The following is a 57,671-nucleotide window of genomic DNA, read 5'->3' as shown; positions in this document are numbered from 1 at the left end:
CAAACGCCTTTGTTCACCATATGGTCCGTAATATTGTAGGCAGCCTGATTGTGGTTGGTCAGGGCGACCAGAACCCAGAGTGGATTAAGTGGCTGCTGGAAGCCAAAGACAGGAATCTTGCCGGTGCGACAGCAAAAGCGGGCGGGTTGTACCTGGTCGATGTGGATTACCCGCAGGAATTTGAATTACCGGTAGAGCCGATTGGCCCGGTATTTTTGCCAGATAATTTGAACTAATACTCTGAAAAGCTTTCAAATTGTTAGGGTGCTATTAGGCGATGAAAGATAAACACGCCCTATGTTTGAACATTTCCGATGATAGTTTGCTAGTCTAAGCATAGGTACAACCAGTTTTTTGTCCACACATCGGATAATCTGTGGTTTAATCCCTCAGCTTAAATTGAATAGTACATATTCCTCACCACGGGGCGGGGAAAATCAGATAAAAAGGTCTTCCATGAGCTGGCTTGAAAAAATTTTAACAAAGAGCAGTATTGTAAGTTCTCGTAAAGCTTCTATCCCAGAAGGCGTTTGGACAAAATGTACCTCTTGTGAACAGGTTCTGTATCACGCAGAGTTGGAGCGTAACCTGGAGGTTTGTCCTAAATGTGGTCACCACATGCGAATGAAGGCGCGTCGCCGTCTGGAAACCTTCCTGGATGAAAATAACCGTGTAGAACTGGCTAATGATCTGGAACCGGAAGATAAACTGAAGTTTAAAGACTCCAAGCGTTACAAAGATCGTCTGGTTGCTGCGCAGAAGAACAGCGGTGAGAAAGATGCGCTTGTGGTTATGCAGGGCGAGCTGCTTGGTATTCCTCTGGTAGCGTGTGCCTTTGAGTTCTCATTTATGGGCGGCTCTATGGGTTCTGTTGTGGGTGCCCGTTTTGTAAAAGCGGTAGAAGCGGCGATGGAAAACAACTGTGGTCTTGTCTGCTTCTCGGCAAGTGGTGGTGCGCGAATGCAGGAAGCGCTGATGTCGCTGATGCAGATGGCTAAAACCAGTGCAGCACTGGAGCGACTGACTCAGAAAGGTTTGCCGTTTATCTCTGTGATGACAGATCCGACAATGGGTGGCGTTTCTGCCAGCCTTGCAATGCTGGGTGATATCAACATTGGTGAACCTAATGCACTGATTGGTTTTGCCGGTCGCCGCGTTATTGAGCAGACGGTACGTGAAGATCTGCCGGAAGGCTTCCAGCGTAGTGAGTTCCTTCTTGAGCATGGTGCAATCGATATGATCGTCGATCGTCGCGAAATGCGCGATAAAGTGGGTGGTTTGATTGCTAAAATGACCAATATTGACTCACCAGCTGTCGAGTCTGTGAGCGATAGTACTGAAGAACCTGAATACAAAGTACCAGTTGCCGAAGAAAAAGAGTAAAGTATTCATTAGTAACCAATTTGGAACGGTTTTACCTAATGAGTAACAATCTTATACCTCAAGCCACATCGTCTCTGCCGATGTGGCTTGAATATTTAGAAAATATTCACACCAGCGCAATTGATCTCGGTCTGGACCGGGTGGAGGTTGTGGCTGACAAAGCTAATCTAAGAAAGCCTGCCCCAACAGTTATCACTGTGGCAGGAACCAATGGCAAAGGTTCAACCTGTGCCATTATGGAAGCCATACTGCTGGATGCTGGCTATAAAGTCGGTGTTTACAGCTCTCCTCATCTCATTCGCTACAATGAACGTGTCAGAGTTAACGGTCAGATACTGGCCGATGACAGACATTCCAGTGCTTTCTCTTTTATTGAAGAGCAAAGAGGCGATACCAGCCTGAGCTTTTTTGAGTTCGGTACACTGGCTGCGCTGAAACTGTTTCAGGAAGAGAAGGTGGATGTTGTTCTGCTGGAAGTCGGCCTTGGCGGACGTCTTGATGCCACCAATATTGTTGATCACGATGTTTCTGTCATTACCAGCCTGGCTATCGACCATGTTGACTGGCTGGGTGACGATATCGAAGTTATCGGTTACGAAAAAGCCGGTATTTTCCGAGCTGACAGACCTGCAATCTGCGGGCAGCCTGATGCTCCGGCAAGTGTTGCCGCCCACGCGGATGATATCGGCGCTAAGCTGTATCAGGTTGGCTATGGTTACACTTACACCGATAAAGGTGATAGCTGGGACTGGCAAAGCGGTGCGTTTGATATGACTGATTTACCGAAACCGTCACTGCCACTGCCGAATGCGGCAACAGCATTGATGGCTTTAGGTGTATCGGGGCTTGAAATCACGGATATCAACGTGGTGAACGGCCTGAATAATGCGAAGCTGTCCGGCCGGATGCAGAAAGTTTCTGATGCACCTGTGATTATCCTGGATGTGGCCCATAATCCACAGTCTGCGGCCTATCTTGTTTCTCAGCTAAAGCAGCGCTATGCGGATAAACGTATTCATTGTGTGCTGGGTATGTTGGAAGACAAGGATATCGGTGCCACGATTTCTGAGCTGAGTGAGATTGTTGATTTCTGGTATCTGGGCTCTCTTGACGGTCCGAGAGCGGCCTCTGCTGAGGCTTTAAAGCCTCACGTTAGTGGCAGTGAGGTGAAATGCTTTACCTCCCCGACACTCGCCTATAAAGAAGCTCTGGTAAAATGTCCGCAAGATGAGGTTATTATTGTTGCCGGTTCGTTTTATACCGTTGCTGAAATACTGGTTTACCTGAAGTTACAGAGGAGTGCCTGTGGCAAGTAAATTCCAAAGCCGTCTGGTTGGTACCATCATTCTTGCGGCGGTGGGCATTATCGTTCTTCCCGATGTGCTGGATGGTGAGAAGCTTCACTATAAAGAAGATTTTGCAACTATTCCGGTTAAGCCAGAGATTGCGACTTCTGCAGAGACCTTCGAAGTCCTTGAACCTGTGGAAGAGGTAATTGAACTGCCAGAGTCTCCGGTTGTGGTGACTGAAACCATCGACGATAAGGGTGAAGAAAAAATTCTTGTTGCTGAGAAGCCGGTTCAGGAAAAAAATGAATATCAGTCGCAAGCCTGGATTATTCAGTTGATGGCATTGAAGAATGCTGCCAATGCGGAAACACTGGTAAAAGATCTGCAAAAACGCGGCTATCGTGCACATACCAAGAAGGAAAATGGCTTTACCCGGGTTATTGTCGGGCCGGATGTATCTAAGGCGAAACTAGAAAAGCAGATTATTGAACTTGAAAAAATTACAGGTTCAAAAGGTCAACTACACAAATTTAACGCGTTAAATCTTTAAGAAAACGTTTGCGTCGCGCGATTTTCTGTTAAAATGCGCGCCAACTTTAAGTTGTACAGAGTATGAATTGGATTGATTTTGTCATAATTGGAGTGGTGGGGCTTTCAGCTCTTATCAGTTTAGTACGTGGTTTTGTTAAGGAAGCTTTGTCCCTGATTATCTGGGCAGCTGCTATTTTTATCTCGAACCAGTATTACGAAAGATTAGCCGTCTATTTTACCAAGATAGATAACGACTTGTTCCGGCACGGAGCGGCAGCCATAGCGCTACTGGTAGCAACTTTGATAGTTGGCTCACTGGTAAACTACATTATTGCCCAGCTGGTACAAAAGACCGGCCTGACAGGTACAGACAGGATACTCGGAGTGGTATTCGGTGCTTTGAGAGGCGTGCTGATTGTTGCTGCAACACTCTTTTTTGTTGACGCCTTTACGACAATTCCAAATACAGACTGGTGGCAGGATTCGACGCTTATACCGGAATTTAGCCGGATCATTGCGCCTTTTTATGAACACTTAAAGGAAACATCTAGCTTTATATCTGGCATCACTTGATGCCAGAGCTCTTATTATCGAGGATTAGGACATGTGTGGTATTGTTGGAATCGTGGGTACAAGGCCTGTAAACCAGTCAATTTATGATGCTTTGACTGTGCTGCAGCATCGTGGCCAGGATGCCGCGGGTATTGTTACCATAGAAAGCAATCGTTTTCGTCTGAGAAAGGCGAACGGTCTGGTAAAGGATGTATTTGAAGCAAAGCACATGCAACGCCTGCAGGGAAACGTAGGTATCGGGCACGTAAGATACCCGACAGCGGGCAGCTCAAGCGCTTCTGAGGCTCAGCCATTCTACGTAAACTCTCCATTCGGAATTACTCTGGCTCACAACGGAAACCTGACTAACGCGCATGAGATCAGAGAGAAGTTGTTTGAAAAAGACCGCCGTCATATCAATACAACTTCAGATTCAGAAGTACTGCTTAATGTACTGGCTCATGAAATTGATACTGTAAAAGGCAACGTGACCTCTGAAGATGTATTCCGTGCAGTAACCAATGTTCACCGCAATGTTAAGGGCGCATACGCCGTAGCGGCAATGATCATCGGCCACGGTATGATTGCATTCCGCGATCCTAACGGTATTCGTCCTCTTTGCCTGGGTAAGCGCGAAGTTAACGGCCGTTTTGAATATATGGTTGCTTCAGAATCTGTTGCACTGGATGCTGTTGGCTTTGATTTTGTTCGCGATGTGGCACCGGGTGAAGCTATCTATGCCACATTTGACGGTGAGCTGTTTACTCAGCAGTGTGCCGATAATCCTCAGCTAAATCCGTGTATTTTCGAGTATGTTTACTTCGCTCGTCCGGATTCATTTATCGACAAGATTTCAGTTTACGCCGCTCGTGTTGAGATGGGTGTGAAACTGGGACACAGAATTATGAATGATTACTCCGATCTGGATATCGACGTAGTTATTCCAATCCCTGAAACCTCAAACGATATTGCTCTGCGCATTGCTCAGGTGATTGATAAGCCATACAGACAGGGTTTCGTTAAAAACCGCTATGTAGGCCGCACCTTTATCATGCCGGGCCAGCAACAGCGTAAGAAGTCGGTTCGACGCAAGCTGAATGCTATCCGCTCTGAGTTTAAAGGTAAGAATGTTCTCCTGGTTGATGACTCTATTGTTCGTGGTACCACTTCTGAGCAGATCATTGATATGGCAAGGGAAGCGGGTGCAAATAAAGTGTATATGGTTTCTGCTGCGCCTGAGATTCGTTTCCCGAACGTATACGGTATCGATATGCCTTCGGCAAATGAGCTAATTGCTCACGGCCGTGAACCGGAAGAAATTGCAAAAATCATTGGTGCTGATGCCCTGATTTACCAGACTCTTGAAGATCTGGTTTCTGCAGTCGGTGAAGGAAACAAGGATATCTCTGTTTTCGAAACTTCCGTATTTAACGGTGAGTATGTCACAGGGGATATTAATCAGGCGTACCTGGACTTCCTTGAGCAACTGCGCAGCGATGACGCAAAGCTGAAAAGAGATATTCAGCAGGACCTTGCTAACCTGGAAATGTATAACGAAGGGGCTTAATTGCTGTTAAGCGCCGAAATCTCACCTCACCTTGTTCCCGCGCTCTGCGTGGGAACGAGAGGTGGGGGGGGTTACTTGTTGTCGTGATAATGGGTCACAAAGTCGATCAGAAGGCGCACTTTTTCTGGCTGATGATCTTTGTGGTTATAAAGCATATAGATATCACGCGGGTTTGCACTCCAGTCTTCCAGAATTCTGACCAAAGTTCCCCGTTCAAAATACTCCTGCAGCATGATGTCTGGCATCAGGGTAATCCCCAGACCGTGTGCCGCAGACCTTCTCACCACGTTTAACGCGTTTGCTTCAAACCGGCCTTTATCCGTGTTTACCACCACTTCACCACGGGTGTTGGTCAGATTCCACTTAAGAAGCGGATGGCCTTTAAGCAGCGCATGCTTTGACAGATCATCGGCGTGGGTCAGAGGAGTCGGATTGCTGGCCAGATATTCAGGGCTGGCGACAAGCACATCTTTTACTTCGTCGATTTTGCGCGCAATCAGGCTTGAGTCTCTTTGAGGGCCGGCTCTGAAAATGATATCCCACTCAGTAGGATCCATATCTTCGGCCTGATTACTCATTGTCAGTTCAATACTGATCTCCGGATACTGATCCATAAATTCGTTCAGCATCGGAAGGATAAGGCGTTTGGTCAGGTTCGACGGAGCTGAAATTTTCAGCTTACCCGCGGCCCCTTTACAGTCGTCTGCGATTTCTTCAGTTGTTGCTGCAAGGCGTTTTAACAGGGGAGAGCACTCCTGATAAAAGCGCTCACCGGCTTCCGTTAAAGTCAGCTTACGGGCATGACGGTTAAGAAGTCGAAGGTGAAGAGCTTCTTCCAATGCCTGAATACGACGGGTGATTGTCGCAACTGGGATCAGGGTTTTCCTTGAAGTTGCAGTATAACTGCCGTTTTCTACAACTAGCCTGAAAAGGTTTAGATCGTCAAGTTTCATTAAAACAGATACTTTTTTATTCAGATTCCATCAATCTATACCTAGTTATTAAGGGGTATGTTGCTCAATATCAAAAATTGATGTTGTTTTTAAATTTTTTTTGAATGCTCTGCTATTGTCTTCCTGGAGTGGTGAAAAAGTCAGCATAATAATAAAACTGTGAATAAGAATTGTTTCGTGGAGATCTATATGTTGTATAATTTCCATTTCAGAGCTACTTTTTATAGGTAAGTCGGGAAAGTAAAAGTTCTGTTTTACTGATTTTGATACACGAGGTTTTTATGACGAGTAGCAATTCAGAGGCATTGGTTATTGAGCAGAAGGCCAGTGTCGCTAAACAGAGTATTTTGCTGGTAGACGACGATCCTATTTTCCGTAATTTTATCACTGCGCTGCTGAAACAAAGTGGCTATTCCGTTTCTGAAGCCGAGCATGGCCTGGATGCTTTACGTAAGCTAAAGGGTAACGTGCCGGACCTTATCCTCTGTGATCTGTCTATGCCTATTCTGGATGGTATCGAGTTTGCGGAAGAAGTCTGCTGGGAATATCCTGATATTCCTATGATAGTGGTTTCTGCTACCGAAGATATGTCCGATGTAGCCAGAGCGCTCAAGTTCGGCATCAAAGATTTCCTCTCTAAGCCGATTTCTGTCCCACAAAACCTGATTTCAGCCATCTCCAATGTACTTGAGGAGGAGGCGAAAGGTGCCTGCGCAAATAAGGACTTTAGCAGTCAGTGGTTCCGTGTGGGGGAAAAAGGGGATATTCCTGATGATAAAGAGCTTCACTGGCACCTTGACCATCTGCAGGATAATCCGAGTGCAGCAAGAGAGCTATTGCTGGCTCTGCTACCCGACAGAGATACAAAGCAGGGCAACTGGACATGCAGTTACAATTTGCTCCAGTCATCTGAATCCATGCCTCTGGTTTTTGATTATGCCTGGCTGGTTCAGGGGCAATTTGCTTTCTATATTATCGACTCTTCATCTAATGATGAGTGTGGTGTCGCCGCTTCGCTTCTGGTCAGGGCACTGTTCAATGACAGCCTGAGAAATCAGACGATGCGGGTAGATAAGTTAAAAGAGTTTGTTGTTAACGTAGAGAAAGGGATTGAATGCCTGGGTGCCAACGGCTCTGTTTCGGGCATGGTCGGCATTATTGATATGACCGACGGCACGGCAAAGATACTGCCTGCGGGTCTGGATGCTATCTGGACCGAAGGTAAAAACAGTGTGCGGATTCATGCCGGTAACAGACTGGGTGAAGGTGTTGCGGACAAAGTTGAGGTTACAGATTTCAGGGTCTACCAGGGCGGAAAACTGAACCTTGCCAATATCGGGGTTAGCCACTTCTCACTGGATATTCGCCCTTTACTAAACTGAGAAAGAAGGATTCTTAACCACTCAGTTCTCATTTTCGTGCCTCAGAGCCCATTTGAACGTTTGCGTTCTCCAACGAGGTTGCTCATTATTCAGAAAGTCACTAACATGTGCGGGAAGTGCGCCCATTCTTCTTAGGATGGGCTTTATTTTCTGCGCTTGGTATGTGGGCTATCACATAGGCTTTGGCGCGGTTTAGCAATGCTTGTTGACCTGGATAATTACCGGAATTGGTATAACTAAATATAAAGTGGTATCAGGTAGAGAAATGCAAGCTTAATACGTTACTTTTTAAGATTATGACTACAGACAAAATTTCATTAATTAAATCAAGCATTAAATCAATCCAGGATTATCCAAAACCAGGCATCCTGTTCCGCGATGTGACCAGCCTGATGGAAGACTCAGAGGCTTACCAGGCAACGATTAAATTGCTTGTTGAAAGATACAAAGACCACGGCTTTACAAAAGTTGTCGGTACTGAAGCACGAGGCTTTCTATTCGGTGCTCCGCTGGCTCTTGAGTTGGGACTGGGCTTTGTTCCTGTTCGTAAGCCGGGCAAACTGCCGCGTGAAACAGTGGCAGAATCATATGAGCTGGAATACGGCATGGATACGCTTGAAATCCATGTCGATGCAATCGAAGAAGGCGACAAAGTGATCATGGTTGATGACCTTCTGGCAACCGGCGGTACTATCGAAGCGACAACCAAACTGATTCGTCAGTTGGGCGGTGAAGTGGAACACGCTGCGTTTGTTATTAATCTGCCTGAAATTGGTGGTGACAAGCGTCTGGAAAGTCTTGGCCTTAACGTTTACAGTATCTGTGAATTTGAAGGTCACTAAGAGACATTAATGAGTTATCTAGCACTGGCGCGAAAGTGGCGTCCATCTCAGTTTAATCAGGTAGTGGGACAAGCCCACGTATTAACAGCTTTAGAAAATGCCCTGGCTCAGAACAGACTTCATCATGCGTATCTGTTCAGCGGCACCAGAGGTGTGGGCAAAACCTCCATCGGCAGGCTATTTGCCAAGGGGCTAAACTGTGAAACCGGAATTACTGCGACACCATGTGGTCAGTGCGATACCTGCCGCGAAATTGATGAAGGCCGTTTTGTTGATCTGCTTGAAATCGATGCCGCATCAAGAACCAAGGTAGAAGATACTCGCGAACTGCTGGACAACGTCCAGTACAAACCTGCCAGAGGCAGGTTTAAGGTGTATCTCATTGATGAGGTACATATGTTGTCCCGCCACAGCTTTAATGCGCTTCTGAAAACACTGGAAGAGCCGCCGGAGTACGTTAAGTTCCTGCTGGCAACAACCGATCCTCAGAAGCTGCCTGTGACAATTCTGTCCCGCTGTCTTCAGTTTCACCTGAAACCGATCAACTCAGACACAATTCACCAGCAGCTTGATTTTATTCTTGAAAAAGAAAACGTTTCCGCAGAGCCAAGAGCGGTGGGAATGATCTCCCATGCTGCTGACGGAAGTATGCGTGATGCACTGAGTCTGACAGACCAGGCTATTGCTCTGGGCAACAACAGTATCACGGTTGAAACGGTATCAACTATGCTGGGGTCGCTGGATACCGATCAGGCGATTCACCTGATTCAGGCAATCAGCAGCAAGCAGGCACAGACAGCTATGGCTGCGGTTGAAGCTCTTGCTCAGAACGGTGTTGACTGGGACGGACTACTGAAAGAGGTAGCAACTCAGCTGCACTGCATCGCCATGTACCAGGCATTGCCGGCCTCTCTGGACAGAGAAAGAGCGGACGCCGATAAAATTGAACTGCTGAGTAAGCAACTGACGCCTCAGGACGTTCAGCTTTGTTATCAGATTGCGCTGAAAGGCCGTGAAGACCTGCCACTGGCACCGACGGAACGAATCGGGCTTGAGATGGTTGTATTGCGCATGATTGCGTTCCGCCCTCAGGTGCAGAACGCCGCCTCTGAAATTGTATTACCCTCTGCTGAAGCGCAGCAGAGTGCGCCGGTAAATCCTCCGGCTGTACCTGCTCAGGCGAAACCTGAGCCTCAGCCAATTCAGCCTCAGGTACCTCAGGCTCAGATCCCTTCTCAACCACAGACAAGTCAGCCGGTCCAGCCTGCGCCAGCTCAGCAGCTAGTTGATGGCCCAAGCTATGATGATCTGCCTGCCTATGACGGAGAAGAGCCGGATTATCCGCAGTATGAGCAAGAGCAGAGCACGCCTAAGCCTGCACAGGAAGTGAAGCCTGAGCCGACTCAGCCACAGTCTCCTCCACGTTTGGCCGGATTACGTCATCAATTGCGCTCACAGCGAAATGCAGCCCCTCAGGGAGCTACTCGCCAGCCTTCGGGAGCGCGGCCTGCAAAAAAGTCTAATGCGGCGCCTGCCACATCTGTGTTTGACCGGATCCCTAATCAGTCGGGAAACAGAGCCAGTGTGCCGCAACAGTCATCTTCTGCTGAGAAACCTTCTGTTCCTGACGAGCCCTATCAATGGAAGCCAACAATTCAGGAAGAGGTGAGTGATAAGAAAGAGTTCACTCCAGCGCAGATAAAGCAGGCCCTTGAGCACACCAAAACGCCGGAAATGACAGAGAAGCTGGTTAAAGAGTCCATCGAGTCGGATAAGTGGTCAGCGCTGATTCAGCGGCTGAATGTCGCCAAGCTGGTTGAGCAGTTAGCGTTAAACTCAGCGTTCAGGAAGCAGGGCTCAACAATAGAGCTTTCCCTTCGTGAAGCACACGCTCACCTGAATACAGACAAGGCGCAGCAGGAGCTGTTGCAGTCCATTAACCAGATATTGGGTGAAGAGTGTCACCTGTCGGTTGAAATCGGTACTCAGGGAAAAACGCCTCTGGAAATCAGAGAAGAGATTTATCAGGGAAAACTGCAGTCAGCACACAAGAGCCTGGCAGAAGATCCCAACGTAGAATTTATTGTTAAAAGGTTTGCCGCACAGCTGGATGAAGATAGCGTCAGACCGATATAAAGAACTCATCGGGGTTGAAGAAGTGTTCTTTAGCCTCTATATAAAAGAGAAGTGTAATTTGGTGCAGAATATTCAAGTAAACAAACAGAGAGAAAAACATGTTTGGTGGTAAAGGCGGAATGGGCAACCTGATGAAGCAGGCCCAGCAGATGCAAGATCGTATGCAAAAGCTTCAGGAAGAAATTGCAAATATGGAAGTAACGGGTGAGTCAGGCGCAGGTCTGGTTAAAGTTACTATCACTGGCAGCCATAGTGTTCGTCGCGTAGATATCGACGAAAGCCTTATGGAAGATGACAAAGAGATGCTTGAAGATCTTATCGCAGCAGCATTTAACGATGCAGCACGCCGCGTTGAAGAGACTCAGAAAGAGAAGATGGCATCAGTGACTGGCGGTATGCAACTACCACCAGGCATGAAAATGCCATTCTAACTCGCACAAGAAGTACGAGTAATAATGCGAACCAGTAATATGCTGGAGCAATTGATGGAGGCCTTGCGCTGCCTGCCTGGGGTTGGCCCCAAGTCGGCACAACGTATGGCCTTTCATTTATTGCAGCGAGACAGAAAAGGCGGCCTGCAACTGGCAGATGCGCTGTCAAAAGCCATGACTGAAATTGGTCACTGCGAAGAGTGCAGAACCTTTACTGAAGAAGATATCTGCCATATCTGCAGCAACCCAAAGCGGCAGGAAAACGGCTTGCTCTGTGTGGTTGAAAGCCCGGCGGATATTGCCGCGGTTGAAGCCACAGGTCAGTATTCAGGAAGATATTTTGTTCTGATGGGGCATCTGTCTCCACTGGATGGCATTGGCCCGAGCGATATTGGTCTTGATATGCTGGATTTCAGACTTCAGCGCGGTGATATCAAGGAAGTCATTCTCGCCACAAACCCAACGGTTGAGGGCGAGGCAACGGCGCACTATATCGCCGAACTCTGTCACGCCCATGAAGTCTCAGCCAGCCGGATTGCTCATGGTGTTCCGGTAGGCGGCGAGCTTGAGCTGGTCGATGGTACGACGCTGTCCCACTCGTTATTGGGAAGGCAAAAGCTCTGAAGTGCTTATTGAAAAGAAAAGCCTTAGCGGTTCATTAAATCGCTAAGGCTTTTTTGGTTACTGATTAAGGAAACTTACCGCTTTATCCGGGAAATCGGTAAATAAACCATCCACTTTTACCTGATTGTAGAAGATATCCAGCATACCTTCGAAGCTGTCGGTATAAGCCGGAATTCTGCCCGGATCGGCACGGAAAGTGTACGGGTGGACCTGCAACCCTGCTTCTCTGGCCTCCTGCATCATTGGATTGATGATGATATTGCCTTTCTTGGATTTATTATCAACCAGCATAGGTTTCCACGGACCAATCCCTTCGGCATATTCTGCAATCTTTTTCATTGCACCCGGCTTAAACATCCAGTCGTAGTTGTATGGTGTCGCTTTACCGTCGCTGTACTCCATGGTTTCGTTCCAGTCGGTGTGCGCTATTAACTGGACAAGCTTAAGATCCATATCCAGAGCTGGCATCAGTTCGTTATTGATACGCATGGTTTCGTTAGGGTCAAAACACTGAACGTAAGCTTTGTCATCCATGCTGTCATAGCCGTATTTTTTCAGCTCTTTCAGCACTTCTAAGGAAATATCTTTTCCTTCATGCCTGTGGAACCATGGTGCTTTTATTTCCGGGTAGATGCCGATGTTATAGCCCAGTGTTTTGTTCAGGCCCTGAATCAGCTCAATTTCTTCGGCAAGAGTAGGAACGGTAAAATCGGACTTCCACATAGGGAAGCGGGTAGGGTAGCCCGGTGCGATATTACCTTTATCATCTACCTTAAAGCCTTCAGTTACCCTGAGAGATTTGATTTCGGCCAGAGTAAAGTCGATGGCGTAGTAGCGTCCGTCTTCCCGGGCACGGTCTGGATATTTGGAAGCTACATCGGTAACGCGGTCAAGATAGTGGTCGTGAAGTACCACAATCTGATTGTCTTTCGTCATTACAACATCCTGCTCTATGTAATCTGGTTTCATTGCATAGGCAAGAGTCTTAGCCTCCAGTGTGTGTTCAGGCAAATAGCCTGATGCGCCGCGGTGGGCGATAACCAGGGGTTTTGCTACAGCAACAGATGAGAAGCAGATAGCCAGGGCGGTAACGTACAGAGGGGTTTTGTTCATGTTTTAGTCCTTGGTTTGCGGGAAGCCGGGTATAACCGGCTTCGCCTTGTGATTATTTTGCAGCCTGTTCTTCTTGAAGTCTCTTCTGTTCGTGATGATTGCGCTCACCCATCAGGGCGTAGGTCAGACATACGATAGATGTGATACATGAGCCGACCAGAATGATAAACCCGCCATCCCAGCCAAAGTGGTCCACCGTATAACCAAGTACGGCGTTTGCAGCCACAGCGCCACCCAGATAGCCAAATAGCCCGGTCAGACCTGCCGCTGTGCCGGCTGCTTTCTTCGGAGCCAGCTCCAGAGCGTAAAGACCAATCAGCATAACCGGACCGTAAATCAGGAAGCCGATAGCAACCAGGGCAATCATATCGACAGTAGGGTTACCGGCAGGGTTAAACCAGTAAACAAGTACAGCTATAGTCACCAGGGCCATAAACAGAATGCCTGCTGGGGCACGGCGCCCTTTAAACAGTTTATCTGATAGCCAGCCACACAGCAGGGTGCCCGGAATACCGGCCCACTCATAAAGGAAGTAAGCCCAGGAAGATTTATCTACGGTAAACTCTTTTGCTTCTTTCAGGTAAACCGGTGCCCAGTCCAGAACACCGTAACGAATTAAGTAAACAAAGGCGTTAGCAATGGCGATGGACCACAGCAGCTTGTTAGAGAAGACATACTTAAAGAAGATTTCCTTAGCGGTCATCTCTTTCTCATGGGACTCATCGTATTCATCCGGATAGTCGTTTTTATACTCTTCGATCGACGGTAGACCGCAGGACTGAGGCGTGTCGCGAACTGTTGCCCAGATAAAGATGGCAACAAGAGTTGCGAAAAATGCAGGGACATAAAATGCGGTACGCCAGTCATCATGGAACATCCACAGACCGAGCAGGAACATAGGGCCGATTAAGCCGCCACCAATGTTATGAGCCACGTTCCAGACAGATACGATTTCCCCCCGTTCTTTACGCGACCACCAGTGAACCATGGTCCGCCCACATGCTGGCCAGCCCATACCCTGGAACCAGCCGTTTAAGAACAGCAGAATAAACATGGCTGTGATACTGCCGGTCGCCCATGGCATAAAGCCAAAGCAGAACATAATCAAAGCGGATAAAAGCAGACCGCCACTGAGAAAGTACCTTGGATTGGAACGGTCGGAGACACTGCCCATCAGAAACTTAGATAAACCATAGGCAATGGAGACCGCAGCCAGTGCAACCCCCAAATCCCCCCGGCTGTAACCCTCATCAATCAGGTAGGGCATAGCCAGACTAAAGTTTTTACGAACCAGATAATAACCGGCGTATCCGACAAAAATACCGATAAAGAGCTGCCAGCGTAGACGGGTATAAGTGCTGTCGATCTGGCCGGTATCTAAGCGATCGATATGCGCCTTAGGTTTGAATATTCCAAACATAGAGACCTCATTTCTGTTGTGTGCGATGGTATAAGAGAACGAGCGAACGAATAAATTAGTTTTCGTTCGAAAGAGTTTGGAATTATATGAACAACAGAAAGGCGTTTTGCGAGAGGCTTCTTGTAAGAGTAAATAGCCTCGCAAATACAAAGGGTTAAGTTTGGTATTTACGAGGCTTGTATCATTTTAGCTGAACTTTTCCAGTGTATAGATAGGTTATACTATTGATCAGAAAGGATTTTGCCAGTGCATTAGTAGGTTAATATATCTAGCAAAGCTGTGTCAATAATCACGCATATCCCCAAATAACCATCTATATTCATCTATATAACGTTTTTTCATTAGCGTTCAGAAGGTAAAAACTATATGATGCATGTTCGAATTAGGTATATCTATTAGACATGTCCAAGTATCATTTGGTTATGCTCTGTACTAACATATATCTAGTTATATTACCCTTCTAATGTATCAGTGAATTGTATAGGAAGTCTCCTTTGACGGCTTTAGCACCAGAACCTAAAACAAATGAACTGTTAGATAGCTTGATGGAAGCTATCAGTTCGAATACTGTTTTAAGTGAATTTGAAGTTGCTTATTACAAACGGGAAGCTGAAAAGTTATCGAGCCCTGATCATACTCACTTGATTCTGACTTTGTTATACACCTCCTTGCGACAACAGAAGCAGACGTTAATTCATGCACAAGAAGCTTTGAGATTGAGTCAAGGTGATCGAGCAGTGCACTGCAATGTAATCTGGGCACTTAGCTTTGTTGGAGCTGCGAAGTCGGTGTACAACCTAATAATCGATTTGCCTATTGAGCATAGCTCAGTGGCCATAGTTGAGAATATTGCTAGTGCAAGTGACTTTTACAATAATTTTGATTTCACGGAAAGGGTTATTAGCCATATAGATGATCCTGCGTCTGATACGTTTCAGATAGTTTCACGACACCTTAAGTTAAAAAAGAAATTGTTAACTTTTGCTGTTAAAAATTTCGGTGTGACGGAAGAAAATTTACGAGCAATTTCTCTATTGGCTGCAGAAGTTCTAGAAGAACAAGATATTGCTAGCCCGGTAAATTCTTTATTGCATGTGCTACCAGAATCAGAGCAACTTGATGTCATTTTCGAAGTTGCCGGTAAACCGGAAGCTATTTTTGATCTCAACTGGGCTCTGAGTGAGAAACTTGTTGAGCATGATTTAGTATCTAATGGTATTGTAGCTAGGTTCGATGTTAGTCAAAACAAACGTCAACTAATTGTAGGAGGAACAGCTTAATATGCCGATTACTCCTCAAGAATTACTAGAGCATGCAGAAGTTCTGCACAACAACAGCACTTCAGAAGCGGATTATCGAACTACAATAAGTAAAAGTTATTATGCTATGTACCATTCGGTTCTAGCTATATTAGATAATGAACCACCGGCGGTATCTGGCCAGGGCGTCCATGCCTCTCTTATCAGTTATCTGGATTCACAAGACGCGAAAGATTGCGAACAACATGATCCTAAAGTTCTCAAATCGCTGTCTTATATCCTTGCTCAATATAAGTCTAAAAGAGTATTAGCAGACTATAAGCTTCGGGAACTTGTAAGCGAAGCTCATGCGATTGAAACACTGAATGCAGCTAAAAACCTTAAAGCTAAATGTGATGCTCTGATAGCATGAGCCTTTAATTAAGGAAGCTGAAATACATCCATTTCACAATGACATGGCAAAAGTGCTAAAAGTTTGCCTGGCTACCGGAGGACGATTCCGGGCCACTTTTCAGCATTGGCTATTCAACCGTATACCGCTTTATCAAAAAGCATGTACCACGCCTGAGCAAACAGGCCGCTCACGTTCTGCGGCATACATTCGCCAGCTACTACATGATGAATGGCGGCAAATTTTTTTGATATAGATGGTTGCTGATGATTATTGAGAATAAGGCAATTTTGTAACCCATTGAATAATATCGCTAACCCTCGTCACGACTGATTTCCAGATGCTCACGATCAGGATGATTCAAAATGTGGTCCTCCCAATTTTTAACATCAACCTCATAAACAATCTTATTACGGACACTCTCACCAGCAGCATGCATGGCAGATTTTGAGCCGGTTAGTAGAGGGTGCCAGGAAGGCAGATCTTTGCCTTCGGCCAGGAGGCGGTAGGCGCAGGTATCTGGTAGCCAGTGGAATTCCGGGATTTTGTCTCTGGTGAGCTTCAGGCACTCTTCACCGGACTTAAAGCGGTTTGGATAGTCTTTGCAACTGCAGGTTTTACTGTTTAACCAGCTGCAGGCTACATTGGTGTAGTAGACTTCGTCGGTATCTTCATCCATCAGTTTATGCAGGCAGCATTTGCCACAGCCGTCGCAGAGGGATTCCCACTCGGCTTCGTTCATCTCTTCCAGTTTTTTTTCCTGCCAGAATGCTTGTGTCATTGCTCTGCCTTTAAACATGATTTGGGCGGCAATTTATACCTCTCTGAAAGGCAAAGTTCAAGCAGATTGCTGATCTATTCGCAGACATTTGCTACTATCGCCGCCTATTTTATTGAGAGGTTTGTATGGAATGTCGTTTAGGTTGTGGGGCTTGCTGCATTGCTCCGAGTATTTCAACCAGTTATCCATTGCATCCGCAGGGGAAAAAGGCAGGTGAACGCTGTAAGCAACTGGATGAAAAGAATCTGTGCAAGCTTTTTGGTAAGCCTGAACGACCGGATGTTTGCCACAAATTTCAGGCGGCAGAGTGGGTGTGCGGGGAGGACTCAGCACAGGCCATCGCCATTCTTACTGAGCTTGAGCACTCAACTCAAAGTTAGTGGTAAAGAAACACAACAGCCCGGGCCGGATTTTTCAATCCTTCCCGGGTACGTGCTGTATCAGGCAGTGTTGGTTAAACTACTGCTAACAGAAGTGCCCCGACAGTTGCTGCCCCTTTAAGAAACTGACCTGCGGTATAGCTGTCTTCAGATTCTTTCACGCCTTCTCCCCCTTCCGGCTTATCCATTCCGAATACGCCATGAGCGAAAGATTTTGCATCCGAGGGTTTTTCTACCTGATTACTTTCTTTATCAATCTCGGAAAGCGCAGCCATTAATGCTTTACCTTCTTCGGTAAGCATTACGCCACTCTTTTCAGTTTTGACCGCTTCGGGCTTTTCTTCTGCCAGCTTAGGAGCGTTTTGGGCGCTACTTGGCTGCTGCAAAGAATAAGCCTTAGCTGCATTGTTATTCATTCCTACTGGTGTCATAAATCGGCCCCAATATTTGATTGCTAAATGCATCAGTACGCTCAATAGCCAACGGTACTGATATCAACTTATCGGATGAAAGCGGCAAAACTTTAATCTTTTTTGCCGCTTTACCGTATCGGTTATTTAAGAAGCAAAAAGCAGACCAAATTAATCAGGTTTTTCACATTTCAGATTTTTATTTCTTCCGGCCATTTTATGTATGGACTTCATTTGGTTCTCTTTTTGAATGAAACGGGCAGGTGGGGCGAGTACTAAGAGCTGATAATCTGGCGAGTTATCAGACAATTCACTAACAGGGGTGATCACAGCAACCTTCAGGCCGGCATCCCTCGTTTGTACAGAATTTGCTATGCCCAGGCCTTTCTCAGTATGAAACTTACCGGCAATGTGCATCACTTTATGTGAAGGATTTGCCTTCAGGTAGCGGACAATACTTTCCGCCATGGTTTCATCCCAGGTGACCTGAGCGGCAAAATGGTTGGCGTTGTCTTCAGGTTTGCCGTGATGCATGGATTGCATAAACCTTGTTTTATAGGGTGAGTCGGAAGTGTTGATTGTTTTAGCAATATACAGGCGCTCTTTTTCATCAAGGATATCCAGATAGCCCAGTCCTTCTTGTCCTATACATCTGACGACCTGCTTAGGCGCATTTGCTGCGATAACAGGAATCGCGTTTGCTTTTGAGTATTCCACCAGAGGCCGGTAGTCGCTTTCGTAGTTCGGCCATGCTTTGGCTTCTGAAGTGAGGGTGACTTCGCCAATATCACCATTCAGATACTGATCTAAAATATCCTGTTTATCGCGGGAAAACTGCTCCATTGAAAGGGCAAGCTTATCGAGTTTTCTGTGCAGAGACTGTAGCAGCCGTGCCTGAAAAAGGTGAGTTGCCGGGTGGGTATGCCATTCTCCCACTAAGATTACGTCATAGGAGCCAAGTTCATTAGCCAACTGCTCAAGAGTCAGGGCCTGACCTTTGCCGGAGAATAACTGGTAATCGTAATAGCTTTCCATCGCATAAGCGGAATTAGGCTTGTTTCCGCCTGCGCACCCTGCAATTAATGTGGTCAGGATTAGAGCTAATGAACGCATACCGTTTCCTTACGTACTGATAAACCTGACTTAAAGGGTAGACGAGTATGAAATACAAATCAGCAGGCAGGCTCAGATTTTTTGGTATACGCGGATCATAAAATCGGCTTCACAGGGAAACTCTTTGGCCGATGTCAGCTCTGCTTTGAATTTCGGCGTTGCTTTCCAGGCAAAGGGAGTCATCTGAAGCAGATCAGCCGCTTCCGGGCCGGTCAGGTTCATTAGGTAATTAAGCTTTTCTTCATTGACCAGTGTAAAGCCTTCAATGGATTCTGCAGATTCATCATGCAGTCTGACGCCATCGTAGATACGATCTCTTAGCTCATAAAGATGACGGGCTGCCGGGGTTACCGTGACAACAAAACCACCCTCTTTGATGCAGCGGCTAAGTTCTTCTGCTTTACAGGGGGCATAGATTCTCAGAATGGTATCCAGTGAGCTGTCTTCAAACGGCAGTCTGTGGCTGGAGGCAACAGAGAAGTGGCAGTCAGGGTAACGTTTAGAGGCATACCTTACCGCGACTTTGGCGATATCTAAGCCATAGACCTGGGCATCAGACACTTTCCCGGAAAGCTGCTGACACACTTTTTGAGTGTAATAACCTTCACCGCAGCCAATGTCCAGTAAAGAACCGTTGCTGTATTTACTACAGATCTCAGCAACGCGATTTGCAAGTTTGTCGTAATGGCCGCTATTTAGAAATGCTCTTCGCGCCTGCATCATCTCAGTGCTGTCACCAGGATTTTTGGAGCGCTTCTGATTTGCAGGCATCAGGTTGACATACCCTTCCTTAGCCACATCGAACTGGTGATTGTTTTCACAGCGGAAACTATTTTTTTGAAGATTTAAAGATTGGTGGCAGAGAGGGCATTGGTAGTGCATGGTTTTTCCTTTGAGCTGTCAGCTTTGAGCTGTCAGCTTTCAGTGGTAAGTGCGGTTTAATTATACTTTTCTATTAACTTTAGCAGGATTAAAGAAGGCGAGGTGGGTCAGTAACCCACCTCTGATAGCTGAAAGCCGACAGCTGACAGCTCTAACCAACCGAGATTTCGGTTACCAACTGATAGCTTTCTTCAGGAGCAAGAATTTTACCTTCTTCAATGCTCTTAGCGTGAAGGGTAGACTCAACACACAGCATAGTTTCCCAGCCGTTATCCTGCATATCACCCATACCGGCAGCACCTTCTGCCCAAGGGTTCCAGATAACTGCCGAGTTATCACCGGAGTTACGGATTTCGATGGTACGGCTGTTCTTAGGATCGCTGATCTTAATCAGTTCTTCCGGCTGAGTGTAAACACGGTCAACAGTGTCAGTCAGTTGCAGCTCAGCGCCACCCTGGCAGATTTTACCTTCCTGCAGGCTGTCAATGTACTCAGCACCCATACCTGTAGTCACAGACTCACGGATGTCAGCAATGTTGAAATAAGTGTGCAGCGCACCAGAGAATTTCCACTCTTTGTCGTCAGTGTTGGTCACATCCAGAGTAACTTTCAGTTTTTCAGAAACTTCAACATACAGACGAGCCTGGAATGCGTGAGGCCATACTGCCAGCGTCTCTTCGTTCTCTTCCAGACCAAGGCAGACAATCACGCCTTCTTCTGTTTCCCTGTGCTCAATCAGAGCCCATTCGCTGGTACGTGCGAAACCGTGAGCAGGCGCTGCGACGCGGCCAAACCATGGCCAGCATACCGGGATACCGCCACGGATGGCTTTTTCAGGGCTGAAATCTGCTTTTTCGCTCAGCCAGATAACGTCTTCCTGACCCTGTGGCTTAAATGAGATAACGTGCGCGCCGTGAAGGGCAATCTCTGCCTGTGCTTTTTCATGTTGAACGCTTACGATTTTTGCGCCTTCTCTTTCTACGATAGTGACACAGTCAGCCAGTGCATTAACAACAGATGAATGTTTTTCCATGAGAGCATATTTCCTATAGTTGCCGGGGTTCCCTGGGGGCCGGAAACCTCATTTTACAGAGTGATAAGACTAAAAAAGGCGACCAATGGCCGCCTTTTTCTAAGTCTTTCAAAGAAAGTCTTAACTAATGCTTACTTAGAGATGTGAGCGATTAGGTCAAGAACTTTGTTTGAGTAACCGATTTCGTTGTCGTACCAAGATACAACTTTAACGAACTTGTCAGTTAGTGCGATACCAGCAGCTGCATCGAATACAGAAGTGCAAGTTTCGCCGATGAAGTCTTGAGATACAACTGCGTCTTCAGTGTAACCAAGAACGCCAGCCATTTCGCCTTCAGAAGCTTCTTTCATAGCAGCACAGATTGCTTCGTAAGAAGCAGCTTCTTTTAGGTTAACTGTCAGGTCAACTACAGAAACGTTAGCAGTTGGAACGCGGAAAGCCATACCAGTTAGAAGACCTTTAACTTCTGGAAGTACAACGCCTACAGCTTTAGCAGCACCAGTTGAAGATGGGATGATGTTCTGAGAAGCACCACGACCACCACGCCAGTCTTTAGCAGAAGGACCGTCAACAGTCTTCTGAGTAGCAGTAGTTGCGTGAACAGTAGTCATAAGACCAGATTCGATGCCGAACTTGTCATTAAGAACTTTAGCGATAGGTGCTAGACAGTTAGTAGTACAAGAAGCGTTAGAAACGATGTCTTGGCCAGCGTAAGTGTCGAAGTTTACACCGTTAACGAACATTGGAGTTGCGTCTTTAGAAGGACCAGTCAGAACAACTTTCTTAGCACCAGCAGTGATGTGCTGACGTGCAGTTTCGTCAGTTAGGAAGATACCAGTTGCTTCAGCTACAACGTCAACACCGATTTCGTCCCACTTAAGGTCAGTTGGGTTACGCTCAGCAGTAACACGTACAGTCTTACCGTTTACGATTAGGTTACCACCTTCAACTTCAACAGTGCCGTTGAAACGACCGTGAGTTGAGTCGTACTTCAGCATGTATGCCATGTAATCTACGTCGATAAGGTCGTTAATACCTACAACTTCGATGTCAGCGCGCTCTACAGATGCACGAAATACGAAACGGCCGATACGGCCAAAACCGTTAATACCTACTTTGATAGTCATTATAGTTGCTCCACAACTTAATATTTCTGATGAAAGATAAACTGGTAGTAAAATTACAAAACCCAGCAACTGACTGCAACAAATAATTGGTCTTAACTTGCTCAAAGTCAAAAAAAAGTATGGCTTTTTTTCGAAGCTCGTAAGAAATGACGTTTTTTTGCTCTTTATTGTTGGTGTCTGTTATCAAATTACCAGCTTCAGGCTTTTAAACAGCTATAAAAACCTGAGAATCCTGTCCTAGGGCCCAAAGTATGTGCTACATGGGGTGTGAAGTGCAAGCGTTTAAAATAAAATTAATGAATTCATAAATGAGAATCAGGCGAAATTGTAGTGAGGAAAGCGATGCAAAAAATAGTTAAGACAGAGCAGGAGTGGCGCAACATCCTGACTGATGAAGAATTTTCCGTGTGCCGGGAAGGCGGCACGGAATCCCCTTTCAGTGGTAAGTTACTGCACAACAGAGAGTCAGGGGAATACCTGTGTACCTGCTGTCAGGCGCCACTTTTCCATCACAGCAATAAATATGATTCCGGTTGTGGCTGGCCCAGTTTCGATGCGCCGGTGAGTGAGGGGGCGATTAAGTACCTTGATGATTTCAGCCATGGAATGAAACGAACAGAAATCCGCTGTGCAGCGTGCGACAGCCATCTGGGGCACGTGTTTCCGGATGGCCCAAAGAGCACCGGGGAGAGATATTGTGTCAATTCAGTGTCGTTAATTTTCAACAAAAGTAAAAAAGAAGGCCAGTGAGTGACCTTCTTTGTATTTTGTTTTCAGAGTTGACCGTTGATTACTTGGGTAACCGTGGCAAATATGAGGTACTGAATTTTTTATCCTCAATGGCGCTTAGTATATCGTCTGCCATCTCTTCCAGTTGCTTTTGTCTGCTCTCTTCAAACTGATACAGCACATGAAGGTTTCTGTCTGATGCGACAGGGAGTCCCAGCTCACGGCCAACCAGCACCCAGATATAGGCATGCTCACTTCTTTTTAGTGACTGGTTTACGGTAGCAAGAGATTCCACAATATTGGCAATCAGCTCGCTGTCTTCCGGGCCCATTTTCAGGGCTTTATGCAGAATGGAGACGGTTTTTTCTTTATCCCTTAAGATATAGAAAGTCGCCAGTGCATATTGCAGCTCCGGTGTGTTGAGTTTTTTGCTTCCCTCGTAGCTGAGGAAGCGTCTGAGAGCACGTGAATCTCCCTGAGTCCACATAAAGTAGAGTGCTTCAGGGCTATGGTCTTTTCCAAGCTCTTTAAGAAGCCTCTTCTGATCTTCATAGGTATGCATCAGCGCCTGGAAACGGATCTCTTTCTTATTGTCGATTTTTGTCGGTTCAATTTGCGCAGCCAGATCCAGACACTTCTGATAGTCGCTTAACAGTTTGAACTCTTGGATTTTATTTTGTGCGGTGGGATCATCCAGAACCGTTTTGCGGTGCCAGATTAAGTCAGTTCTTACGACCCGGCACTGACCGTCATTCATATTTAGCTTTTTACAATTTAGCTTAGGGTATTTGGCACACAACTCAGTGGTGTTCAATCTTGGTTCAAAGCATCCAAACAGAAGCGTTGCAGACGCACTAACTATCAGACTTTTATATAAGTTCATTTCCAATCACTTGTGACAGAAGGCTATATTTATGTTTTATATTCTTGAACTAAGTGTAAATGCTATATAACGTCAGGGAAAGCGGCTGGCGCTTTTTTAGGAGAAGACTGGATGAGAGATCAACAAACGACAGAGGAAATAATCAGCGCAATCACGCCTGAAGCCTATAAGAGGCTGCAGTACGCCGTTGAAACAGGCCGCTGGCCAGAAGGTGAGCAGCTCACTCGGGATCAGAGAGATTACTGCATGCAGGCAGTAATGCTGTACCAGTCCAGACATAACACCGAACCGGAGCATATGAGCATAGCCGCCGGCGGTGAAATGAAGGTCAAAACAAAAGCAGAATTTAAGCGAGAGCTTTCAGGCAATCAGCAAGAAATTTTAAGAAATAAGGTTAAATAAGTTACAGACTCATCTCCCCCCGAAGAATCCTCTGCATCTCGGTCTTAATCTCAGTATAAGAAAGCTCCTTGCTAAGCAGGAAATGAAGTTTAGCAAGTGCCGCTTCCGGCGTCATATCGTACCCGCTAATTACCCCGGCTTCTGCCAGAGCACATCCGGTGGCGTAGCCACCCATATTCACTTTACCTGCCAGGCACTGAGTCAGGTTTACCACAATTACGCCACGTTCTGAAGCTTCTTTGAGGTGAGCAAGAAGCTCCGGATTTTGCGGCGCGTTACCAACACCAAAAGTCAGCAGTATCATGGCATTAACCGGTTGCCTTAGCGTGTTTCGGATGACCTCATGAGAAATACCCGGATACATGGTAATCACACCGATAGGCTGTGGAGTGATTTCATGCACCTTAAATTCGCCTTCAGGCTTTTTATCCACCTCAACACTGCTGCTTACCTGAATATTGATACCGGCTTCAAGCAGTGGAGCCAGGTTAGGGGAAGTAAAGGCGTTAAAACCGTCAGCGTGAGATTTTGTACTGCGGTTGCCACGCATCAGCTGGTTATTGAAAAACAGCGTGACTTCGTTAATCGGATAGTTAGCAGCAATATGAAGCGCGTTCAGCAGGTTTGCCTGACCATCGCTTCTCAGCTCAGCCAAAGGAATTTGTGAACCTGTCACAATGACAGGTTTGCCCAGATTTTCAAACATAAAAGAGAGCGCAGAAGCCGTGTACGCCATGGTGTCGGTACCATGAAGAATCACAAAACCGTCGTACTTGTCGTAGTTGGCTTTAATATCGTCTGCGATCTGCTGCCAGTCCTTTGGAGACATATCTGAAGAATCGATCAGCGGATCGTATTCGTGAATCGTGTAGTCAGGCATTTCAGGGCGGTGGAACTCCGGCATATTTGCCAGCTGGCTTTCCATAAAACCGGCAATGGGAATGTAGCCGTTTTCGGACTTTTGCATGCCGATAGTGCCACCGGTATAGGCGATATAGATGTGTTTTCTTGTATTGGTCATCTGATTGATTTGCTCAGGCTGGGGGAAATTCTGGACGGGATTATAAATGATTAATCAGAAATTTGTCATCCCCGCCCATTGGACGGGGAAGTTGGGAGGATTTTATTCCACTGCGCAGTTCAGGCAGAGTGCATAATTGCCCTTTGGATCATTAAAGGTATTAAGCAGCTGCGCATCTTGTAGCAGCTTACTGGAAACCGGCTGCAATGCTTTTGGCAGCATTGAGCTGATATCCAGCCCTGACGATACCTGAACACGCTCTATCAGTTGCTGGAATAACTGCTCCGTCGGTGACAGAGGCTCTTCCACCCAGTAGATGTTATAGTCTTCAAGACCGGCCAGCTCTGCGGCCAGATCCAGAGCATCATCAAAATCACCCAGTTTATCCACCAGTCCGGCCTTCATCGCATCCTGACCAGTCCAGACTCTGCCCTGAGCGACATTGTCTACTTGTTCCAGAGACATATTTCGGCTTTGACTTACCAGGCCGATAAACCGGTTATAGCCACTTTCAATACCCATCTGGATAGCCTGACCTGCTTTTTCAGGAATGCCCCGTGTGATACCTACGCCAGAGAATGGCGTTGTTCCCACACCATCGCTGTAGACGCCATACTTATTCAGACCTTTCTCGAAGGTGGTAATTACGCTGAATATGCCGATGGAGCCGGTTAGCGTGGTTGGCTGAGCAATGATTTTGTCAGCACTTGCTGAAATCCAGTAACCGCCGGAGGCCGCCAGGCTGGACATGGAAACCACAACAGGCTTGCCTGCCTCGCGCAGTGCTTCTACTTCATTGCGGATCACCTCTGATGCAAATGCACTGCCTCCCGGACTATCAACCCGCAGTACCACAGCTTTAACATCTTTATCTTTGCGTGCCTGTCTTAGCAGTTGTGATGTGGTGTCGCCGCCAATGGTGCCCTTCGGATGGCTTCCGTCAAGGATGCTGCCGCTGGCAACAACCACAGCAATATCATCGGCTGCAAAGCTGGTGTCACCCGGTATGCTGGAAAGGTACTTGTAGTAGCCAATGGCTTTGTAGCTGTCTTTGTCTTTAACACCGAACTCTTCGCCCATGGCTTTTCGGACCTGCTGACGGGTTGCCAGTTCATCCACCAGACCCAGCTTGAGAGACAGTTTTGCCACATCGCCATCGGACTCTTTCAGCATAGCCAGAAAGTCATCCATGGTTGGATTGATTTTTTCAGATTCAATCTTGCGATTGTTTGCCACATCAGCAACGTATGCGCCCCACATTTGTTTCAGCCAGACACTGGCTGATTCTTTCGCTTCGTCGGACATATTGTCTCTGATAAACGGCTCTATCGCAGACTTGTAAGTACCTACGCGAAATACATGCGTATTCACATCCAGCTTTTCCAACAGTGTCTTGTAATAGAGTGGGTAAACGCTGTAGCCGCGCAGCAGTATGCCGCCATCCGGTGCCATATAGATCTTATTGGCGTAGCTTGCCAGATAGTACTGGCTCTGGTTGTAAAACTCACTTACTGCGTAAACCGGCTTACCGGATTCTTTAAATTCATTGATAGCCTTAGCGATATATCTGAGTTTAGTCAGGTTGGTTTCCGGCATTTCTCTTAGTGCCAGCACCAGACCTGAGATATTTTCATCTTCAGCGGCGTAGCGGATGGCGTCTACAATCTCAAACAGCACATTTTCTTTCGGCAGTTCCTGACCAAACATTGAGCCGGTAAACGAATCCATAGGGTTTACATAGGTTCTCTGCTCAACAATCGGGCCGGAAAGGTTCAGCACCAGAGCTGATGCCTCTTTAACCGGCTCAGGAGCCGGTTTTTCTGTGTGGGTGTAGCCGATATATATCATCACAAGGATGAACAGGAAGAATAGGTTGAATATGGCAAGGCGAATAAAATTGATGATTTTCCATATCAATTTGAAAAACTTGCCAATATAGCGGAATACTGTCTTCATTTTTATCCTCACAAATGCCTTTAAGCACTTGTTTGAAAAGATTTGATCTGATTCTTCAATCCTACGACATATTAGCCATACCACCAAACCCGATTTGGTCTGAATTACGTAAAATATCACCAGGACGATCGATGTTGCATAAATGTAAACGCATGTTTGATTTTTGATCTAAAGCAAAATAGGCTCATTAGAAGAATCTGACAATAAGAGCGAAGGCCGTTATGTATCCAAATATGTTCAAGCCGCTGGATCTTGGATTTACTCAGTTGAAAAACAGAGTGCTGATGGGCTCCATGCATACTGGTCTGGAGGAACATAAGGAAGGGCTTGGCCGTCTTGCTGCTTTTTATGAGGAGCGGGCAAAGGGCGGAGTAGGTCTTATTGTCACGGGTGGCTTTTCCCCAAACCTGAGGGGACGGCTTCATCCGTTTGGTGCCGAATTCAGTAAGCCGAAACATGCAGCGGCACACCAAGTGGTGACAGAGGCGGTGCACCGCCATAACGGCAAGATTTGCCTGCAGATCCTTCACGCGGGCAGATATGCCATGCATCCTTTTTGTCAGAGCGCCTCTGCCATTAAAGCACCCATCGCCAGATTTACCCCTTCAGAAATGAGTGAAAGGCAGATAAACAAAACCATCAGAGCGTTTGCAAACAGTGCGAAACTGGCGAAAAGCGCCGGATACGACGGTGTGGAAATAATGGGCTCGGAAGGCTATCTGCTTAATCAGTTTATCTGCAAGCGAACCAATATGCGTTATGACGACTGGGGCGGAAGTTATGAAAACCGTATCCGCTTTCCACTTGAAGTGGTCAGGGCGATCCGTCAGGAAGCCGGGGAGTCGTTTATCCTTATCTTCCGATTATCAATGCTGGATCTGGTGGAAGAGGGCAGTACCTTTGAAGAGGTGGTGCAACTGGCAAAAGCGTTGGAAAAAGCCGGAGTGACTCTGATCAATACCGGTATCGGCTGGCATGAAGCCCGGATCCCTACCATAGCCACTCAAGTTCCCCGCGCTGCATTTAGCTGGGTAACCGAAAAGGTAAAGCCACACCTGAATATCCCCGTGATTGCCTGTAACCGGATAAATATGCCGGAAGAAGCTGAGGCCATTCTTGAATCGGGCCAGGCCGATATGATTTCTATGGCAAGGCCGTTTTTGGCTGATCCTGAGTTTGTGGACAAAGCAGCGAAAGGGTATCCAAATCTGATTAATACCTGTATTGGCTGCAATCAGGCTTGTCTGGATAATGTGTTCAGAGGTAAGCGGGCCAGTTGCATGGTTAACCCACGGGCTTGTTATGAAACAGAACTTAAAATGATTCCAACGGATAGCCCTAAAAAAATTGCTGTGGTGGGGGCCGGTCCTGCGGGGCTTTCAGTGGCAACCACTGCGGCCAGAAGGGGGCACAAGGTGGATCTGTACGAAAAACATGACCGCATTGGCGGCCAGTTCAGGCTTGCCATGCAGATCCCGGGCAAAGAAGAATTCAGAGAGACTATCCGTTACTTTGCTAACCAGATTGAGGTGTGCGGAGTAGATTTGAAGTTAAACACTGAGTTCGAAGAAGCAATGCTGAAAAACTACGATAAAGTGGTCATCGCTTCGGGTGTCAAACCAAGAAAAGCAGAAATAAAGGGAATAGAAGCCTCAGATAAAGTCATTGATTATCAGACGCTGATAAAAGAGAAAACTTATCCGGGAAACAAAGTCGCGATTATCGGGGCCGGAGGAATCGGTGTCGATATCGCTTCTATGCTCTCTGAACCACAGGAACACAGCCTGGCAGACTGGTTGCAGGACTGGGGCATAGATAAAGAGTTTACCTATCCCGGAGGCTTGTATCCCTATCCGGAAACCATCAGTCACAAAACCTTCTGGCTGCTTCAGCGGCGCAAGGGCCGCGCCGGAAGAGGGCCGGGCAAAACCACAGGCTGGATACACAAAAAGACCCTTGAACACAGAGGTGTGCACCTGATGAGTGGCGTGAAATACGAGAGCATTGATGAAAAGGGGCTGCACATAAAACAGAGGGGCAAAAGGCTGCTGTTAGATGCCGATAAAATCGTTCTGTGTGCCGGGCAGGAGTCGGTCAGACCCTTTGAAGCCAGTTGGAAAAGTCTGGGCGATAAGCTGCATGTTATCGGTGGGGCGGATAAAGCCGGCGAACTGGATGCGGTAACGGCCATCAGGCAGGGATTTGAATTAGGTTTAGAGATATAAAACAGAAATAACTGTATAAATGTCCAGTTTTACTTGATCTCGGGGGGCTGCTTTCGCTATGGTAGCCCTCTGTTTTTTCCTGCTGTATACCTGAAAATGTCACGACTTTTTATTGCCGAAAAACCAAGCCTTGGAAGAGCCATTGCTTCTGCGCTGCCCAATCCGCAGAAAAAGGAGCAGGGCTATATCCGTTGTGGCAATGGAGATGTGGTGACCTGGTGTATCGGACACCTTCTTGAGCAGGTGGAGCCAGATGCCTATGACGAGCGCTATAAAAAGTGGAATATGGCTGATCTGCCTATTGTCCCCGGGCAGTGGCAGTTAAGGCCGAGAAAAAGTGCCAGCAAACAGCTAACGGTGATCCGTAAACTGATCAAAGATGCCAGTCATATTGTGCATGCCGGAGACCCGGACAGAGAAGGACAGCTGCTGGTGGATGAGGTGATTGATTACCTCAAAGTGAGCAAAGCCAAGAAAGCTCAGATAGAACGCCTGCTAATCAGTGACCTTAACCTACCAGCGGTAAAACGGGCGCTGGAGAAGATGCGCAGTAACCGCGAGTTTGTCTCTCTTTCCGTTTCTGCGCTTGCCCGTTCAAGGGCTGACTGGCTGTACGGTATGAATATGTCCCGTGCTTATACCCTGCTTGGTCAGAAAGCCGGATATAAGGGTGTATTATCGGTTGGCCGGGTCCAGACTCCCGTACTTGGCCTGGTGGTGCGTCGTGATGAAGAAATCGAAAGCTTCGTTCCCAAGGATTACTACACACTGCATGCGCTAATCCCTTACCAAAACAAGGGTGAAGCCTTTGATATCAGAGCGAAGTGGAAACCCAGTGAAGCTTGCAAGCCATGGCAGGATGAAGAAGGAAGGGTACTAAACCGTAATCTGGTTGAAAATGTCGCCAGCCGGATTAAAGGCCAGCCGGCCATCGTAACCGAATCAGAGCAAAAAGAATCGAAACAGTTTGCACCTCTTCCTTACTCTTTGTCTGCACTTCAGATTGATGCGGCGAAGCGTTATGGCCTGAGTGCTCAGGATGTACTTACCATCTGTCAGTCGCTTTATGAGAAACATAAATTAATTACCTACCCGCGTTCAGACAGCCGTTATCTGCCAAAGGAGCACTATGGGCAGGCCGCTTCGGTTTTAGATGCTGTTGCCAATAATGCTAAAGAGATGCAAAGCGCCGTCAGCAACGCTGATCTCTCATTAAAATCCAAAGCCTGGAATGACAGTAAAGTGGATGCGCACCACGCTATTATTCCAACGCCTAAAAAAGCGTCCGTTAATGCGTTATCCGGTAACGAAATGAAGGTGTATCAGCTGATTGCCAGACAATACCTGATTCAGTTTTATCCGCCAGCAGTCTTTGCCGAAGCTAAGCTGGTATTTGATATTGCCGGAGGCACTTTTATTGCCCGTGGCAGACAGCTGGTTAAAGCGGGCTGGAAAGTGCTGATGGGGAATCAGAAGGAGCAGGATGAAGGAATTGATACCGTCCCTCCTTTGGCAAAAGGGGCTGAGCTGGTTTGCCGGGAAGGAGAGATCAAAGAGCGGAAAACAGAGCCGCCAAAGCACTTTACTGAAGCGACTCTGCTTCAGGCCATGACAGGAATCGCCCGGTTTGTGGAAGATAAAGAGCTGAAAAAAATACTCAGAGAGACCGATGGCCTCGGAACAGAGGCTACCCGTGCCGGAATTCTGGACACCTTATTTAAGCGTCAGTTGCTTAAACGCAGCGGAAAAATGGTGCTAAGTACCGAGGTTGGCCGTGGCCTTATTCATGCGCTGCCGGATGAGTCTACCTACCCGGATATGACGGCGAACTGGGAGCACCAGTTGCAACTTATGGTGGAGAAGAAAACCAGCTATCAGCCATTTATCGAATCTATGATTAGCCGCATTAATCTATTGGTTCACAATGTGCAGACAACTTCTGTTCCAGAATCCTTCAGGGAGCTGTCAAAATATCAGACACAGCGTCCGGTAAGGAAAAATAGAGCACCAAGAAAGAAAAAGCGCAACTAGTGGCGTATGCTCTTGTGTGATCTTTATTCCATACTTACTAATCCGCATTTGGTCATGTAAAAAACACCTTAATTTGTATGATTACTCAGATATATTAGTTTGAATTAATAATTTAACTAATTGATTGGTTTTGACCAAAGATAATTGCTGGGATAGGTATAACTCTCAGGTCAGAGGAATAAACAACGCCACGATGTATATCGCCAAAACACTAGCCCGCTTTCTTATCTCCTTCGCTTGTCTGTTTGCGTTTTCTTACAATGCAGTTTCCCGTGATCTTATTATTCCTGCTGAAAAGCTGCCTCTGCCCTTATCCGGTGAGCAGATTGAATGGCTGAACGAGCACCCTGAGATACAACTTGGTGCAATGGATGACTGGCCTCCAATCAACTTTATAAATCAGAAGGGGCAGGCCGACGGCTTTGGTGTTGCCTTTATCGATTTACTTAATCAGCGACTGGGAAACCGGCTTAAGCAGGTGAGTGGTGACTGGCCGGATATTTATCAGGGTGTCATTGACAAAAAACTTGATGCTGTTTTGGATATAACACCAAAAGCGTCGCGAGAGCCCTTTTTCAATTTTACCAAGCCTTATCTTACGATTCCTCATGTAATTATTGGCAGGGATGAGCCACCTTATTATCAGAATGAGAAAGCGTTAACCGGAAAAACCATTGCACTGGAAAAAGGATTTGGAAACGTCACCTTTTACAGAGAAAACTATCCGGAGATCAATATCACGGAATATGCGGGGACTTCTGAAGCTCTGGGTGCAGTGGCAATGGGAGAGGCGGATGCCTACATCGGAAACAGAGCCGTTGCCAATAACATTATCTACAATGAGCTGATCTCTACATTAAAAGTACATAGCAGGGCGGGCAAGAGCGGCTCGGTATTATCTATTGGTGTACGTAAGGATTGGCCTGAATTAACCCGGATACTTCAGGTTGCGCTGGACAGCGTATCAAGCCAGGAATTTCACGCGATTCTTGGCGATGTTATCGAAAAAAGAATGGTAACGGATACGGTCCGGTTAACTCCGGCTGAAAAAAAGTGGCTTGATGAACACCCGACCATACGCTTTTCCAGTACACCGGACTGGCCCCCATTGGAATATTTCAACGATGATGGTCAGCATGAGGGGATTGCGGCGGATTTTCTGGACCTTGTTGCAAAGAAACTGAATATTGAGCTTGTGCTGGTCAACACCTCATCATGGAACCGGGTTCTTGATGGTATCAGGGAGCGCAAGATCGACCTTATTCCTATGGCGATGCCGACGCCATACAGAAAACAGTTTGCCGAGTTTACGGTTCCCTATGTCACCAACTCCATGGGTATTGTGACCAATAATTCTGTGAATTTTGTACCGGGAACAGAGGGCCTTGCGGGGAAAAAAGTGGCGGTTATCGATGGCTATGCATCGCATGAGATGCTCAGTAGTGAGCAGCCGGCAATGGAATTGCTGCCATATAAAAATGCCGTGAGCGCCTTAAAAGCAGTCAGTCAGGGGGAAGCTTTTGCCTTTGTCGGCAATATTGCCACTTCCAGTTATATTATTCAGGAGCAGGGACTGACGAACCTGAGGATCTCGGGCGATACCGATTATAAGTATGAGTTAGCCATGGCCGTCCGCAGTGACTGGCCTGAGTTAAAGAGGATCCTGGATAAAGCGCTTGCGACTATTTCATCTCAGGAAAAAGCGGAAATTTACTCACGCTGGATACGTGTAGAGGTGAGCAGCGGGATCCCGCAGGAGTGGATCCTTGGCGCAAGCAGTATTCTGGTTGCATTACTTATCGTTGTGATTCTGTTTTCTGTCTGGAACTACCAGCTAAACCGCAAAGTGAAGGAGAGGACGGAGCTGCTTGAATACCGCTCTCAGCACGATGAGTTAACCCAGATTTCTAACCGGGCTTCGCTGGTTACACAGCTGGAGCAGAAAATCGCGGGTAGTCAGCACTCTCAGCGAAGTCACTTTTCCGTGCTGTTTATTGACCTTGATGATTTTAAAAAAGTAAACGATACGCTGGGTCATGCTGTTGGCGACAGTCTGCTGATTTCAGTGGCAAGCCGGCTAAAATCGGTTATTCGAAAAACCGATTTTATCAGCCGCTTTGGTGGCGATGAGTTCGTTATTATCACAGACAGGGTAGGAAGTCAGGATGATATAGAAGCATTCTGCTCCCATTTGTTAAAGGCAACCAAAGAGCCTTACCACCTTGACGGCCTGACTCACAGAACCACTATGAGTATCGGGGTTTCCTGCTATCCGGAAGACGGTGATACCCCGGACGAACTGCTGCGTAAAGCAGATACAGCCATGTATGTATCGAAACGGCAGGGAAGAAATCATTTCAATTTCTTTTCCGAGACCATGAATGAGCATATGACCAGACGACTGCTGCTGGAAGAAGAGCTTGCCCTTTCTTTAGAAAGAAGGGAAATCAGTCTTGCTTTTCAGCCGATTGTTCAACTGGATACCGGGGCAGTCAGAAAGTTTGAGGTACTGGCAAGATGGAATAACCAGAAGCACGGTGTGATCCCGCCGGATGAGTTTATTTCTCTGGCAGAGCATAACGGCTTTATCAACCCGCTTGGTGAGTTCATCCTTAAAAACGCCATTGAATCGTGCGCCTGGCTGAGCAAAAAGTTTGATGAAGCCTTTTCCGTCACCGTGAATGTCTCTCCTGTGCAGTTGAACCAGTCAGACTTTATCCCTCTGGTGTTGGATATGCTGGAGCGCTATCAACTGCCGCCAAACAGGCTGGTGCTGGAGATAACAGAAGGTGTCCTGATGAATCGCTCTGAGCAGAGTGAAAAGGCGCTACAGGAGCTGGCGGAAAAAGGCGTACTGCTTGCGATGGATGATTTTGGCACAGGTTACTCTTCGCTAAGTTATGTACGAAACTATCCCTTTAATATCTTGAAAGTCGATAAAGAGTTTATTCAGGATATACCGGAAGACAATAAAGACCTGGAGTTGGTTGAAGCCGTTCTTGCCATGGCAAGCAGTATGAACATAGATGTCATCGCTGAAGGCGTTGAAAGCGAGCAACAGGCGGAGATGCTACGCACTATCGGCTGTAAAAAGGCCCAAGGTTATTATTTCAGTCGTCCTCTGGCCGAACCAGATTTAATTGAGTGGTTATCAAAAGAGAGCAGAGAGCTTCATTGAGTTATAGCAAAGCGCAAACTAGTCTTATTTAAATAGTGAATGTTTGATGTTTATAACAGTTCGTTCTGATTAATCTCATTAATATTTCGTGTAGTAATTTTAATGAAGTACATTGTTGTTATGCTAGCAAGTTAGATGCCGTACGGGGAGTTCCATGAAAAATATAAAAATCAGTAACCTGCTAGTCGGGGGATTCGCCATCCCGGTTGTAGCGCTTATCGGTCTGTTGCTTATGTCCATATCTGAGATGGATGAGATTAATGAGCAGTCGACTATTATTTCAACTAACTGGCTGCCTTCCGTTCAGTTAGTTGAACGAATTAACACTCAGACAGCCGACCTTCGTAATGAAGAGGCCGTGCATATTATTTCTACGGATGCAGGTCAAATCCGGGAAGCAGATTCTAAGATTAAACAGGTTCAGCAGGATGTGGATGACTCTGTTGCGGCCTACAGCAAGCTGGTTTCCAGCTCTGAAGAGCGCTCTTTGCTTGATGAGTTCCAAAGAGCTTATAAGGAATATCTGAGCATTCAGAAAAACCTGCTTGCTCTGTCTGAGCAAAATAAAAATGTTGAAGCGAAGGAGCTTTTCCTTGGTGCTTCCCTGAATGCTTACAACAAGTACTCTGAAACTCTGCTGAAACTGTCTGATCTGAATGAAAAGTCAGCAGCAGAGGCAAGTGAGCACGGTGATATTATTTATGACCGCGCTGTGAATCTTATGATTGGCCTGCTGGTTGCCGTAACTATTGTTGTTGTGCTTATCGCTCTTTATATTTCGAGAAACCTTACGGTGGCAATTACTTCAGTTCAGACGGCCATGACCCAAATGTCTGAAGGTGACCTGACGGTACGTGTACCCAACCAGGGTGAAAACGAACTGGGTATGCTTGCCGACAGCTACAACAAAACAGCTGAGCAGCTTGCTTCAACGCTAAGCCAGTTGTCATCTGTGGCTGATAATGTGGCGGGTTCATCTGAAACACTGGCATCTACCATGACTCAGGCAGACAGCAACTCTCAGACCATGCTGATGCAGGTTGAGCAGGTAGCGGCAGCAGTGAACGAAATGTCGAGTACGGCGCTAGAGATGACACAGAATGCAACCAACGCAGAAACATCAGCAACCGAGGCGATGCAAAATGTCACTGATGGACATGACTCTCTTGGCAATTCCGATGAAATCTCTGTGAAGATTGGTGAGTCGGTACGCGAGTCTGCAGATATTGTTAACCAGTTAAACACTTACTCTACCGAAATCGGTGCGGTTATCGATGTTATCAACGGAATTTCTGAGCAGACCAACCTGCTGGCGCTGAACGCTGCAATTGAAGCGGCACGTGCCGGTGAGCACGGACGCGGTTTTGCCGTGGTTGCAGATGAAGTTCGTTCACTGGCTGCGAAAACGCAGCAGTCAACCATCGACATCCAGGAAATCATCACCAAGCTGCAGGAGCAGGCCGGTAAGGCAAATAAATATATGCAGTCCAATGCAGAGCTGGTGGATGAGTCTCAGCATCTGGCACAGAAGGTTAGGGAAGCCTTTGAAGGTATCTCTCAGTCTGTAAACACCATTTCAGAAGTGAACTCTCTGGTTGCCACTGCGTCGAATGAGCAGTCTGCGGTAACGGATGAAATCTCAGGCAATATTTCATCTACCGTAGAGATGGTTAACCAGAACGTGGCTGGCATTGGTGAAAGTACCCGTGCAAGTCAGGAGCTGTCTCAGGAAGCAGATAAGCAGAAAGAGCTGTTGGCGTTCTTTAGAGTTAACTAATCGGCTTATTTATATTAAGTAATTAGGGCGGCGAGGTGGCCGCCCTTTCATTTTCTACCACGCAATTTCAGTTCCGTCGTAGTTCAGAAAACGTCCGCTATCTTCTGGCTTAAGCTTATCTATCACTGAGAATAATCCTTCCGTACTGACCTCAGTGGAAATCAAAGCATTCGGCCCGCCCATCTCGGTCAAAACCCAACCGGGATGCAGTGCAACCACGGTAAAGTCTTCTTTGCTCAGATCGTTGCTCAGGCTTTTTACCACAGAGTTAACTGCCGCTTTTGATGAACGGTAAATGTATCCGCCTCCGGAAGTATTCTCTGTCATGCTGCCAACTTTAGATGAGATGCAGGCAACGCGCTTTAACCGGCCTTGCAGAAGGTTAGGATAAAGAGTTTCAACCAGCTTTAAAGGGGCAATGGAGTTAATCTCGAAGACTTTACGCCACTCTTCTACATCTGTATTTCCAAAGCCGTAGCCTTTCGGGCCGTAGTAGCCAGCGTTATTGATTAGCAGATCGATTGCCGGAAGCTTAGGTTGCAGCGCTTCTATCGCCGGATAGTCGGTAACATCCAACTGATAACTGCTAAGCTGCGGATGCTGTTTGGTGAGAGCAAGCAGTTCAGATGCGCTCTCTGCATCGCGGTAGGTGGCGAATACTTCCCAGCCCGAGTTAAGGTATTGTTTGACAAGCGCAAGGCCAATGCCGCGATTGGCTCCGGTAATAAGAACTTTATCCATTGTCGTTTTCCATATGAAATGCCATTTTTCATAGGGTAGTGGATTTGGTCTTAATTTGTCACCTGGATTCCGGCAAATCTGCTTACTTTGCCGGAGTGGTTTATTGCAGGCTAAAACTGGTAGTTGTATTCGATTCGGTGATCACCACTGCCAAAGTTTACCTTGTCGCTCCAGTTCGCAAAGTAGCGGATATTGCTGCGAGGGCTTATCTGATAAGAGGCTGCAAATTCGTGGGCAAGTATGTCTCTGTCACCAGCATAAATTCCGTCTTTATACCAGGTTGCTCCGGAGAGGGTTACCATATACATAGGGTTATAGTTCAGCCAGATTTTATCTGTGACTTTTAGCTTTGAATAAACACCGACCACAGCAAAGGTTCCGGGGAACGTATAACCGGAACCGGCATCCGGGCCCTGGTACGCGGAAGACTCTGAGTTCATCACATCTAAACCAACTCCGGCAAGCGGATAGAAGTTTAATGGCCCCATTCTGGGAAGTGCCTGAATCAGGCTGTAAGAGCCGGTAAATGTATCCTTGTCTTTGTTGTAGCTAATATCTAACTGGCTGCCACGCCCATCATTTAAATCGACTTTAAAATTACGCAACCTGAATGAGTCAATAGAATCATCAACGCTTTGATATTTTGCCTCATCGTCATCACGAACCCCCAGGGTTTCACCAGCGATACCTTTTATCTCAATAACATTCATCGCCATAGTTGACGCACTGCCGGTATCGTAGCTTTGACCTATTTTGATATTAAACCCTTTATCGGTAATACCTACACCGCCTTGTGTATAAACCGCCAGAGGATCAGACATATCCTGCAGTTCCGCCTCTTTTGCAAAGGCAGAAGTCGTGCATATGCTCGCCGCAACGGACGCGCAATAAAGAGGGATCTGTGTTTTCATTGTATCCTCGTAACTCATTGCTCGGATTGTTTAGTGCGCATTCTAATGGCAGTAAAAATGAAATTGGCTGCATATGGTGTGATTTTGCAGAAAATTGACCGGGTGTTTACGTGGGCGGGAAAGGAGGGGGAGTTAGGTTCTCAGAAGCGAGCTATAAGCAGGAATTGCAGCTATTGAGAGAAGGTATTGAAAAAATCGAGCCGGGAGCGAACAAGCCAATTTTGACGGTAGATAAAGGATGAAGTTGAAAAAGTAGAAGTTTGTTGCTGGAGAGCCACCCCAGCAACGATATATCAGAAACTCCAAACTAAGTTGGCGTTGATGGAGCTTAATTCTGCATCAAGAGTAGCTATATCACCATTAGAATAATTAACCGTGTACTTTTCGTCATGGTACATAACCCATTCTACTTGTAGTCTGGTTCGACCTCCTTTATTAAACTCTACTCCTAACCCATAAGCGAGGTCATTTTCGGTATCGGAGGCTCCAAACCCTTCCATAGTTCCGGTACCATAGCCTACCAAGCCATATGTGCTAAAATATTTGCATACTGGCAAAATAGCTCGACCAAAAACGCCATAGTATTCGGTTACATCTATTGGAAAACCGTACCACTTGCCATTAGCAACGCTTCGGTAGCCCCTTCCCTCTACAGCCATCCAAGGGTTAAATTGATAGCCGACTAAAACACCGAGTAGTGTATTGCCATGAATATCTTTTTTCCCTGACAGCGTATCGTCTTCACTTGCATCATAATAGCTGCCTTTGAAATCTACAGTTACGAAAGTACTTGTTAGACCGAAGTAAATATCATTGTACCCGTCCGGTAGAGGATACTGTTCTTCAGCGGACACGTTTGCAGATAGAAGAGTTAGTGCCAGCGCAGTAGTGCTTCCAACTTTAGACATTGTTTTCATGCTTAACTCCATTGTTGTTATCAGGAATGCATAAACTATTAACTCCAATATAAAAATAGTTGATGTGCACTTAATAGATTAGTAAGTGGAGAGTAAGCGTGATGTTTTAAAAATAAGAAATTTCGATGTTAAGGTAACGTGGTCCTGCCAATTATAAATGGAACTAAACACAACTAAACAACAGTACATTGTTTAGCTAGCAGCAATTAGACAGAAATAAAGACAGAAAAGCAGAAACGAAAAAGCCCGCTGATTTCTCAGCGGGCTTCTTAATGTGGCGGAGAGATAGGGATTTGAACCCTAGATACGCTATTAACGTATGCCGGTTTTCAAGACCGGTGCTTTCAACCACTCAGCCATCTCTCCGTGTGCGAGGCATAATATAAGGGTATGAAAAACTTGTAAACCCCTAATTTAACTGTTTGCTGAAAATGTGTGCAGATTTTTTAAAAAATGTTGGTTGGCCGGGTGGACTGCCTACATTAAAGATTGCACTTAAATGAAATTATTGTACTGAAAGTTACTGTACTAAAAGTTACAGTAATTTTCAGTACAAAGGCATGAGTTAAGAAGACTTGTAACATAACTGACCCTCAGTTCATTGTTTTAACCCAGAAATGAAGAGCATAAAAAAACCGGGCTTTTCAGCCCGGTTTGAGTATCTGTAACTATCAGTTTTTTATAGGCTTTGGATTAAGCTAGTGCTTCCATCTGGCCTTTAATGATTTCAGAGTGAGTACCGAATACTGCCTGGAAGTTATCGCCTTTAACGAATACGCCAGCTGCACCTAGTGCTTTCAGTTTATCAGTATCTACTTTGCTGCCATCGTTTACTGTTACACGTAGACGAGTGATACATGCGTCCAGGTCTTTGATGTTAGCTTTGCCGCCGAATGCTGTAGTGATGTCCTGAGCAAGCTCGCTGCTGTCAGACTTAACTTCAACCTGAGACTCAGACTCATCTTCACGACCAGGAGTTTTCAGGTCAAACGCTTTGATTAGCGCTGTGAATACGAAGAAGTAGATAGCTGCGTATACAAGACCGATAACTGGTAGCATCATGCCGTTTGTAGACTGACCGAACAGTAGAGTAAAGTCGAACAGACCGTGGCTGAATGTAGTACCGTGCTTAATACCCATCAGAATCATTACTACGAATGCAGAACCAGCTAGTAGAGCGTGAACTACGTATAGTAGTGGAGCTACGAATAGGAATGCGAATTCGATTGGCTCAGTAATACCTGTCAGGAACGAAGTCAGTGCAGCAGAACCAAGGATTGAAGCTACCACTTTTTGCTTGTCGCTCTTAGCAGTTACGTACATTGCAAGACATGCTGCAGGCAGACCGAACATCTTGAACATGTAGCCACCAGCCAGGTTACCAGCAGTTGGGTCACCAGCAAGGTAACGTGGGATTTCACCTTTAACAACTTCACCAGCTGCAGTTGTGAATTCACCTACTTCGTAGAAGAATGGTGCGTTCCAGATGTGGTGCAGACCGAATGGGATCAGAGAGCGTTCAACGATACCGTAGATACCAAATGCAACTTCCGGAGACTGGTAAGCAGCCCAGTGAGAGAATGCTTCGATACCAGCACCGATTGGTTGCCATACGATAGCAAGGATAGCTGCCATTACACACGCTGCAAGCGATGTAACGATAGGTACGAAACGCTTACCACCGAAGAAACCAAGGTAGGTTGGCAGCTTGATAGTGTGGTAACGGTTAAATAGTTCCGCTGCAACCAGACCCATGATAACACCGCCGAATACACCAACATCAGTGCCAGGTGCTACAACGCCAAGTACTCGTGTCATTGTCAGGTAACCAAGACCTGCTGCAAGAGCTGCTACACCGTCGTTCTTAGCAAAGCCAAGAGCAACACCGATAGCGAATAGTAGAGCCATGTTTGCAAACACACCAAGACCAGCTTCAGTCATGATTTGTGCAACGATTTCTGGCAGGAACTTAGCAACTTCTGAGTTACCACCAATACCAAGCAGGATACCAGCAGCTGGCATACATGCTACAGGAAGCATTAGACTGCGACCCATTTTTTGCATTGTACTAAATACGTTCATCGTAAACCCCGATATAGTTTTTGTATTAGATTATTTGCTAACTAATAAAATTGTTTATTAAACTGATTTAATATTTTAATTAGCGAATAAAGCACTGAAGAATAATATTCTTCGTAACAACAAATCCGTAAAATTATCGAACTTGTCTTCACGGGGTATATATTAAAATTCTCTAAACGGATTTAACGAGGGCATGGTCACGCCCAATGTAACATAACGTAACAGAGTGCAATCCAACGTAATCTTCTGGTAAAGCCATGATAGAATCAGGTTACATAACGCACTAAAATGGTTGTCTCACGTTACAATCGCTTACTTTACCCTACTAAGCGGTTACTGAATGTAAGTGGGAAATGAACAACGATATAACACTATAATGAATATATGGTGAGCGAGCATCGCCGTATTATCGTGAAAGAAGGATTAGGTCTATGTCTGTAAAGAAGAAAATACTTGTTGTTGACGATGACTTTGAGATTCGTGAACTGCTGGATGAGTATTTAACTAAAGCCGGATATACGGTTGTATTAGCCTCTGAAGGCGAAGAGATGAAACGCCGCCTGTTGGAAGGCGAGCCAGACCTTATATTACTGGATGTTATGATGCCGGGGGATGATGGCTTCACCTTGTGTCAATACGTTCGTAAAAGTTCCAACGTACCTATTATTATGCTTACGGCGGTATCTGATGAAACCGATCAGATTGTCGGGTTAGAAATTGGCGCGGATGATTATATTGCTAAGCCATTTAGCCCGCGTCAGTTAAATGCAAGAATAAAAGCAATGCTGCGTCGTACCCGTGGTGGTGGTGTACAGGAAGAAAAGCCGAAACCTAAATTTGTTCAGTTTGCTCAGTGGAGACTGAATACGCTTACTCATATGCTGACAAATCTTGAAAATGAGGAAGAGTTCGAGCTGTCCGGAAAAGACTTTAACCTGCTGATGCTGTTTCTTGAAAGTCCGAACCAGGTTCTGGACAGAGATACCATTACTCAGGCAATAAAAGGCCGGAATGCACTGCCAACAGAGCGTGGCCTGGATGTTCAGCTATCCCGTCTTCGGGGCCGCCTGGGCGATAGCGGTAAAAACCCTAAGCTGATAAAGACCATGCGTGGTGACGGATATATCTTGTCTGCAGAAGTGACCTACGATGATTAAAGATAGTGCTGATTACTACAGCGATGTATATAAGCAGATAAAGCAGCGTGCTTCGGAACTGGTACCGCGCTCGCTGGTATCGAGAACACTGTGGCTTACCTTATTGTCCGTCATTCTGGCCCAGCTTGTTGCGACTACCATTTGGTACTATCAGTCAAAATATCAGGGGCAGCAGGGTCTGAAATCAACGGCAACCAGTATGGCAAATAACTTTGCTTCTACTGCCAACTTTTTTCAGTCGTTGCCGTTGCAATATCGCCATGTAGTGTTGAATCAGCTAAGGAATATTGGTGGCACGCGCTTCTTTGTTTCATTTAATGAAGAAGAGATAAAGATAGATCCGGCAAGAAGCAATGAAATGAAAACGGTTGCTAAGCAGGTGTTTAGGGACGTGCTGGAGCAGAAGCTTGAAAAGGTCAGCGATAAAAACGATATCCTGGTTGAGTTTTCTAGGCCTGAAACGCTGCGGGTACTGACCAATGAAACTTATTTAAGTGATCTGCCTAAGTCCTGGGCGCACTATACCCTGACATTGGAGCCGCTGAATCCGCCCATTTTAGTTGTTCAGATAAAAATGGCAGAAAAAGAGTGGCTGTATATTGCGGCATTGCTTCCTTCTCCTTATTCGATGCTTGAAGATGAAGTGCTTTCGACACAACAGATGTTTTTCATCGTCTTTATCACAGCACTTTTGATGACTTTTACTTACGCCATGGTGCGTCGTCAGGTTAAACCGCTGAAAAGACTGGCAAAGGCGGCAAATGCACTTAGCCGTGATATCGACCAGCCGCCACTAAAAGAAGAGGGCGCTTCAGAGCTGGTTACTGCAACACAGGCGTTTAATCATATGCAAAAGGCGCTGAAGCGGCATATTGATGACAGAGAAAGGTTATTTAGTGCAATATCACACGATCTTAAAACGCCGATAACCCGGCTCAGAATTCGCTCTGAGCTTATAGAAGATGAGCAGCGCGGGCTGAAATTCAATAAAGATCTGGATGAGCTGGAGTTAATGGTAAAAGGCGCGTTGCAGATCGTGAAAGATACGGACATCCACGAAAACCTGGTTCAGGTTGATGTGATGGATATACTTGAAAGCATCGCAGAGCGGCACAATACCGACGAGCGGAATGTTATCTTCTCCGAAGATAAAATAGATCCGTTTTTGTGTAAGCCTCTGGCGCTAAAACGCTGTTTAACCAATATTATTGATAACGGAGTGAAATACGGTGACAGAGTTGTAGTTGTAATTGAAGACACTTCTGCACTACTTAAGTTAACCGTAATGGACGAAGGTCCGGGAATACCTTCAGAACGCATGGAAGATGTGTTTAAACCCTATTTCCGCTTGGCGACGGACAGCACAGGTCACGGATTAGGTATGGGGATCGCAAGAAGCATTGTTAATGCGCATGGCGGTAAACTGACCATTAGTAATCGTGAAGAAGGTGGCTTGCAGGTTGAAATAACCCTGCCAAGAGATACAGTGAAATGAAACAGAGTAAATTGAGTCCTTTTAAAGTGCTGCGAAAAAGTAAGTTAAGTTTACTTCTTCTTTTGATGTCGGGAGTGAATGCTTCTCTGGCCTCTGAAGAAGTAGGCGTTGCACCTGGTGCAAAAGGTGTTGAAGTGCTGCACTGGTGGACGTCCGGCGGTGAAGCTCAGTCCGCAGAAATCCTGAAAAATGCCATTGAGCAGGATGGTTATACCTGGAATGACTTCTCTGTCGCCGGTGGCGGTGGTGAGAGCGCGATGATGGTGTTAAAAGCCCGCGCGGTTTCCGGTAACCCTCCAACATCGGCACAGATCAAAGGATACGATATTAAAGAGTGGAGCCAGCTTGGCTTTCTTCGTTCTATCGATGATGTTGCTCAAACGGAGCACTGGGATGAACTTCTTCCTGAGGTGGTTTCCAGAACGGTTAAGTATAAAGGCAAATATGTTGCCGCACCGGTTAATGTGCACAGGGTGAATCAGCTCTGGATTAACGCGCCGCTGTTTAAAAAGTTAAGCCTGCCTGTTCCCAAAACGCTGGATGAGTTTTTCCTGGTCGCAGAAACCATAAAGGCAGCGGGTTACATTCCTCTGGCTCACGGCTCTGAAGCATGGCAAAACGTGACTCTGTTTGATGTGGTGGCGATGGCGGTGCTGGATGCCGAAGACTATTACAAAGCATTTGTGGAGCTCGATTCGGCAACGCTTTCCGGTGACAAAATGGTTGAGGTGTTTGCCACCTTCCAGAGAATGCGTAATTACATAGATGACAAAGCATTAGGCCGTGACTGGAACGTTGCCACTAAAATGGTTATCGACGGAACCGCTGCGATGCAAATCATGGGTGACTGGGCTAAAGGCGAATTTAATGTAGCCGGAAAGGTGCCGGGAGAAGATTATCTTTGTGTTGCAGCGCCGGGAACGGAAGATACCTTCGGTTACAACATCGACAGCTTTGTGTTTTTTAAAACACACGACCCTTCAAATGTTTCCGGACAGAAAGATGTGGCGAAAGTGATCATGTCAGATTCGTTTCAGGAGGCATTTAACTACAGCAAGGGTTCTTTGCCTGCCAGAACAGATATTTCTCTGGAGGGATTTGACCTGTGCGCCCAGAATTCAATGAAAGCATTTAAACGAGCGGAAGGCACACCTGATATGCTGCCAAGCCTTTCCGCGGATATGTCGACAACCAGTTATGTTAAGAACGCGGTCATGGATGTGGTTAACGAGTTCTTCAATGATGAAAATGCCAGCCCGGAGGCAGCAGCTAAGCGCCTGGCAAGAGTGGTTAAAGCTGCGATGTAGTTTTTGCGCTTATGCTACCTGTGACAACAAGAAGCCGCTCATTTCCGAGCGGTTTCTTTTTTGCCCAAAATAACCGATTTTCCCGGAAAATAGTATCGGTATTCATGTTGAAAGGCGGGAGTTGAACTAGACTAAAAGTGTAATTAATCGGTTTGTCAGTATGAGGTTTCAGAATGCGTATTATGAAATCTGTAGGTTTATCGCTGCTCCTGCTATTCCTGTGGAGCCCTCTGACTTCTGCTAGTACCATTTTAGTCATTGAGAGCTATCACGCCGAGTATCTTTGGGATCAAAGTTACAAGCAGGGCCTGAAAGATATGCTCGGTATGGAGCATGAGCTGGTTTTCTTCGAGATGGATACTAAGCGCCTGCCTGAGTCAAAATATCAGGAGCGTGCAGAAGCGGCCTGGAAGGTTTACCAGGACCTGGATCCCACACTGGTGATCCTGGGCGATGATAATGCCTTAAAATACCTGGCTCCTATGCTTTTAAAAACAGACACACCGGTTGTTTACCTTGGCATCAATGCCAACCCGAGGAAATATGGTGTTGTCGGGGCTCCTAATTTTACCGGCGTTATTGAGCGCCCTCTGCTCAGACGTTCAATCCTGATGCTTGAGAAGTTGCTTCCGGTAAAACGTGTGCTGGTGCTGCTTGACTCAAAGGAAACCGCCAGAGTGATTAAGGAAGATATTTTCCAGGGGAAAGACGCCATGCGCCTTTCTGGTATCTACCTGGATATAAAGCTGGTAAGTCGTTTTAGTGAGTGGCAAAGATACGTATTAGCGGCGAAAGATCAGGGGTATGACGCTTTGATTGCCGGCCTTTATCAGACATTAAACGATGACAGTGGCTTGCATGTTGATCCTGAAGTGGTGATTGACTGGACATCGAAGAATACCGAGATCCCTCCTTTTGGTTTCTGGGACTTTTCTATCGGAGCGAACAAAAATATCGGTGGTTATGTCATCTTTGGTTATGAGGAAGGCAAGCTGGCCGGACAAATGGCAATGGAAATGCTGGCGAATAAAGGAAAGCGCCTGCGACAGGAAACCGGCGGGCAGGGGCGTTTTATGTTCAGTAAAAGTCTGTTGCACAAATGGGGGATAGATCTTCCTGACTATATAGCAAAACAGGCAACACTGGTCGATTAACCGCTGCAAAGTGACTGGATTGCGTAGAAAGGAGGCCTGTATATCTGAGCCTCTTTTCTTTCGTCAGAACTGCCCTATAAAATGCATAATTGCCAGTGCAAGCAGCGCACTGCCAACCACCATCATCGTTTTATCACCTTTACTTAAAGAAATCTCAAAGCGGGAATCGGGGCAGGGGCTGTCGTGTACCTCTTCATAAGCCTTGATAATGCGTTCGCGATTGGCCGAGTTATAAGCTTTTGTCTCGAAATAGCCTTTGAGTGGCCTTAGTAAAAATAAAATACCCAGTACAGTGCCAATGTAGTAGGCAGCTTCAATATAAGTTTCATTTAGATACCATGGCATAATTTCCCCCTCAAACACGACTGAACAGGCCATATAGAAAGTATGGTAAAGAACTTACCGATTGTAAAAAATCAGAGGAAATCAAAGAGGTGTTGTAGATTAAATGTACCACAATGAAACTCAGCGTGGGTAAAGGGGGAGGTAACTCTCTGCTGCGTATTGAGTTACCTTTTATATGGTCGGGATGACAGGATTTGAACCTGCGACCACCGCGCCCCCAGCACGGTGCGCTACCAAACTGCGCTACATCCCGTTAATCTTGTTCTTTTGTATAGAAGCGTTTTAGCTCTGATAATCCCTGCATCAGTACAGATAATTTAGGGTTTTCGTCCCGTTTACGCTTATAACTGCTGTCGAATATTTTATAGTTGCCGTACTGGTCAACAACCGTGGTTCTCTTGTCGGTGATAAGCGCTATCTTACGACTGTCTCCGGCTAATATCCAACGTCTTGGTTCTTCGTTAAACAGATTCTGGCCGCTACTGTATTCGCTTGGGTTGGAAGACACACCCATCAGCTCCTGAAGCAGGGTCACTGATATGTCGAAGTGGCTGGATCTGTGTGTATAGACTTTGGCTTCTTTCTCCGGCCAGTGCATGACAACCGGTACTTTTAGCTGATAACTGCTGTAGTTTGTGTTGTGGCCCCAGCTGTTAGTTTTGGTCTCATTAAATTCTGTACCGTGGTTAGAGGTGATAATAACAACCGTGTTATCCAGTACCTCTTTTTCTGCCAGAGTGGCAAGTATGGCGCCGATATGAGTGTCAACACTGTTTACCGCAGCATTGTATGAGGCTCTCAGCTTCGCTGCAGGTGTCGCAAGAGATGCGTCTTTAACATCAAAGTCTTCAAAATCGTTGACTGTGGTTAATTCGATAAAGCTGAACCATGGGGTATTCGGTCCGTTGTCCAGCCAGAGTTTCCAGTTATCGACGGTATTGCTGTCCTGAGGATTTGCCTCTTGTACTGAAGCATTTTCAGCCAGCTTAGACTTGAAAATCGCATCCTGGTAACTGCTTTCTTCAAAATTAGAACTGCTGAATAGTCCGAAGTTATATCCGTTATCCCCGGCTAGCTGAAGAAACAGAGGTTGTTTCTCCTGAGCTTTCACACTGCTGCTATAGCTGCTTGGAATACCGTAAAACAGTCCGAACACGCCATAGTTATCATTACTGGAACTGTAATGGTTGCCAAATAGCTGATTTTCAGCTGCAAAGGCGTATGTATTTGGCATGGCTTCAGGTGACAGAGCGTCGGATCTTAAGTTATCCACCATGACCATAAGAATATTATGTTTAACCGGGCGGCTGCTGAATTTGAGTTCCTCAGTCGGGTAACTGATGAGTTCAGCTTTGTTCTCACTTGCTTCTCTCTTGCGCAGGTACTCTTCCCGGTCCAGCAGGCCGTATTTCTCCATGAAGGTTTTAGCTGTCATCGGGTAGGCAAGCGGGAAGTTCGCCTTCTGACTGGTAATTGGCGTATACAAAAAGGCATCAGCCCACATATAAGTCAGGTGGCTTGAGATAAAACAGATAAAGAAGAGTGCGGCGATGGGCCTGCCGACCTTTTTATGCTGCAGCTTTCTCTGTTTCCTCCATACCCACTCAGAAAGGGCCAGTTCAAGCAGGAATATGACAGGAACAACAATAAACAGCTGTTGCAGTTCTGCAGCAATAGGGCTTTGCTCTCCTTCGAGCAAAACTTCCCATATGATAGGGTTCAGGTGTATGTGAATCTGTTGATAGGCCTGAGTATCGAACAGTAGCAGAGTCAGGCCTGTTGTAGAAAAACAAACGGCAATAAAACGGAACAGCTTTCTTGAAAGGCTGATAAAGGTCAGCGGAAACAGTATCAGCAGATACAGTGCAAAAACCAGAAAACCGAAATGACCAACCCACGACAGTGCGAGGTAGGTTTGACCTAACAGGGTTTCCGGCCATGGTGACTGAGTGATATAGCGAGTACCGACTAACATTGCCGCAACAATGTTAAAGAAAGTAAACCAGTGGCCCCACCCGACCATTTTCGAGACTTTATCGTTGTATGAGTTTCCGCTATCTACCATTTATTTTTAGTTCTTGATCTTTTAGTGAGTCTTATCTTCTTCCACTGAAGACAGTAATGCCTCAGCAAACTTCTCTGCAATGGACTTACGCTGGGCTGCAGGGATATTTCCGTTTAATACGTTTGTAGCTATGTTTCCTGCAATCATCAGTGTAAGCTCTGCGTTTGCTCCGTGCTTTTCAAGGACGGCAGCGACTTCGCTGAGGATGAGTTCGATCTGGTCATCGCTGTATTTTGATGTAATTGGCATATTGACTCTAAATAATGATACTAAAAGCGGCTTATGATAACCTACAATTCCTCACAACTGAAACCTAAACAGTGATTTATTAGCTATGAGCCTTACTCTTTCTAACGTTATTCTACATCAGTTAGCCAAAAATGATCAGGACGAGCTGGTCGTTAATTACAGAAACGACGCTCTTGAACACAACTCTTTTTCTGAAAACCTGGTTGCAGAGTTGCACCGGGTTTTCAACGCCAAAGCCGGCAAAGGCTTTGGTACTTTTCAGTCTGACAGCGAATTTAAACAGTGGTTGCAAGAACTTCGCCAGGGAGAGCAAGAATTTTATCCTTTCTCACAAAATTGCGCAGTTCGCCTAAAAAACGAGCTGTCTAAATACCCGTTTGCCGAGGAAGGTATCCTTGTATTAGCGGAATATCAGTCACTTGCCACTGACTATCTGTTTATTGCACTGCTGCCTTCTAACGAAAGCCTGAAGGTGACCGACGGCCTGGATATCAGTGCGACCGACTATCTTGATATCAATAAAATGGATATAGCGGCAAGAATTGACCTTTCTACCTATGAAGCGGATTCAGAATCAAACCGCTACCTGACCTATATTAAAGGCAGAGTAGGCCGTAAGGTTGCCGACTTTTTTATGGATTTTCTCCAGGCTGAGACAGGTTTGGATACCAAACAGCAAAATCAGGTTCTGATGCAGGCGGTTGAAGATTTCTGTTCAGACTCGCAGCTTAATAAGGAAGAAGCGAACGAGTACCGTAAGCAGGTTTACGATTACTGCAACGAACAGCTAAAGGCGAACGAGGAAGTTGAAGTTAAAGAACTGTCCGGAGAATTGCCGGTGGGTGATGATGGTACTAGCTTCCTGGATTACACTCAGGATCGTGGCTATGAACTTGAAGAGAGCTTCCCGGCGGACAGATCGGCAGTAAGAAAACTGACTAAATATGTTGGCTCTGGTGGCGGCATGACAATTAACTTCGACAGTATGTTGTTAGGTGAAAGGATTTTTTATGATCCGGAAACCGATACGCTGACCATAAAAGGCACGCCGCCAAACCTGAAAGATCAGTTAACTCGCAGAGGCTGATGAGAGCTTAAGCAAAATTTTTGCTGTACAGAGAATGAACTGAAATTAAATAAAACGGGCTTTTCGCCCGTTTTTTAATGTCTGAGCCCGGAAAGAAACAGTTACTTATGAAAAAAATGGCGGTTTAGACTAAAAAAAGCTTGTTTTCTTATGGCTAATTTATTAAAGATGTTGGTATCTGATTTTTTATTACATGGAACGAGGAAGTATGATGAGAGTAGGTTTAGTTGGTTGGCGTGGTATGGTTGGTTCCGTACTGATGCAGCGAATGGTTGAAGAGAAGGATTTCGACCATATCGAGCCGGTATTTTACAGTACTTCTCAGGTAGGCATTCCAGCTCCTAATCTTGGTAAAGATGCGGGCATGCTGCAGGATGCTTTTGATGTTGAAAGCCTGAAACAACTAGATGCGATCATTACCTGTCAGGGTGGCGGTTATACAGAGAAAGTTTATCCTGCACTTCGTCAGGCTGGCTGGAAAGGTTACTGGATCGACGCAGCCTCTACGCTTCGTATGAAAGACGATGCGATTATCACTTTAGATCCTGTAAACCTTGCTCAGATTCAGCAGGGTATCCACGGTGGCACAAACACTTTTGTTGGTGGCAACTGTACGGTAAGCCTGATGCTTATGGGTCTTGGCGGCCTGTATGAGAAAGGTCTGGTTGAGTGGATGAGCGCAATGACTTACCAGGCAGCTTCTGGTGCCGGTGCTAAGAACATGCGTGAGCTTATTTCTCAGATGGGCACGATTCGTGATTCAGTGGCAGATGAACTGGCAGATCCTGCAAGCTCAATTCTGGATATCGATAAGAAGGTTGCAGACACAATGCGCTCTTCTGATTTCCCTGTTGACCAGTTCGGTGTACCTCTTGCCGGTTCTCTTATCCCTTGGATCGATGTGAAGCGTGACAATGGTCAGAGCAAGGAAGAGTGGAAAGCAAGTGTTGAAACTAACAAGATCCTTGGTCTTTCTGACAGCCCTGTGCCAATCGATGGCACATGTGTACGTATCGGTGCAATGCGTTGTCACTCTCAGGCTCTGACTATCAAGCTTAAGCAAGATGTACCGATGGACGAGATCGAAGATATCATCGCGTCTCACAACGAGTGGGTTAAGGTGATTCCAAACGATCGTGATATCACAGCTCAGGAACTAAGCCCTGCGAAAGTAACAGGTACGCTTTCAGTTCCTGTAGGCCGTCTGCGCAAGATGAATATGGGTAACGACTTCCTGAATGCCTTCACCGTTGGTGACCAGCTACTTTGGGGTGCTGCAGAGCCGCTACGTCGTACGCTGCGTATTATTCTTAACGAGAAGAAGTAAATAAGGTTACGGGTTGCAGGACGGACTTCGTCCTACAGGTAACAGGAAAAAGCGCAAGGGGCTGACTCTTGCGCTTTTTTGTTAAAGTCTAATGTAACCTGTGACCCTGACTCTTATACACAAATATTAAAGTGACCAGAGAACGGTTCTCCCCCTTGAGTGAAAAGCCTAACTGGTTGATAAAGCTAACAGAAGGGGGAGTTAGAGGGGGTTGGTTATGCCATGCATGGTTAAACCACCAAAACTTAACCCCATGAGAAACAACCCCTCCCAGCCTCCCCTTCGATGCTACTTCTTCGAAAATCCGTCTTTTCGAGGCTAAGGGGAGGAGCATTCTTTGGCTCCTTAAACTTGTGTATAAGAGTCAGCCTGTAACCAGTAACCCTATTCCTCCACCGGCACCACCCGCTTCTCCGGCTCCGCCAGCTCACTCCCGCAATGTTTACAAAACAGCGCATCCGCTTCATGACCGTTCTTCATACAGTTTGGGCACTTAACCAGATTTTTATGCGAGCTCATCTCCTGATGTAACTCGGCAGTGATAATGCCGGTTGGCACAGCAAGTATCGAGTAACCAAGCAGCATGGTCAGTGCAGCAACCCCTTTACCTAAAGCTGTTTGGGGGACTAAATCACCGTAACCGACGGTAGTGATAGTGACAATTGCCCAGTAAATACTTTGTGGGATGCTGGTAAAGCCGTGCTCCGGGCCTTCAATGACATACAGAAGTGCACCGAATATGGTGACCATAATGGCGACGGTACTAAAGAAGATAAATACTTTTCTTCGCGAACTGAGCAAAGAGCGCAGAAGAAGGTTAGAGTCCTGAAGGTATCTGACTAACTTGAGGATACGGAAAATTCTCAGGACACGTATTAGCCGGATAATCCCCATAAAAGAGGCGGAAGGGAGAATAATGGTCAGATAAGTTGGCAGTATCGCTAGCAGATCGACAATTCCGTAAAAGCTTTTGGCATAGGCTTTAGGTTTGGGAGAGCACCAGAGCCTGACAAGGTACTCTAGAGTAAATAACGCGGTAAAGCTGTACTCAATATACAACAGGGTTTTATGCCATTGCTGGCTCACTGCGGGTACCGAGTCCAGAAGTAATACGATAAGTGATGCGAGAATCGCGACGATCAGGATCAGATCGAACGTTTTGCCTGCTCTGGTGTGCGTACCAAAAATGATCACATAAAGCTGGTGCTTCAATGTTTCCTTTGCCATGAGCAGTTTTCCTTTCTTTTCACTAACATATCTGTGGTTATTATAACCAATAAATAATCTGAACTTTGAACACTTTTCCTGCAAAAGCTGAAAGAAAAATGCGGTGAGGTAGTGAAAAATGTTACTTGCAACACACTTTTTAGAAAAGAAGCTAAGTTGTTATGGTGATCTAAATCACGAAAGGTATACTTCTGTGCAGCACGTAAATCATGTGACTTGTTGTTTTGTTGTATAGAGAGTGAAAGTTTTTTACACAACTTGCTAATTTTTTTGCTTTCAAGGATTTGATGGCTTCTTTTTTAAGCGGTAGAGCAAGCTTGATATTAATGTTTAAAAACAGTGCGTTAGTGAAGGTTAAGGAAGAAATCTACCCAGTAATGGGTAAATAAAAATTCATAACTGATCTGCGTCAATTTTTTTCGTGGCGTGAAATATTATACTCAATCCCGAAAGCAATTTACTAAGTTTGTAGGGTTCTTTCACTTTTACCGTGAGTAGTAAAAGATTGAATTCAATAGTCTTACTAAAGAGTTTTTAATTTTTTAACATTTTTTAATTTATGGAGATTTATTATGCCTGTAACGAATATGGCTGAACTAGATGCTCTAGTAGCTCGTGTAAAAGCAGCTCAAGCGGAATTTGCAACCTTCTCTCAAGAGAAAGTTGACGCAATCTTCCGTGCAGCTTCACTAGCCGCTAACCAAGCTCGTATCCCTCTTGCACAGCAAGCAGTGGCTGAGTCTGGTATGGGTATCGTAGAAGACAAGGTTATCAAAAACCACTTCGCTTCTGAGTTCATCTACAACAAGTACAAAGACGAAAAGACTTGTGGCATTCTGGAAGAAGACGCAAACCTTGGTACTATGACTATCGCAGAACCTGTAGGTATCATCTGTGGTATCGTACCAACAACTAACCCGACTTCTACTGCGATCTTCAAATCTCTTATCTCTCTGAAGACTCGTAACGGTATCATCTTCTCGCCACACCCACGTGCGAAGAACTCTACTAACGATGCTGCTAAACTGGTTCTTGACGCAGCTGTTGCAGCTGGTGCACCAAAAGACATCATTGGTTGGATCGACCAGCCTTCTGTAGAGCTTTCTAACGGTCTTATGAAGCACGACGGTATCGCTCTTATCCTTGCAACTGGTGGTCCGGGCATGGTTAAAGCAGCTTACTCTTCTGGTAAGCCAGCAATCGGTGTAGGTGCAGGTAACGTTCCTGTAGTTATCGATGAAACAGCTGACGTTAAGCGTGCTGTAGCATCTGTTCTTATGTCTAAAACTTTCGATAACGGCGTAGTTTGTGCTTCTGAGCAGGCTGTAATCGTTCATAAAGACGTATACGAAGAAGTTAAAGAGCGCTTTGCTTCTCACAAAGCTCACGTTCTTTCTAAAGCTGACGCAGACAAGGTTCGTAAGACTATCCTTATCGACGGCGCACTAAACGCTAAGATCGTTGGTCAGCCAGCTGCGAAAATCGCTGAGCTGGCAGGCGTTAAAGTTCCTGAAGATACCAAAGTTCTTATCGGTGAAGGTCTGGGCAAAGTTGCTTACGAAGACGAATTCGCACATGAGAAACTATCTCCGTGTCTGGGTATGTTCAAAGCTGACAGCTTCGAAGATGCAGTTGACCAGGCTGTAACTATGGTTGAAATCGGTGGTATCGGTCACACATCTGGCCTGTACACTGACCAGGACGTAAACGCTGACCGTATTAAATACTTCGGCGACAAGATGAAGACTGCTCGTATTCTTGTAAACATCCCTACTACTCACGGTGGTATCGGTGACCTTTACAACTTCAACGTTGCACCTTCCCTGACTCTGGGTTGTGGTTCTTGGGGTGGTAACTCTATCTCTGAGAACGTAGGTCCTAAGCACCTAATCAACAAGAAAACTGTAGCTAAGCGAGCTGAAAACATGTTGTGGCACAAACTACCTAAATCAATCTACTTCCGTCGCGGTAGCCTTCCAATCGCTCTTGGCGACCTGGAAGGTAAGAAGCGTGCGTTCCTTGTAACTGACCGTTTCCTATTCAACAACGGTTACGCAGACGATATCGTTCAGCTGCTTAAAGCACAAGGCATGGAAGTACAGGTATTCTTCGACGTAGAAGCGGATCCAACTCTATCTGTAGTAGAGAAAGGTGCTGAAATGATGAAGAGCTTCCAGCCAGACGTTATCCTTGCTCTTGGTGGTGGTTCTCCAATGGATGCTGCTAAGATCATGTGGGTAATGTACGAGCACCCAGAAACTGAGTTCTCTGACCTTGCGATGCGATTCATGGATATCCGTAAGCGTATCTTCAAGTTCCCTAAAATGGGTCAGAAAGCAGAAATGGTGTGTATCACAACTACTTCTGGTACAGGCTCTGAAGTTACTCCATTCGCCGTTGTTACAGACGACAAGACTGGTGCTAAGTACCCACTAGCTGACTACGAGCTAACTCCTCAGATGGCTATCGTTGACGCTAACCTGGTAATGAACATGCCTAAGTCTCTGACTGCATTCGGTGGTTACGATGCTGTAACTCACGCACTGGAAGCTTATGTATCTGTTCTTGCTAACGAATACTCTGACGGTCAGGCTCTTCAGGCTCTTAAGATGCTGAAAGAATACCTGCCTTCAAGCTACGCGAACGGTGCAAACGACCCAATCGCTCGTGAGAAAGTACACAACGCAGCAACTATTGCGGGTATGGCGTTCGCTAACGCATTCCTGGGTGTGTGTCACTCAATTGCTCACAAGATTGGTGCTGAGTTCCACCTGCCGCACGGTATGGCTAACGCAATGCTTATCGCTAACGTTGTACGTTACAACGCTAACGATAACCCAACTAAGCAGACTGCGTTCTCTCAGTACGACCGTCCACAAGCACGTCGTCGTTACGCTGAAGTAGCTGACCACCTAGGTCTGTCTCAGGCTGGTGACCGTACTGCTCAGAAGATTGAACGTCTACTAGCATGGCTGGACGAGCTGAAAACAGATCTGGATATTCCTAAGTCTATCCAGGAAGCGGGTGTTGCTGAAGCCGACATGCTAGCTGCGGCAGATCGTATCTCTGTAGATGCGTTCGATGACCAGTGTACTGGTGCGAACCCACGTTACCCTCTAATCTCTGAGCTGAAAGAAGTGCTTCTGGCTTCTTACTACGGTAAGCCTTACGTTGAAGGTGAAACTTTCGAAGGTACTACTGTAATCAAGAAAAAAGCTGACCAGAAGCCTGCTGCTGAAGCGAAAGCTAAAGAAGAGAAGAAGTAATTCAGACTCTATAGAGTAAGAATGAAACTATGAGATGGTTTCGCTAGCACGAACTTCTCATGAAGAAATAAAAAACCTCGCCCTAACCGGCGAGGTTTTTTTTATCAGCGACCAGCCTGACTCTTATACACAAATATTAAAGTGACCAGAGAATGGTTCTCCCCCTTGAGTGAAAAGCCTAACTGGTTGATAAAGCTAATAGAAGGGGGAGTTAGAGGGGGTTGGTTATGTCATGCATGTTTAAACCACCAAAACTTAAACCCATGAGAAACAACCCCTCCCAGCCTCCCCTTCGATGCTACTTCTTCGAAAATCCTGCCTTCCAAGACTAAGGGGAGGAGCATTCTTTAGCTCATTAAACTTGTGTATAAGAACTGACGGCTGCTCCTAAGCCTCCGCAGCAACTACACGCCCGCTGAAATAATCATTCGAAACGATATACTCCGTATTACGGATCAACTCATCGTTAATTTGCGACCAGTGGGAGAAGTCGTCGTTATTGGCTGAGTGAGAAAACGAGGGCACAACGCCACCAACCCGGATATTGAAAGGGGTCAACTCTTTTGCCCAGCTTTTTGTCAGTCCGTTGATAATGGATGACGCATTTTCAAAACCCAGCAAGTGCTTGTTGTCGCACAGCGACAGGATATTTACGATCACACCATTCTTTTCGAATTCACGCATCTGACTGGCGCTGGCCTGGCCGTAGTTAAACAGCGGAGTTGCCAGAGACACAAACATTTTAGAGAAGTCTTCACCGCTGACGCCGCTGGTTAAAGCCGGCAGTGGTGAGCTTGGCCAGTAGTTGATCAGAACATCAACACCTTTATCAAACTTATTGGCAATGTAGCTGAGAAGCTCCTGAACGCTTTTCTCGGAGTGGTCCGGCAGTGAGTAGCAGGTCACCTTTTCGGATACTTCTGCGCAGCGCGACGCAACAGAATCCAGAACCTCTTTATCTGTATCAGACAACACCACATTAGCACCCAGGCCCGCAAAATGACTGGCAAGTGTTGCTCCAAGGCTGGAGCCTGCTGAAGTGATAAGTACCACCGAATTCTGTATATCCATAACCACAACCAATTTCTAAAGCGTCAAAACTAAATGTTTGTATTTGTATCTGCTTATATATTGGTAGGAATAAGGCGGGGAAGATGTGAATAGCATCATGAAAAGCTCATTTTGCCTTCGACTAAAGTCGTAAGTTTTGCTGTTACTCACATTTGTTAATGAATTGACAATAAATTGTAGTGAAAAATGAGGTGTTTTGAGGTTTTCGCTAACTATCTGAATTATCGTTAATTTTCAGGATTAGTTTGAGATGGGTAACGCTTTTTATGCATTGTTATGTAAAGCTACTGCATTAAGCTTGAGCTTGAATCTGCGAAGTGCGTCCTGCAACAAGCAGTTTTTGATACAGGTCGTTGGTGCTAAGCGTTGCCGGTGCACCTTTCTCAAGCAAGCGCTGCTCATGAGATGAAAGGTTACGGTACACATCTTCATCCAGGTCATGAGTGTTAAGTGCCATATAAGCCATGGCATCGGGTAACAGACCGTTTTGCAGGCGTGCACTCTGCATACCGCCACCGTGGAACTGACGGGCAATCTCGGCACCACGGTCGTAGGTCGACTCAGAAGATTTAAGAGGCTGGCTGTCACTCACGCCTAACTGCACGCGAATCTGCTCTTCAGAGGTTGAAGTGGTATCGAAAGGTTCAACGGGCTCAATTTCGCGCGCATCGGTAGTCAGCATAGCAAGCATTAGCGCGAAGTCGGCGCGGTTACCGCTGCTTACAGCCTGGCTGATATTACTGCCAAGACCGAATTCGGTAATCAGGTTATTTGTAACTGTTTCCTGAACTTGCATGCTGCTATAAAAGTCGCTTTAAGTGAGTGATGACTTTATATCGTCATCACCCGGAATAACTTTAGACTTTTTAGCCGCTATTTTATGAAGTTTGAGGGCGCAGCTGACTTAGCAGGAAAAAAGCAGCTGCGCTGATCACAACTGAAGGTCCGGCAGGCGTGTCATAGTTCCATGACAGGGCAATACCGCACAGAACCGATAACATGCCGATAGCGGAAGCAAGAAAGACCATCTGCTCAGGCGTTTTACTAAAGCGTCTTGCTGTGGCTGCCGGGATAATAAGCAGAGAAGTGATGATCAGTGCGCCGACAAACTTCATACCGACCGCTATTACCGAACCCACAAGCAGCATAAGTATCAGCCTGATCAAATCTGTATTGATCCCTTCAACAGCGGCCAGCTCTTCGCTGACGGTTGCAGAAAGAAGCGCGTGCCAAAGCTTGAAAAGAATCAGGCTGATCACGACGACGCCCAGATAGATAAAGCCCAAATCATCGGGGGATACCGATAAAAGATCACCAAAAAGGTAGCTCATCAGGTCGATTCGCACATTGTCCAGCAAACTGATGGCGACCATACCCAGGGAGAGTGAACTATGCGCCAGAATACCCAGCAGGGTATCGGTGCCGACACTGGAGCGCTTTTGCAGAATAACGAGCACAACAGCCAGTGC

General features: G+C 46.2%; 50 protein-coding genes and 2 tRNA genes (2 of these 52 cut by a window edge). 27 read left to right on the top strand and 25 right to left on the bottom strand.

The window, feature by feature from the left end; translation table 11 throughout:
* The 6 genes from truA to purF form a co-directional block, all read left to right on the top strand.
* A protein-coding gene (gene truA / locus L3Q72_RS10000; protein ID WP_275129805.1) for a tRNA pseudouridine(38-40) synthase TruA crosses the window boundary here: on the top strand, positions 1–236 show its 3' portion. It extends 559 nt beyond the left edge of the window; 236 of the gene's 795 nt are visible here — the last part of the coding sequence; its start codon lies beyond the left edge, outside the window; the stop codon is at positions 234–236.
* Between the two features lie 220 nt (positions 237–456).
* A complete protein-coding gene (gene accD / locus L3Q72_RS09995; protein WP_275129804.1) occupies positions 457–1,383 on the top strand; it encodes an acetyl-CoA carboxylase, carboxyltransferase subunit beta in 927 nt (308 codons plus the stop codon).
* Positions 1,384–1,421: 38 nt separating this feature from the next.
* Positions 1,422–2,699 (top strand): bifunctional tetrahydrofolate synthase/dihydrofolate synthase, encoded by a 1,278-nt coding sequence (folC, locus tag L3Q72_RS09990; protein ID WP_275129803.1) that lies wholly within the window; start codon positions 1,422–1,424, stop codon positions 2,697–2,699.
* Positions 2,689–3,222 (top strand): SPOR domain-containing protein, encoded by a 534-nt coding sequence (locus tag L3Q72_RS09985; RefSeq protein WP_275129802.1) that lies wholly within the window; start codon positions 2,689–2,691, stop codon positions 3,220–3,222. The genes folC and L3Q72_RS09985 overlap by 11 nt, the downstream gene beginning before the upstream one ends.
* A gap of 62 nt (positions 3,223–3,284) precedes the next feature.
* Complete coding sequence (locus L3Q72_RS09980) at positions 3,285–3,776, top strand: CvpA family protein (protein ID WP_275129801.1); 492 nt, start codon at positions 3,285–3,287, stop codon at positions 3,774–3,776.
* Positions 3,777–3,807: 31 nt separating this feature from the next.
* The gene (purF, locus tag L3Q72_RS09975) at positions 3,808–5,322 is read left to right on the top strand and encodes an amidophosphoribosyltransferase (RefSeq protein ID WP_275129800.1); all 1,515 of its coding nucleotides are present in this window, start codon (positions 3,808–3,810) and stop codon (positions 5,320–5,322) included.
* 71 nt (positions 5,323–5,393) lie between these two features.
* On the opposite strand, the gene L3Q72_RS09970 is transcribed toward purF, so the two are convergent.
* A complete protein-coding gene (locus tag L3Q72_RS09970; RefSeq protein ID WP_275129799.1) occupies positions 5,394–6,275 on the bottom strand; it encodes a LysR family transcriptional regulator in 882 nt (293 codons plus the stop codon).
* Between the two features lie 281 nt (positions 6,276–6,556).
* Between L3Q72_RS09970 and L3Q72_RS09965 the strand changes: the two genes are divergently transcribed.
* The 5 genes from L3Q72_RS09965 (at position 6,557) to recR (ending at position 11,690) form a co-directional block, all read left to right on the top strand.
* On the top strand, positions 6,557–7,657 hold the full coding sequence (locus L3Q72_RS09965) for a response regulator (RefSeq protein WP_275129798.1): 1,101 nt from the start codon (positions 6,557–6,559) through the stop codon (positions 7,655–7,657).
* A 296-nt stretch (positions 7,658–7,953) separates the two neighbouring features.
* Positions 7,954–8,499 carry an adenine phosphoribosyltransferase gene (gene apt / locus L3Q72_RS09960; RefSeq protein WP_275129797.1) on the top strand — a complete coding sequence of 182 codons (546 nt, stop codon included), beginning with the start codon at positions 7,954–7,956 and terminating at the stop codon, positions 8,497–8,499.
* Positions 8,500–8,508: 9 nt separating this feature from the next.
* The gene (gene dnaX / locus L3Q72_RS09955; RefSeq protein WP_275129796.1) at positions 8,509–10,635 is read left to right on the top strand and encodes a DNA polymerase III subunit gamma/tau; all 2,127 of its coding nucleotides are present in this window, start codon (positions 8,509–8,511) and stop codon (positions 10,633–10,635) included.
* Between the two features lie 98 nt (positions 10,636–10,733).
* Positions 10,734–11,066, top strand: a complete 333-nt coding sequence (locus L3Q72_RS09950; protein WP_275129795.1) for a YbaB/EbfC family nucleoid-associated protein — start codon at positions 10,734–10,736, stop codon at positions 11,064–11,066.
* A 24-nt stretch (positions 11,067–11,090) separates the two neighbouring features.
* Complete coding sequence (gene recR / locus L3Q72_RS09945) at positions 11,091–11,690, top strand: recombination mediator RecR (RefSeq protein ID WP_275129794.1); 600 nt, start codon at positions 11,091–11,093, stop codon at positions 11,688–11,690.
* Positions 11,691–11,747: 57 nt separating this feature from the next.
* Here recR and glpQ read toward each other — a convergent pair whose 3' ends face one another.
* The gene (glpQ, locus tag L3Q72_RS09940; RefSeq protein ID WP_275129793.1) at positions 11,748–12,803 is read right to left on the bottom strand and encodes a glycerophosphodiester phosphodiesterase; all 1,056 of its coding nucleotides are present in this window, start codon (positions 12,801–12,803) and stop codon (positions 11,748–11,750) included.
* 52 nt (positions 12,804–12,855) lie between these two features.
* Positions 12,856–14,223 (bottom strand): glycerol-3-phosphate transporter, encoded by a 1,368-nt coding sequence (gene glpT / locus L3Q72_RS09935; RefSeq protein WP_275129792.1) that lies wholly within the window; start codon positions 14,221–14,223, stop codon positions 12,856–12,858.
* 494 nt (positions 14,224–14,717) lie between these two features.
* Here glpT and L3Q72_RS09930 point away from each other — a divergent pair, with 494 nt between their 5' ends.
* Together L3Q72_RS09930 and L3Q72_RS09925 are read left to right on the top strand one after the other, a co-directional pair.
* A complete protein-coding gene (locus L3Q72_RS09930) occupies positions 14,718–15,503 on the top strand; it encodes a hypothetical protein (RefSeq protein ID WP_275129791.1) in 786 nt (261 codons plus the stop codon).
* Position 15,504: 1 nt separating this feature from the next.
* Entirely contained in the window at positions 15,505–15,894 is a 390-nt protein-coding gene (locus L3Q72_RS09925) for a hypothetical protein (protein WP_275129790.1), read from the top strand.
* 292 nt (positions 15,895–16,186) lie between these two features.
* On the opposite strand, the gene L3Q72_RS09920 is transcribed toward L3Q72_RS09925, so the two are convergent.
* Positions 16,187–16,654: a YcgN family cysteine cluster protein gene (locus L3Q72_RS09920; RefSeq protein WP_275129789.1), complete on the bottom strand. Its 468-nt coding sequence runs from the start codon at positions 16,652–16,654 to the stop codon at positions 16,187–16,189.
* 125 nt (positions 16,655–16,779) lie between these two features.
* Here L3Q72_RS09920 and L3Q72_RS09915 point away from each other — a divergent pair, with 125 nt between their 5' ends.
* Positions 16,780–17,034, top strand: a complete 255-nt coding sequence (locus tag L3Q72_RS09915; RefSeq protein WP_275129788.1) for a YkgJ family cysteine cluster protein — start codon at positions 16,780–16,782, stop codon at positions 17,032–17,034.
* Positions 17,035–17,108: 74 nt separating this feature from the next.
* On the opposite strand, the gene L3Q72_RS09910 is transcribed toward L3Q72_RS09915, so the two are convergent.
* The 5 genes from L3Q72_RS09910 to gap all read right to left on the bottom strand — a co-directional run bounded on the left by L3Q72_RS09910 (position 17,109) and on the right by gap (position 21,599).
* Positions 17,109–17,465 (bottom strand): hypothetical protein, encoded by a 357-nt coding sequence (locus tag L3Q72_RS09910; protein ID WP_275129787.1) that lies wholly within the window; start codon positions 17,463–17,465, stop codon positions 17,109–17,111.
* Between the two features lie 150 nt (positions 17,466–17,615).
* Positions 17,616–18,557, bottom strand: a complete 942-nt coding sequence (locus L3Q72_RS09905) for a ChaN family lipoprotein (RefSeq protein ID WP_275129786.1) — start codon at positions 18,555–18,557, stop codon at positions 17,616–17,618.
* A gap of 72 nt (positions 18,558–18,629) precedes the next feature.
* Complete coding sequence (gene rlmA, locus L3Q72_RS09900) at positions 18,630–19,439, bottom strand: 23S rRNA (guanine(745)-N(1))-methyltransferase (RefSeq protein WP_275129785.1); 810 nt, start codon at positions 19,437–19,439, stop codon at positions 18,630–18,632.
* Between the two features lie 151 nt (positions 19,440–19,590).
* Entirely contained in the window at positions 19,591–20,472 is an 882-nt protein-coding gene (locus tag L3Q72_RS09895) for a D-hexose-6-phosphate mutarotase (RefSeq protein ID WP_275129784.1), read from the bottom strand.
* Between the two features lie 131 nt (positions 20,473–20,603).
* A complete protein-coding gene (gap, locus tag L3Q72_RS09890; RefSeq protein ID WP_275129783.1) occupies positions 20,604–21,599 on the bottom strand; it encodes a type I glyceraldehyde-3-phosphate dehydrogenase in 996 nt (331 codons plus the stop codon).
* A gap of 342 nt (positions 21,600–21,941) precedes the next feature.
* On the opposite strand from gap, the gene msrB reads away from it, so the two are divergent.
* Positions 21,942–22,349 (top strand): peptide-methionine (R)-S-oxide reductase MsrB, encoded by a 408-nt coding sequence (gene msrB, locus L3Q72_RS09885; protein ID WP_275129782.1) that lies wholly within the window; start codon positions 21,942–21,944, stop codon positions 22,347–22,349.
* Between the two features lie 40 nt (positions 22,350–22,389).
* Here msrB and L3Q72_RS09880 read toward each other — a convergent pair whose 3' ends face one another.
* Positions 22,390–23,211, bottom strand: coding sequence for a DUF2989 domain-containing protein (locus L3Q72_RS09880; RefSeq protein ID WP_275129781.1), 822 nt, complete (start codon positions 23,209–23,211; stop codon positions 22,390–22,392).
* Positions 23,212–23,322: 111 nt separating this feature from the next.
* On the opposite strand from L3Q72_RS09880, the gene L3Q72_RS09875 reads away from it, so the two are divergent.
* Positions 23,323–23,613, top strand: coding sequence for a DUF1315 family protein (locus L3Q72_RS09875; protein ID WP_275129780.1), 291 nt, complete (start codon positions 23,323–23,325; stop codon positions 23,611–23,613).
* A gap of 1 nt (position 23,614) precedes the next feature.
* On the opposite strand, the gene ansA is transcribed toward L3Q72_RS09875, so the two are convergent.
* Positions 23,615–24,634: an asparaginase gene (ansA, locus tag L3Q72_RS09870; protein ID WP_275129779.1), complete on the bottom strand. Its 1,020-nt coding sequence runs from the start codon at positions 24,632–24,634 to the stop codon at positions 23,615–23,617.
* Positions 24,635–24,736: 102 nt separating this feature from the next.
* A complete protein-coding gene (gene sppA, locus L3Q72_RS09865) occupies positions 24,737–26,590 on the bottom strand; it encodes a signal peptide peptidase SppA (protein WP_275129778.1) in 1,854 nt (617 codons plus the stop codon).
* Positions 26,591–26,811: 221 nt separating this feature from the next.
* Here sppA and L3Q72_RS09860 point away from each other — a divergent pair, with 221 nt between their 5' ends.
* From L3Q72_RS09860 to L3Q72_RS09845, 4 genes are all read left to right on the top strand, one after another.
* Complete coding sequence (locus L3Q72_RS09860; RefSeq protein WP_275129777.1) at positions 26,812–28,815, top strand: NADPH-dependent 2,4-dienoyl-CoA reductase; 2,004 nt, start codon at positions 26,812–26,814, stop codon at positions 28,813–28,815.
* A gap of 96 nt (positions 28,816–28,911) precedes the next feature.
* Complete coding sequence (locus L3Q72_RS09855; RefSeq protein ID WP_275129776.1) at positions 28,912–30,846, top strand: DNA topoisomerase III; 1,935 nt, start codon at positions 28,912–28,914, stop codon at positions 30,844–30,846.
* 193 nt (positions 30,847–31,039) lie between these two features.
* Positions 31,040–34,024, top strand: a complete 2,985-nt coding sequence (locus L3Q72_RS09850) for a transporter substrate-binding domain-containing protein (RefSeq protein ID WP_275129775.1) — start codon at positions 31,040–31,042, stop codon at positions 34,022–34,024.
* Between the two features lie 154 nt (positions 34,025–34,178).
* Entirely contained in the window at positions 34,179–35,801 is a 1,623-nt protein-coding gene (locus L3Q72_RS09845) for a methyl-accepting chemotaxis protein (RefSeq protein WP_275129774.1), read from the top strand.
* Between the two features lie 54 nt (positions 35,802–35,855).
* Here the strand turns inward: L3Q72_RS09845 and L3Q72_RS09840 are convergent, their stop codons facing one another.
* The 5 genes from L3Q72_RS09840 to ptsG form a co-directional block, all read right to left on the bottom strand.
* Positions 35,856–36,542 (bottom strand): SDR family oxidoreductase, encoded by a 687-nt coding sequence (locus tag L3Q72_RS09840; protein WP_275129773.1) that lies wholly within the window; start codon positions 36,540–36,542, stop codon positions 35,856–35,858.
* 110 nt (positions 36,543–36,652) lie between these two features.
* Positions 36,653–37,471 carry a hypothetical protein gene (locus L3Q72_RS09835; protein ID WP_275129772.1) on the bottom strand — a complete coding sequence of 273 codons (819 nt, stop codon included), beginning with the start codon at positions 37,469–37,471 and terminating at the stop codon, positions 36,653–36,655.
* A 275-nt stretch (positions 37,472–37,746) separates the two neighbouring features.
* Positions 37,747–38,370, bottom strand: coding sequence for an outer membrane beta-barrel protein (locus L3Q72_RS09830; RefSeq protein WP_275129771.1), 624 nt, complete (start codon positions 38,368–38,370; stop codon positions 37,747–37,749).
* A gap of 275 nt (positions 38,371–38,645) precedes the next feature.
* Positions 38,646–38,736: transfer RNA gene (locus L3Q72_RS09825), tRNA-Ser, on the bottom strand.
* Positions 38,737–39,063: 327 nt separating this feature from the next.
* On the bottom strand, positions 39,064–40,452 hold the full coding sequence (gene ptsG / locus L3Q72_RS09820) for a PTS glucose transporter subunit IIBC (protein WP_275129770.1): 1,389 nt from the start codon (positions 40,450–40,452) through the stop codon (positions 39,064–39,066).
* A gap of 431 nt (positions 40,453–40,883) precedes the next feature.
* Here ptsG and L3Q72_RS09815 point away from each other — a divergent pair, with 431 nt between their 5' ends.
* From L3Q72_RS09815 to L3Q72_RS09800, 4 genes are all read left to right on the top strand, one after another.
* Positions 40,884–41,609 carry a response regulator transcription factor gene (locus L3Q72_RS09815; protein WP_275129769.1) on the top strand — a complete coding sequence of 242 codons (726 nt, stop codon included), beginning with the start codon at positions 40,884–40,886 and terminating at the stop codon, positions 41,607–41,609.
* On the top strand, positions 41,602–43,104 hold the full coding sequence (locus tag L3Q72_RS09810; protein ID WP_275129768.1) for an ATP-binding protein: 1,503 nt from the start codon (positions 41,602–41,604) through the stop codon (positions 43,102–43,104). Before L3Q72_RS09815 ends, L3Q72_RS09810 begins: the two co-directional genes overlap by 8 nt.
* Complete coding sequence (locus L3Q72_RS09805; RefSeq protein WP_275129767.1) at positions 43,101–44,411, top strand: ABC transporter substrate-binding protein; 1,311 nt, start codon at positions 43,101–43,103, stop codon at positions 44,409–44,411. The genes L3Q72_RS09810 and L3Q72_RS09805 overlap by 4 nt, the downstream gene beginning before the upstream one ends.
* Before the next feature lie 173 nt (positions 44,412–44,584).
* Positions 44,585–45,565 (top strand): hypothetical protein, encoded by a 981-nt coding sequence (locus L3Q72_RS09800; protein ID WP_275129766.1) that lies wholly within the window; start codon positions 44,585–44,587, stop codon positions 45,563–45,565.
* Between the two features lie 63 nt (positions 45,566–45,628).
* Here L3Q72_RS09800 and L3Q72_RS09795 read toward each other — a convergent pair whose 3' ends face one another.
* The 4 genes from L3Q72_RS09795 to L3Q72_RS09780 all read right to left on the bottom strand — a co-directional run bounded on the left by L3Q72_RS09795 (position 45,629) and on the right by L3Q72_RS09780 (position 48,224).
* Positions 45,629–45,910: a hypothetical protein gene (locus tag L3Q72_RS09795; protein WP_275129765.1), complete on the bottom strand. Its 282-nt coding sequence runs from the start codon at positions 45,908–45,910 to the stop codon at positions 45,629–45,631.
* Positions 45,911–46,086: 176 nt separating this feature from the next.
* A tRNA-Pro gene (locus L3Q72_RS09790) sits at positions 46,087–46,163 on the bottom strand.
* Positions 46,164–47,975 carry a DUF3413 domain-containing protein gene (locus L3Q72_RS09785; RefSeq protein WP_275129764.1) on the bottom strand — a complete coding sequence of 604 codons (1,812 nt, stop codon included), beginning with the start codon at positions 47,973–47,975 and terminating at the stop codon, positions 46,164–46,166.
* 21 nt (positions 47,976–47,996) lie between these two features.
* Positions 47,997–48,224 (bottom strand): YejL family protein, encoded by a 228-nt coding sequence (locus L3Q72_RS09780; RefSeq protein ID WP_275129763.1) that lies wholly within the window; start codon positions 48,222–48,224, stop codon positions 47,997–47,999.
* Between the two features lie 85 nt (positions 48,225–48,309).
* On the opposite strand from L3Q72_RS09780, the gene yejK reads away from it, so the two are divergent.
* The gene (yejK, locus tag L3Q72_RS09775) at positions 48,310–49,311 is read left to right on the top strand and encodes a nucleoid-associated protein YejK (protein WP_275129762.1); all 1,002 of its coding nucleotides are present in this window, start codon (positions 48,310–48,312) and stop codon (positions 49,309–49,311) included.
* 211 nt (positions 49,312–49,522) lie between these two features.
* Positions 49,523–50,638, top strand: coding sequence for an aspartate-semialdehyde dehydrogenase (gene asd, locus L3Q72_RS09770; RefSeq protein WP_275129761.1), 1,116 nt, complete (start codon positions 49,523–49,525; stop codon positions 50,636–50,638).
* A 384-nt stretch (positions 50,639–51,022) separates the two neighbouring features.
* On the opposite strand, the gene L3Q72_RS09765 is transcribed toward asd, so the two are convergent.
* A complete protein-coding gene (locus tag L3Q72_RS09765) occupies positions 51,023–51,865 on the bottom strand; it encodes an ion transporter (protein WP_275129760.1) in 843 nt (280 codons plus the stop codon).
* A 572-nt stretch (positions 51,866–52,437) separates the two neighbouring features.
* Between L3Q72_RS09765 and adhE the strand changes: the two genes are divergently transcribed.
* Positions 52,438–55,131 carry a bifunctional acetaldehyde-CoA/alcohol dehydrogenase gene (gene adhE / locus L3Q72_RS09760; protein ID WP_275129759.1) on the top strand — a complete coding sequence of 898 codons (2,694 nt, stop codon included), beginning with the start codon at positions 52,438–52,440 and terminating at the stop codon, positions 55,129–55,131.
* A gap of 387 nt (positions 55,132–55,518) precedes the next feature.
* On the opposite strand, the gene L3Q72_RS09755 is transcribed toward adhE, so the two are convergent.
* From L3Q72_RS09755 to znuB, 3 genes are all read right to left on the bottom strand, one after another.
* A complete protein-coding gene (locus L3Q72_RS09755) occupies positions 55,519–56,202 on the bottom strand; it encodes an SDR family oxidoreductase (protein WP_275129758.1) in 684 nt (227 codons plus the stop codon).
* Between the two features lie 292 nt (positions 56,203–56,494).
* On the bottom strand, positions 56,495–56,998 hold the full coding sequence (locus L3Q72_RS09750; protein WP_275129757.1) for a VC2046/SO_2500 family protein: 504 nt from the start codon (positions 56,996–56,998) through the stop codon (positions 56,495–56,497).
* Positions 56,999–57,080: 82 nt separating this feature from the next.
* Positions 57,081–57,671: the 3' portion of a zinc ABC transporter permease subunit ZnuB gene (gene znuB, locus L3Q72_RS09745; RefSeq protein ID WP_275129756.1), read on the bottom strand. 195 nt of this gene lie beyond the right edge of the window; only the last 591 of its 786 coding nucleotides appear in the window; the start codon falls outside the window, past its right edge; the stop codon is at positions 57,081–57,083.

The organism is Vibrio sp. JC009 (assembly GCF_029016485.1).
Lineage (GTDB): Bacteria > Pseudomonadota > Gammaproteobacteria > Enterobacterales > Vibrionaceae > Vibrio.
This window is presented reverse-complemented; position numbering and strand designations above follow the sequence as displayed.

Bases quoted from the DNA above. Each gene is read 5' to 3' on its own strand.
- accD (WP_275129804.1), top strand. From the start codon at position 457: ATGAGCTGGCTTGAAAAAATTTTAACAAAGAGCAGTATTGTAAGTTCT.
- folC (WP_275129803.1), top strand. From the start codon at position 1,422: ATGAGTAACAATCTTATACCTCAAGCCACATCGTCTCTGCCGATGTGG.
- L3Q72_RS09980 (WP_275129801.1), top strand. From the start codon at position 3,285: ATGAATTGGATTGATTTTGTCATAATTGGAGTGGTGGGGCTTTCAGCT.
- purF (WP_275129800.1), top strand. From the start codon at position 3,808: ATGTGTGGTATTGTTGGAATCGTGGGTACAAGGCCTGTAAACCAGTCA.
- L3Q72_RS09970 (WP_275129799.1), bottom strand. From the start codon at position 6,275: ATGAAACTTGACGATCTAAACCTTTTCAGGCTAGTTGTAGAAAACGGC.
- L3Q72_RS09965 (WP_275129798.1), top strand. From the start codon at position 6,557: ATGACGAGTAGCAATTCAGAGGCATTGGTTATTGAGCAGAAGGCCAGT.
- apt (WP_275129797.1), top strand. From the start codon at position 7,954: ATGACTACAGACAAAATTTCATTAATTAAATCAAGCATTAAATCAATC.
- dnaX (WP_275129796.1), top strand. From the start codon at position 8,509: ATGAGTTATCTAGCACTGGCGCGAAAGTGGCGTCCATCTCAGTTTAAT.
- L3Q72_RS09950 (WP_275129795.1), top strand. From the start codon at position 10,734: ATGTTTGGTGGTAAAGGCGGAATGGGCAACCTGATGAAGCAGGCCCAG.
- recR (WP_275129794.1), top strand. From the start codon at position 11,091: ATGCGAACCAGTAATATGCTGGAGCAATTGATGGAGGCCTTGCGCTGC.
- glpQ (WP_275129793.1), bottom strand. From the start codon at position 12,803: ATGAACAAAACCCCTCTGTACGTTACCGCCCTGGCTATCTGCTTCTCA.
- glpT (WP_275129792.1), bottom strand. From the start codon at position 14,223: ATGTTTGGAATATTCAAACCTAAGGCGCATATCGATCGCTTAGATACC.
- L3Q72_RS09925 (WP_275129790.1), top strand. From the start codon at position 15,505: ATGCCGATTACTCCTCAAGAATTACTAGAGCATGCAGAAGTTCTGCAC.
- L3Q72_RS09920 (WP_275129789.1), bottom strand. From the start codon at position 16,654: ATGACACAAGCATTCTGGCAGGAAAAAAAACTGGAAGAGATGAACGAA.
- L3Q72_RS09915 (WP_275129788.1), top strand. From the start codon at position 16,780: ATGGAATGTCGTTTAGGTTGTGGGGCTTGCTGCATTGCTCCGAGTATT.
- L3Q72_RS09910 (WP_275129787.1), bottom strand. From the start codon at position 17,465: ATGACACCAGTAGGAATGAATAACAATGCAGCTAAGGCTTATTCTTTG.
- L3Q72_RS09905 (WP_275129786.1), bottom strand. From the start codon at position 18,557: ATGCGTTCATTAGCTCTAATCCTGACCACATTAATTGCAGGGTGCGCA.
- rlmA (WP_275129785.1), bottom strand. From the start codon at position 19,439: ATGCACTACCAATGCCCTCTCTGCCACCAATCTTTAAATCTTCAAAAA.
- L3Q72_RS09895 (WP_275129784.1), bottom strand. From the start codon at position 20,472: ATGGAAAAACATTCATCTGTTGTTAATGCACTGGCTGACTGTGTCACT.
- gap (WP_275129783.1), bottom strand. From the start codon at position 21,599: ATGACTATCAAAGTAGGTATTAACGGTTTTGGCCGTATCGGCCGTTTC.
- msrB (WP_275129782.1), top strand. From the start codon at position 21,942: ATGCAAAAAATAGTTAAGACAGAGCAGGAGTGGCGCAACATCCTGACT.
- L3Q72_RS09880 (WP_275129781.1), bottom strand. From the start codon at position 23,211: ATGAACTTATATAAAAGTCTGATAGTTAGTGCGTCTGCAACGCTTCTG.
- L3Q72_RS09875 (WP_275129780.1), top strand. From the start codon at position 23,323: ATGAGAGATCAACAAACGACAGAGGAAATAATCAGCGCAATCACGCCT.
- ansA (WP_275129779.1), bottom strand. From the start codon at position 24,634: ATGACCAATACAAGAAAACACATCTATATCGCCTATACCGGTGGCACT.
- sppA (WP_275129778.1), bottom strand. From the start codon at position 26,590: ATGAAGACAGTATTCCGCTATATTGGCAAGTTTTTCAAATTGATATGG.
- L3Q72_RS09860 (WP_275129777.1), top strand. From the start codon at position 26,812: ATGTATCCAAATATGTTCAAGCCGCTGGATCTTGGATTTACTCAGTTG.
- L3Q72_RS09855 (WP_275129776.1), top strand. From the start codon at position 28,912: ATGTCACGACTTTTTATTGCCGAAAAACCAAGCCTTGGAAGAGCCATT.
- L3Q72_RS09850 (WP_275129775.1), top strand. From the start codon at position 31,040: ATGTATATCGCCAAAACACTAGCCCGCTTTCTTATCTCCTTCGCTTGT.
- L3Q72_RS09845 (WP_275129774.1), top strand. From the start codon at position 34,179: ATGAAAAATATAAAAATCAGTAACCTGCTAGTCGGGGGATTCGCCATC.
- L3Q72_RS09840 (WP_275129773.1), bottom strand. From the start codon at position 36,542: ATGGATAAAGTTCTTATTACCGGAGCCAATCGCGGCATTGGCCTTGCG.
- L3Q72_RS09835 (WP_275129772.1), bottom strand. From the start codon at position 37,471: ATGAGTTACGAGGATACAATGAAAACACAGATCCCTCTTTATTGCGCG.
- L3Q72_RS09830 (WP_275129771.1), bottom strand. From the start codon at position 38,370: ATGAAAACAATGTCTAAAGTTGGAAGCACTACTGCGCTGGCACTAACT.
- ptsG (WP_275129770.1), bottom strand. From the start codon at position 40,452: ATGAACGTATTTAGTACAATGCAAAAAATGGGTCGCAGTCTAATGCTT.
- L3Q72_RS09815 (WP_275129769.1), top strand. From the start codon at position 40,884: ATGTCTGTAAAGAAGAAAATACTTGTTGTTGACGATGACTTTGAGATT.
- L3Q72_RS09810 (WP_275129768.1), top strand. From the start codon at position 41,602: ATGATTAAAGATAGTGCTGATTACTACAGCGATGTATATAAGCAGATA.
- L3Q72_RS09805 (WP_275129767.1), top strand. From the start codon at position 43,101: ATGAAACAGAGTAAATTGAGTCCTTTTAAAGTGCTGCGAAAAAGTAAG.
- L3Q72_RS09800 (WP_275129766.1), top strand. From the start codon at position 44,585: ATGCGTATTATGAAATCTGTAGGTTTATCGCTGCTCCTGCTATTCCTG.
- L3Q72_RS09795 (WP_275129765.1), bottom strand. From the start codon at position 45,910: ATGCCATGGTATCTAAATGAAACTTATATTGAAGCTGCCTACTACATT.
- L3Q72_RS09785 (WP_275129764.1), bottom strand. From the start codon at position 47,975: ATGGTAGATAGCGGAAACTCATACAACGATAAAGTCTCGAAAATGGTC.
- L3Q72_RS09780 (WP_275129763.1), bottom strand. From the start codon at position 48,224: ATGCCAATTACATCAAAATACAGCGATGACCAGATCGAACTCATCCTC.
- yejK (WP_275129762.1), top strand. From the start codon at position 48,310: ATGAGCCTTACTCTTTCTAACGTTATTCTACATCAGTTAGCCAAAAAT.
- asd (WP_275129761.1), top strand. From the start codon at position 49,523: ATGAGAGTAGGTTTAGTTGGTTGGCGTGGTATGGTTGGTTCCGTACTG.
- L3Q72_RS09765 (WP_275129760.1), bottom strand. From the start codon at position 51,865: ATGGCAAAGGAAACATTGAAGCACCAGCTTTATGTGATCATTTTTGGT.
- adhE (WP_275129759.1), top strand. From the start codon at position 52,438: ATGCCTGTAACGAATATGGCTGAACTAGATGCTCTAGTAGCTCGTGTA.
- L3Q72_RS09755 (WP_275129758.1), bottom strand. From the start codon at position 56,202: ATGGATATACAGAATTCGGTGGTACTTATCACTTCAGCAGGCTCCAGC.
- L3Q72_RS09750 (WP_275129757.1), bottom strand. From the start codon at position 56,998: ATGCAAGTTCAGGAAACAGTTACAAATAACCTGATTACCGAATTCGGT.